Consider the following 43,384-nt stretch of genomic DNA (forward strand, 5'->3'; position numbering starts at 1 on the left):
ACTGCCCGCATCCACATCGGCAAAACTGATGCCGGTCAGGGCGGTGAAGACATCTTCGGTGACGTTGATGGACGACGGCGCCGTGACAACGGGCGCGTCGTTGACCGCCGCGACCTGCAAGGTCACGGTGTCGCTATCGCTCTGTGCACCGCCGCTGCCCGAATTGCCTCCATCATTGATGCCGGCCGTGAGCGTCACGTCACTTGTGACGTTGGAGGCAGTCGTAAATGTAACGTTGCTGGCGCCGATGAAGGCATTGATGTTGGCGATGGTGCCGGTCAGGGTCATCGCACTGTTGGTCCCCCCTACAGTCACGCTGCCGCCACTGGTCGCGGCCAACGTGCCGCTCGCCACTGAGAGGGTTGCCGTCACGCTGCTACCGCCCGCATCCGCATCGCTGAAGCTGATGCCCGTGACCGAACTCGCCACGTCCTCGGTGACCGAGATACTGGACGGCACGCTGACGACGGGGGCGTCGTTCACCGCCGTCACGGACAGCGTCAAATCTTGAGCATAGAATTCATTGCCGCCGCTGCCGGTTTTGCCGTTATCGTCGATGCGTACAGTAAGCAGCACGTCCGACGTCGAATTGAGAGCGGTCTGGAATTGTAGCTCCGAATCCGCGATAAAGCCGTTGATGTCGGCAATGCTACCGAGCAGGGTCAGGGTGCCGGTTCCGGAGCCGGTCACCGTTACTCCCGGCCTATCGGTGCCAGTCAGCGTACCCGACACAACAGTGAAGCGCGCGGTCACCGCGCCACCGCCCGCATCCACATCGGCAAAACTGATGCCGGTCAGGGCGGTGAGGACATCTTCGGTTACGTTGATGGACGACGGCGCCGTGACAACGGGCGCGTCGTTGACCGGCGTGACGTCGAGCGTAATTGTCCCGTCGGCAGGTCCTGTGTTGGCAGCATCGCGTATCCGCGTTGCGATCGTCACGTCCTGATCCCAGTTCGCCGAAGGCGTAAACGCGACGGCAGCCAGAGCAGCATTTACATCGGCAACGGAACCGGTAACTGCCCAGGTACCGGTACCGGCATTGTAGGTTGAGGTGGCCGAGCCAAAGGTGCCGGTGCGGAGCGAGCCCGCCGCGGGATTGGAGAGAGTAAGGATGGCTGTTATTGTGTCGCCAGCATCCACGTCCGACACGACGATATCATTCAGCGCGACACTGCTGCCCGGATCTTCGGTATAGGTCACTGTTTGGGTGAGGTTAGTCGCGGTCGGCGCGTCGTTGACGCTGACAACGTTCATAGTGACGGTCTGGGCGGTGCTGCCGCCGTCGCCGTCGTTGACGCTGATCTGGACCTCCCGGATGAGGGTCGACGGATCCAGCGTGTTGGTGTTGGCGTAGATGAGTTTGCGCAGGATCGCCTGCACCACGTTCGGGGTCGCCTGGTCGTTCAGGCTGATCACCAAATCGTTCGTCCCGGTACCGCCGGTCATGTCGCCGACCTTGTCGGCGCCGTAAAACACTGAGGAACCGCTCACGCCGACCTGGCCCGCCCCGCTCCCTTCATTTCGAACGGACAGCACGTCCTCGCCGGGAGTCCCGTCTGCTGTGATCTTGACGACGATGCTGCCGCCGTCGAAATCGGGCGAATCGCTGTCCACGACCGTTGCATCGCCGCCGGCGTCCAGCAGGACGGCGGTGCCGCCCTCGATGAAGGAAGCACCGTCGCCGCCGAGGTTGCCGATGACCGGGGCGACATTCTGCACGGCGTTGGCAACCGTGATATCGTCGATGAAGAAGGAGATGTCGGAGGCGCCGTCTTGTTGGACGATGCGAAACTCGTCGATGTTCTTCCACTCATCTCCCGATGTCGAGATGATCGAGGCACTCGATGTCACCTCAAAATTTTGAGAGGCCACCGCAATGCCGTCGCGATAACCCACAAGCTGTGCATTCGGAGCCATGCCGCCGCTGACGATTGCGAAGCTCTCAAGCCAAAATTCCTCGCCCGTTGTGGCCGAGAACTGCGCCTGCGCCGCGACACCAAGCCAACCATTGACCGAAAGCGCATTGTCTCCGGGGCCGACAAGGACTGTGTCACCAGCGTTACCGGTCACATCCAGATAGCTAGGCGTTCCCCCATCTCCGGGGGCATTATTCCCGTCCGCATCAAGAAGATTTATCGTCCAGCCATTGACGATGCGCGGACTATCGCCAAAGCTGCGGGTGTCGTCGGGATCGCCGTCTCCTGACAAGGGAATGCCGTCGAACGTTTCGGTAATTGGCGCAGCCATGGTCATCCCCCCAGATATGTCGGAGGAAGCCGATCCAGCCTTCCATAGCAGCAGCTACCGGGTAACTTGCTCCGCATTTTCGCAAAGCTCGCCGGCCGGCCGCAGGGATAAGCGCTTATCGGAATCCCCCGATCCCATCGCCAAGGTTTGCACGATCACGCGCGCGAGTCGATGGGCCAGACCGAAGCCTTACCCAGAATTGCAAAAACTGGCGCGCATTTCGGGCGATCCAGGAGCCAGGTTCTTTGAAGGGATGGTGGGCGTGACAGGGATTGAACCTGTGACCCCTGCAATGTCAATGCAGGCGATTCCTTGATTTTATTGGGAAATCGCATCGCATAAAGCCAGAACATCGCGGAAACATCGCTACGTTTCTGTGCGGTTTCTGTGCGGAAGGGGAGGGCTGCTGATGGCCCGCTCCGAAACCTTTTCCGACGAGGAGCTCGCCCTCCTGACGAAGGCAGAGCGCGACGGCCTGCTCGGCGTGACCGATGATGCCGCCGGCGAGCCGCTGACGGAGCGCCAGCGCCATCTGGCCTGGTGCAAGGAACGGGCGCTGGAATACCTCGATCGAGACGACTGCAGGAACGCCGTCGCCTCGTTCCTGTCCGACGTGCAGAAGCACCCGTCCACGGCCGGCCTCGCCGGCGGCGGGCTTGCAATCATCGGCATGAGGGAGGCCTGCAGCGGCGACGTCCAAGCAGTCGAGCGCTGGATCGAGGGCTTCAACTGATGCCCCGCCGGAAGCCATTCACCAACGTGCAATTCGCCCGCTATGCGGCGTCGATTGCCAGCAGGTCTGCGAGCTGGGCGCGCGACATCCTCGACGACACCGAAGGGAGCCCGCGACCGGAAGCAGTCGAGCGTTTCTGCCAGGAGATCGCGGGTGTGCTCGACAGAATTTCCGAAGTGTCAACCGGGGTCGAAGGGCAATGAGCATCCGGCCCCAGCCCGACCTGTTCGACGACATGGAGATGTCGGCCATCATCAGCGACTGCGGCCTCTACCGCACCGAGCTGCGCCGCGTCTGGAACAGCGATCTGCCGCTCCTCGTCGTCTGCATGCTCAATCCCTCGACTGCGGACCATCGCAAGAACGATCCGACCATCCTCGCGCTGATCCATTTCGGCAAGCTGTGGGGCTACGGCGGCCTGCTCGTCATTAACCTATTCGCGTTCCGTTCGCCGTCGCCGGCGGACATGATGGCGGTGTCCGAGCCGTTCGGCCCCTGCAACGCTCGAGCGATCGCCGACGCCATGGAGTACGCTCGAGACAATGGCGGCCGCCTGCTTGCGGCGTGGGGCAACCACGGCGACCATCACGACCGAGCCGAATGGTTCTGCAATCGCGCCCTGCAGGTCTACAGGCTTACGCTCATCTGCCTCGGCACCACCAAGGGCTGGAAGCCGAAGCACCCCATGGCGCGCGGCAAGCACCGGATACCTCGCGATCAACAGCCGATCGTCTGGAGGGCTCCGGTTTGACCGAAAGCCCCTTCCAAGCCCCCATCGGCAAGTATCGCGTGGTCAAGTGGCTCCGGCCCTTCGTGGCGGAGAAGGTCGAGGACTTCGCCGCGCTGCCCGACGCGGTGGACGAGGCCGATCGGCTGGCGCTCGAAGGCGAGACCACCGGCGTTTTCACGTCCACCCAGCGCCGGATCTACACCGGCGGCAACGGCGGCGAGATCGCGCCGGCCAAGGTGTTCCCGAGTTCGATTACCAGGCTCGCACGTGTCCGCGACGGCGAGCGTCCCAAATCAACCGGCGGCTTCAAAAGGAGAAGATGATGACGGAGCAAAGTCCTGCGGAGGCAGGCGACGACGCCTTCGAGTGGGCGATCGTCGAAATCATGGGCCACCGCAAGCTCTACGGCCGCGTCCGCGAGGAGGAGAAGTTCGGGGCCAAGATGCTGCGCATCGACGTGCCGAAGCCAACGGTACCGCGGACGCTCTTCGATGCCGCCGAGGGCAAGCCCGAGGAACCGTCGCTGACCTGGGTGACGCAATGGTATGGCGGCCCGTCGATCTTCTCCCTGACGCTCACCGACGAATCCACCGTGCTTCGGGCGAACCAGCCTTACGCGCCGGCGCAGCGCTACATCGCGCCGCCGGACCGGTACGACGACGGCGAAGAAGAAGAGCCGGTGTTCTGATGGTCGCTAACAACGGTCTGACGGAACCGCAGCGGGCGTTCTTGGCGCGATTTATTCCGCGCGGGTGGCTTCATGGTGTGCGCGAAGATCCCGACGAGCAACGAGCCGTTGATGTCGCTGTCCGCAAGAAATGGCTACGCCGGGAACTCCGAGAAGTCCATTTCACGCCGGCCGGGCGCATCGCCCTTGCCGATGGGGAGCCCAAGCCCGAGCCTGACGACGTGGCCTGCGACTGGTCCAACGTCGCGATTCCGCCCGACCGCGCCAAACGGGCGGTATCGCTCCGCCTCGATGCCGACGTGCTGGCCTTCTTCAAGGACGCCGGCGCCCGAGGCTACCAGACCCGCATCAACGCGGTGCTGCGCCACTTCATGCAGGAAAAGCAGCGCCAGGAGGGCTCCAATGGCTGAAAACACCGCGATCTCCTGGGCGAAGCACACCTTCAACCCGTGGATGGGCTGCACGAAAGTCTCGCCGGCCTGCGACGGCTGCTACGCCGAGGCGCTGATGGATCTCCGCTACGGCAAGGTCCAGTGGGGACCGCACGGCGAGCGGGTCCGCACCAGCGTCCAGAACTGGAACAAGGTACGCCGCTGGCAGCGCCAGGCGGCGGCCGCCGGCGAGAAGTGGTTCATCTTCTGCGCCTCGCTCGCCGACATCTTCGACAACCAGGTGCCGCCGGAGTGGCGCAAGGATCTGTTCGACCTGGCGCGCGAGTGCCCGAACCTGATCTTCCTGTTTCTGTCGAAGCGGCCGCAAAACATGGTGAAGATGAGCGAGGCCGCCGGCGGCCTACCGTCCAACTGTGCGCTCGGCACTACCTGCGAGGACCAGAAGCGCTGGGACATCAACATCCCGGCGCTGTCGGTCGCGAAGTACATGCTGCGGCCGACGTTCGCGTTCGTTTCCGGGGAGCCGCTGCTCGGCCCGATGTGGGTGCGCAGGGCACCAATCACGCCAGCGCTGCGGGCCTTATTCCCGGCGATGAAGTCCGACGAGTTCTATGATCCGCTGCACCCTCGCCAGTTCGAGGCTATCCGGATCGATTGGATCATCACCGGCGGGGAAACAGACCAGGGCGGCCACAAGGCCCGTCCATGGCATCCGAGGTGGGTCCGAGATATCCGCGACAACTGCGCCGACGCCGAAGTGCCGTTCCACCACAAGCAGAACGGCGAGTGGCTACCGTCCTCCGATGTGCCCGAGCCATGGCGCTTCGAAGGGGCGACCGTACTGCCGGACGGGCGGGTCCGGGAATGGCATCCGGCCTATCCCGGGGAGCGGCTAGTCCACCCGGAGATGCGGCCAATGTCCCGCGTCGGCAAGAAACGCTCCGGCCGCCTCATCGACGGCATCGAACACAACTCATTTCCAAAGGTGACGATATGACTGACCATGCCGAGGCACTGAAGCCGTTCGCTCGCTTCATCGAACACCACGACGGGCCGAACGGGATGCAAAGCGCCACACGCGAGGCAATGAATGCCGATAGCTATGTCATACTAAAACTCTCGCCTGGCTATCCACCCATCACGCTTGGTGACTTCCGTCGCGCCCGGGACGCCATCGCCGGCCTTAGCGCACCGGAGAAACCATTCGCCTACATGACGCTTGCCGGATTTGAGAGATTTCTCCGGGGGAGTGATGCCGAAACTCACGTCCTCATGCGCGGCCCAGGAAACCCAAATCACGACCCTCTGCGCGTCGCCCTCTACGCCACCCCACCAGCGCCACAGCCTGCACTGATCGAGGAGAGGACGGAGATCGCATCACAGCTCATCGCAAAGGCGATTGCGGAGGAAGCCCAACTTGAAGCTCTCCGCGCCAAAGTCGAAACGCTGACGGCAGCGCTAGAAGAAATCCGCGACATGCCGCTCACCAACCCGGTGGCGGTTTACGAAATCGCCCGCACCGCCCTCGCAGAGCAAGGGGAAGCGCCCCAGCGCTACCGCATCGAGCATGACGGCTTCGTTGGCACGAAAATAGGCGAGTATCAGCGGCTCGACGGCAAGCGCGGCGTGGTGCTCCAGCAGGACGGCACGAACATCGTGCATGTGTACGGGATCAAGTGGCTGATCCCGGTCGAGGGGGAAGCGCCACAGCCTATCGGCGACACATGCCTGGAGGGGAGGGGCCGAGCTCCCGCCGATTACTATGTGATCTTGAAGGAGTTCGCTAATGAGCTTGGAGGCGAAATACCGAACGCTTCCTTGCCACGCTTGGCCCGCCTGCTTGCCGCCCGCCCCAAATCCGGGAGCGACCAATGAGCGCCAACTTCACACGATCTGAAAAACATACATGGCCTCATTCGGGGACTTGGCGCCCAGCCATCCGCGATGGCTTCGCGACAGCCAACATTTGCTGCCCGAAGTGCAAGCAAATCGGCTCGCTTGAGCCTGCCGACCACCAAATCGCCGAGGATGGCAGCGTTTCTCCTTCCGTGGTCTGCGACTGCGGGTTCCACGAACATATCCGTCTAATCGGTTGGACTGTAGGAGACAAAAAATGAAAATGCTCGCCCAAGACCAAGCCTGCACCGATTGCGGCGGAACTGGCGAAACCTACCAGACTGAAAAGCGGTGCGCCTGCCAGCCATATGGCAGCGACATAGCCACCGCGTCTGACGATGCGGCTAGTGCAATTAAGGCTGCTTATTTTGAGGGCTTTGTCGCGGCCTCAGGCGGCTACGCCGGAGAACATACTGCCACCCAGTACGCCGAAAAGAATTGGCCGTATTCTCAGGCCGAAGCCGATGCTGCCACCTATGCCGGTCTTCCTTCTGACCGGGTAGCCGACATGGTGGACGAATTGCGGGCGGGTGTCGCCGTTTGCGGCGAAACATCAAGCGGGGCCGAACTCTACGACATCGACGCCGCAGAGACGACAATGGCGAAAGCCGCCGAAGCCCTTCGCGAGAAACAGGCGGAACTGGATACGTGGCGCGATCATTGCCGTGATTGGGTAGCCCGCACCGAAAAGGCCGAGTCCTACCTTCGCGCCGTAGAGGCGGAACGGGACGAAGCTGTCAACTGGTCCGGAATTGTCGATCGGCATGGCACCGACCAGTTTGATGATCTCGCGGAGGCGTGGCTAGAACTCGACGCCATCAAGCGCGTCACCAACGCCGTCACCTCCACATTCTCGAAATGGGCCGACGATGCGCTCATGGATCGCTTTCGAAAGCATCAGTTGAGCATGTTCCACATGGCTTTCGTTGAAGGCTGTCTTGCCGGCGTTAAAGCCGCAGAGGCTCGCGAAAAGCAGGCGCTGGCCGCGCTGGCGCCGTTTGCGGACGCGGCAAAGGATTTCGATGGAGAGCCGGATAGTTTCGAACTGTACGACCACGGCTTCCTTACCGTGGGCGATTTGCGACGCGCCCGCGCCCTCACCAATGAGGAGGGCAGCAATGAACCACAAGCAGATTGAACTTGGCGAGCGCAATCGAGCCGCAGTGCGGGCCTTGCTTGCGAGCCGTCTTGGCATTTCCCGGACAGAGATTGCCGAGCGCCTCGAGCTTAGCGCGATGGCCGTAACTCGCCACGTCGCCGCAATCCGGGCCGAATGGGGGGCCGCCACTCTACCCACTAGGCGCGGCAAAGGAGAGGATCGTGACTGACAGATCATCCTCGCCAGAGGTTCGCAACCCCGTGCTCTCGCTTCCGGCCACCGCTCGTCTACTGGCGTTGCCCCCGGAGACGCGAGCGATTGTCGCCGCCGTGATGCGAGACCTTTCAGTCGACGCGAGGCAGCGGGCCCAAGAAAGTTGGCGGCGCAACAAGGGACCGATGGCGGTCTACTGGAAGGCCGTTGGCGCGTACGCAGGGCATCTCTATCGGGCGGTGCGACCATGACCGGCTCTCTCCCTGATAGGTTGGAAGCGGCCCGGGCCGAAGTTTCCCGCCTCGAGCGCGAGGCAGCGGCGGCAACATGCGCCGAGATCGGCCATAGTTGGAAATCCATCGGCGGCTGTAATGCGGCCTGTGAGAACATCGACTGCGGCTGCTCGGTCCCCGTCCACGAATGCGAGGTGTGCGGCGACTGCGATTATGGACAGAACGCCGAGGCGGATGAGGTCAAGCGGACCTGCACTGAACAGATGATGCTCGACGAGCCCGACTATGAGAATCGGGCCTGCGACGTTTGCGGCGCAAAGACCGACGACGAGGCTGGGAAGCTCTGCAAGTCGTACCAGCTCCCCAGCGGAGACTATGCGTGCAACGGCAGCCCCGAGGACGAAAGCTATCCTGACGGGCGGCTCCGGTTCCTATCCGAGGTTGGCATCGCGGGTATCAATGCCTGGGTCGACGAGATGGTGGCGGCCCACGAAAAGACCGCCACCGACAGCCCAACGGAGACGGAATGATGCAGGACATTCTGATGCGCTACTCGCGCCAGGAGCGCAGGCAGATCCTCAAAGACGAGCAGAGGGCGCGATCGACCGGCAAATGGGGGCCGTGGGAGGTTGTTCCCGTCACCCCCGATATGATGGGCGGCCGCGGCTGGACGCGCGAAATCACGCGCGCCCACCGCAACGGGGTATTCTGCGTGCTTGAGAGGCAGCTGCCGTCAGGCGTGGTGCATCTAGCGGTGACAAGCGCGTCGCAACAGCGTCCCACCTGGTGGGAAATGCAGCGGATCAAGAACGAGCTCGGCTCGGAAACGGCTACGGCCGTCGAGGTCTATCCGCCGCAGTCCGAAGTGGTCGACGGGGCCGATATGTTTCATATCTGGCTGCTCCCCAAACCACTGTCGTTCTCGCTCTACTGGAAGCCGCGTGACTGACCGAATCCGCTGCATCAATCCGCGCTGCCGGCGGACCTTCGCCGCCGGCAAGCACTCTGGCGAGATCATTTGCGGGAAGTGCTTCCGGATCCTGCCGGAAGCCACCCGAAAGGAACATCGCGGCTACTGGCGCGAAATTCGCAAATGGGACCGTCGCATTACGCGGACCGGCGATGAGATCAAGGTTCGCAGGATGCGGGCGGTCCGCGACACCCTGTCTGTGCGCCTCAATTTGCATTGGGACACCTACATCAAGGCGCTTTTCCTCGCGCCGGACAAGCCGGAAGGTCTCGACGCGTTCCTCGAGGAACTCGGCATGTGAAAAGGCCCGCGTCGCGGCGGGCCTTTTTTCCTTTCTATGCCGGGGAGCCGCCCGGCGCGGATTAGTCGATTTTGGTGAAGTCGAGGTAGAACTTGTCGCCCACCGCGAACTTGCCGATCAGTGCCGGATTGGCGACCGTGAGCGACAGCTCGCCACACGGCGAGTACCGCGCGTAGCTGTTGTCTTCGTCGCTGCCATCGGACGGGTACGGGCCATCCTTCGCCACGGCGTGAAACTTGAGGGTTTCCTGCGTCGGCGCGCCTTCCGGCGCCGGCGGGTACGGCGTGACTGAACTAATTCGCATCTTGGCGCGCATCGAGGCCATCGGGGTTTCTCCTTTGATTGCCCGGTGCCGCCGGGCGCGGTTCCTAGAACTTGATCAGTGCGCCCAACGCCAGCGCGAAGCCGGTATAAGCGAGCCCCACCGAAACCAGACCGGATCGGCGGCCGCCCGTCTGCCCGACGAACTGCGAGGCGCAGGCGAAGAACGCCGACCCGGTGGCGAGGTAGCGGGCCGTGTCGCCGCCGAAGGCGATCATTGCCACCAAGCCGATGCAGCCGAACAGGCAAGAGCAGAGCGCCATGACGGCGGCTTTGTTGGTGTCCATGGTTTCCTCCTAATCGGCCGAATCGAGCGGCTTGAAGCGTCTGACGATGACTTCGAACAGGATGTCGGCGATCCACATGGCGATGACACCGATCAGGAACGCCGTCGCGTGCTCCGTCGCCAGCGTGGCACTGTCGGGCGGCAGCGGCCAGCCCACGGCGCGCAGGTAGTGGATTGTCGGCTCAGTGAGATAGGCGGCGGCCAGCGCCCCGCAGACCGGCGAGGCGAGCATTTCGCGCACCTTGAAGCGCCGGCGTGACAGCGCGCGCAGGATGCCGCCGGCGGTGCCGGCGGCAAGCACGGAAGGGTTGATGCCCATGCTGACAAGGATTTCGTGGAGCGTCATCAGAACATCCTTGCAGGTACGTAGATCATTCCCCACACCGATAGCCCGTGTAGCGCCCGCGATGCTGCGCCACCTGGACGGCGAATGGCCGATCGTTCGCCACCAGGTAGGCATTGGTGGTGGGGCTCGGTGTTTGCTTCACCAGAACGTCGCATGGGTCAGTCAGCCCCTTTGTCGCTTGGCAGGCCGCACCCGCCAAGAAGGGCACACAGAGAATGGTCATCAGCGCTGAAAACCTCATCGTCCACCTTCTTCCCGTCCTTGAGGATCGTGATGCGATCGTCCTTGAGCTTGTCGCTGACGACAGCCCGGCCATCGGCGCGGCCTTTCAGGTAGGCGCCGCCCAGCGCGCCGCCGGCGACGAGCATCGCGATCGCGATCAGCCAGGGCAGGGGAATCAGCCGGGCCAGCACGTCAGAAGCTCCGCCAGAGGATGACGAGGCCCAGCGTGTCGAACGCGAGCGCCAGCACGGCAACAACCGCAACCCGGGGATCCGGCCAACCGGAAGCCAGGGTGGCGAAGGCGATCAGCAGCAGCATCGGCCACGCGACAGCGAGCGCGATGAAGCCGAATATGCGAGCCCAAAGCCGGGGATCGTTGCCGCCGCCGCCCATCAGAGCACCAGGCTTGCCAGCCGCACGGCGAGCTCGACGATGCTGCCGGCGTCCTCGAGGGTGAACGCGCCGACGACAAGGCCGCCGATCGCCACGAAGCCCAGCGCGAGCGCCCAGGCACTCTTGCGTTTCCACACAGGGGTTGTCTCGTTCATGCCGGTACGTCCCCCTCGTCCGTCTGCCGGCTTTTCCACCAGCCATAGAGCGCATAGGCGGCGAGGCCGATGCCCAGCGCCGCGGATCCTGCCATCAGGCCGTTGGCGAGCGTCTGCGACGTCTCCGCCTCGATGCCAGTCAGGTAACTTGCGGTTTCGGCGATCTGGTCGCGCACGGCCACGACGAGCACCAGCAGGCCGCCGCCCTTGGTGGCGTCCTTCACCTGGTCGACTTCGCTTACCGGAACTTCGCCGGGCTGCTCCTCGGCCGACTGACGCCATTCGCCCAGCGCGCGCATGGTTTCGGGGCCGGCGACGCCATCGGCGGTCAGCCCAGCGCCCGACTGGAACATCATCACCGCCTGCTTGGTGGCGGCGCCGAAATCGCCGTCGACCTTGACGGAGTAGCCGGCACGCACCAGCAGCGTCTGCAGCTCGCGGGCCCCTTTGCGCCCCTCGAGCCCATCCGGAGCATGCCCGTGGCGGCCGAGACGGGAGCTTCCCCGCCGGCGTAGCGCGCATAGGCCTGCGCCATCTTCGTGTGGTAGGCGTTCTGGCGGAAGTTCTTGCCGTTGTAGCCGCGGGCGAAAGCGGTGAAGTCGAGGCGCTGCAGCTCGTCGGCCAGGCCGAACTTCTCGATGTAGCGCGCCATCACCTCGATTTGGCCCAGCGCGCCCGATTTGGCGTCGTTCACGAGTTCGGAGACGGTGCCATAGCCGAGACGCTTCCAATGCGCGCCCATGACTTGTCCCAGCCCCCAGGAGCAGCTTTCCAGCGCCGCCTGGGCGTTGATGAGGATGGCACGGGCGAGGAGCTTGTAGCGCGCCGCCTGGCTGCGCGGGTTCTTCACGGCGCCGGCCTTCGGCGAGGACAGCCCCTGCGCGCGGGCGGTCTTGCGCTGCTCGGGCGTCAGGCGCTCATCGAAATAGTGCCCCTCGAACCGGATCAGCGGCATGTTCTTGCCGTCGACAACGGCGAACACCTGGCCGGCGCTCTCGATCTCGGCAACGGCCAGCAGCGCGGCCGGCGCGACGGCCAGGCGCAGGGCGATTCGGGCGACATGGGTTTTGGTGCTGCGATCGAACATGCTGGGCCTCCGGGGCTTCCAGCACGTCATGCGCGGGTGAGAACGCCTTGTTAGCAGAAAAGCCGGGCGAGCAAAAGCCCGCCCGACTGTCACCGATAGACCGGCGCCGGCAGGCGCTCGCGCAGATCCCGGCCGAGCTTCTTGTTCTGGATCAGCACGCCGTCCTCGCGCTTGCGGGCATTGGCCTCACGCATCTTGAGCGATCGCTGCAGCGTGTCGGGCTTGATCGCCATCGGCCGCGTCATGGGAGCCCGGTTGAACCGCTTGATCGCCTCGAGGGCGTCGGCGCGGCCGTCCTTGTCACCCATCTTCACCGCAAGGGCGAAATCGTTGATGAGCGACTGGCGCCGGCGCTGCAGGCGTTTCTCGGCCGTCTTGAGCGCGCTGTTGCGGTCGTAGGTTTCGGCCACCTTCGCCGGCGTGAAGCCCACCGCCTGCGCGATCGCATCCCAAGCGTCGATCGCGGAGGGGTCAAGCACCTGGTCGCCGCCCAGGCTGACGATGCCCTCGTTCATGTAGCGGTAGGACCGTAGCAGATCGCGGGCGAATTTTGGCGTCAGCGCCTCGGCGGCGCGGTCGGTCTTGCCCTCGGCAAGCAGGGACAGACCGAAATACATGTCACCCACCATGGCGACGGATGCGCCGAGCTGGCTCATCACCCAATACTGGAACTCGTCCTTGCCCTGCAGGTCCTGGTAGGGCGAGCGGAACCACAGATCCGGCATGCCTATGCGCCCCGTCAGATCGACGCCGAGATAATGCCCGGGCGCACCGTGCAGCACCACACCGCCCAGCTCGGGGCCGAGAATGTCGATGACGTTCTTTTTGAACGTCACCTCGAAGTCCATCGGATCATCCTCGTCGCCGAACAGCGAGCCAAGCACTGTCATGGCGAGATTGAAGCCTACAACCCCGGTGGTGCCGGCAAGCAGCGACATCATGCCGACGATGCCGGCGAGCTGATAGCGCGCTTCCTTGCGGGCCTGCGGCGTCTCGCCTTTGAACGACTGGTGAAGGTCGCGGCCGAGCCGGTAGAGCATGTTGATGTTGTGCGAGCGGAACACCAGCGCCACCTTGGCGAAGTCCGATTGCAGCAGGCGCGGCCTCGAGGCGTTGGAATAGTCAAAATGGACCTTCCACGTGAGATCGTGCGCCGTGTCGATCGCGGCCGTATCGTTCTGTCCGGAGGCCTTCGCCATGCGATAGGCGGCCAGCGCCGTCACCTCACGGTTCCAGACTTCGGCCTTGTGGAACAGGTAGGACATGATCGCCATGACCTTGGCGCGCACCGGCGAGTATTCCACGCCCGTCTCGCCGACGCCGGCGATATCGTGCGCCTGGGTGCGGTCGATCAGGCCGCTTTCGTAGAACGCATCCAGCGCCTTGCGCTCATCCGGGGCGAGGTTCGCCTTGGTGACGCTGCCGCGGCCGGCGACCGAATCCTTGGAGGCCTTCGCGATCGCGGCCGCCGCCTTGGCGAGCCCGCCGAAGCGAGCGCCGAGGATCGGAATGCCGAGCATCGGGGTTTGCGTCATGTTCACGGCCGCGGCCGCCGGCGTCGTGCCGAGATACCAGACAAACGCGGTCGACGTCATAACCTGCGCCACCTTGCCGCCAATCGGGTTCATCACCCACTGGTGGCGCTTGCGGAGCTCGTTGGAGAGCGTCATGCCGCGCGTCACATCGTCCGATTCCCTCGCCTGGTCGGCCACCTTGTTCGTGAGCTCCTGGAGCTCGAGGCCGTATTTCAGGCGGCCCATCTGGTGGGCGGAGTGGAACATATGCGACGAGAAGGTGCGCAGCGCGTCCTCATGGAAGCCGGCAGTGCCCTTGCGGTGGATGAAGCGCTTGCGCGTCGACAGGTCAGGCATCGTCTCGAGGTACCGCTGCCAGATCTGGTCCATCACGGAGGAATCGACGTTGGCGCCGCCGAGGATCTCCTCGATCTCGGCCACCATGCGCGGATCCATGGCGGAGCGGAGGTCGCCGCCGCTCTCGGTCACGCCGACTTCGACCTTGGCGAGGGGATAGGCGGCGCGCATATCGACCGCCAGGCGGTCGCGATCGGCCGCCCTTTCCTTCCTCGAGAACGAAATCACAGTGCCGTCGATGTCGCGGACCGTGACAAAGTAGCGGCCGAAGCGCCCCAGCGGGAAATACGGCTCTTCGACGCGGCTGTTCTCGAAGGCAATGCGCATCTTGGTGAGGCGCGCCTTCATCGACCACTTGGCCCGGGTCTGCTCGACCGAGAAGGCCTCGGAGGCTTCCCTTTCCGCGTCCTTGCGGGCTTCCTTCGACAGTTTCGCCGACGCGATGCGCTCGAGCTCCTTCTTGTAGCGCTCCTCGGCGCGCCTCGAGGCGATTTCCTGCGCCTTGCGCACGTTGTCGAGCAGGATCTTGTCCAGCTCGGCCGCCTGCGCCTTGTAGGCGTCACGCACATGCGCATAGAGCGCCTTGCCCGCCGGCGGCAGCGCCAGGTACTGGCCCCGCAGGACGGCATAGCCCGGCTTCTCGTCGTTCGCGGTGTTGGACGGATCCACGCCGGCCAGCGTCGATTCGTGCATGAGATCGGCGAGGGCAGCCGTCTTGTCCTTGCCCAGCCGGGCGTATTTCAGCCAGGCCTGCGCGATCTCGTCCATCTCCGAGTGCTTCTTGCCTCGGAAAGCGTCCATGAGGCGCTTGACCTTGAGATAGTCGGTTACGGCCGTCATGTTCGGCCGCGCAAGCTCGGGGAAGTAGTTGAGCGGTACCGCCCGCAGAGCCCACGGCTGCAAATCGGTCAGCTTGCCGCGCAACTCGGTGGTGATGCGTTCCGTGGTGAGCGGAGCGCGAGCGGCCGCCGGCGGCAGCGCACCGGCGAGCGAGAAGTCGAAACCTTCGTCGCTGCTCTCATACTCCTGCTGTCGGGTGAGCGCATTGCGGTCAAGCACCCTGACGCGACTTTCGTCATAGATGACGTAGTTGTAGGTGCCATCGGGGTCTTCCCGGTCTTTGCGGGAATCGCCGTCTAGGAACTTGTGGCCGGGAATGCCGGCCGCACGGAGGGCTTCTGAAATCTGCCTGTCCGAGAAGCCCGAACCGTCTTCATCGTATTGGCCGTCCTCAAGGCGGTGATAGAGTTGCATGAAGGTCAGTTCATCGACTGCCTCACCCATGTCGTTCATCGCTTTGAAGTTCAAACCCGGCTCAAGTTTCGACATCGCCTGGTTGAGCTTCTTCAGAAGCCCGCCAGGCTGTCTATTTAGCGGCTCGTCCCATCGCAGTAGCTCGTTGTCTTCGGGAACGTCGACCTTTACCAGTCGGCCCGAGAGCTTATCCTGATAATGCTCCGCCACTTCCCTCCTGCTCGCGAAGTACAGGCCCCAGCCGAAAGCCCGAGTGCCTTCGCCTTTTCCCGTGTGGTCGAGCGAAAATTCATCGAACTCGTGCGGCGTGCCATGGAACGCCACCTGGTAGCGGAAGCCCTTTGGCGATTTGCGGCCCTTGCGCGCAGCGGCGCGCCTGGTGGAGAGACCCTTCTCGAACGCGGCGATGCGCTCGTCTTCGGTCGGGAACTGGTACCTGGAGCGATCGCGCAGCGCCGCGACGGCAAGCGCATGCAACTGCGCAGGCGTGATATTGCCAAGCTGGCGGCGGAAACGGCGAAGCACCCAAGCCTTCACGGCGCCGACGAGATCGTCAACCCAGCGCTTGGCTGCGCCCGGCGCACGATCGTAGGCCTCAACGGCGTAGGCGCCGAACTCCTCGATGCGCTTCGCCCGCGACAATTCCCCATACGTTCCGCTTGCGACCGACGAGCCGGCAAAGGCCGCATCGAAGAACGCACGGCCCTGACCGGAGGACCGCTCGAACTGGCGGTAAAGCTTTTCCAGCCGGTCCATGAGGGTTTCCCACGTCTTGCCCTTGAAGAGCGCGTCGCGGCCGCTGTGGAACGCTTCGTGCATCAGGACCGACGAGGCGCGGCCGGCCGGGATCTTGTCGACGATGAGGAAGATTTTGCCGTGGCCGTTCGTAGCGCCCAGCGCCGGTACCCATGTCTGCTTGGCGAACTCTTTCGCGGTGGTGATTTCGAGCCAACCCCTGGCGAGCAGCTTGTCGACCAGGTTGGCGGCCGGCCCTGCCTTCAACTCGGCAATCAACGATTCGCGCGTCAGCGGGGCGGAGCCGCCGGCGGCCATGGTGAACCGAAGATCCTCATCGGCCGGCTTCCCGTCTGCCTTCTTGTCCTCTTTCTCGATGACAATCGGCGCGGTGAACGGATGCTCCTCGTAGAGCGTCATGCCCTGGCTGTCGCGAGCCTCCATGTAGGGGATGGCGACAGAGCCCTCGGCATCCTCGGCGAGGACGAAATAGCCGTCATCGGTCCAGCGGTGGCCGGCGACGGTGAACTCCTTGTCGTTCCAGCGCACCAGCGTCTCGGCCGGAGCTCCCGAGCGCAGCCAGAAGGGCGGCGCAACGGGGTTCGCCGCAATGTCCGTCTCGAGGTCGGCAAGCTGCTTTTCCACGCCGGCGAGTTGGTCGGCCATGTGGAAGGGTTCTTCGGCCGCCGAACGCATGCGCTCGAGCGTGGCGCGATCGCTGTCCACGCGCGTCTCGAGATCCGGAGCCATCTTGTTGCGCACGTCGCGCAGCGCGGCGTGCAGGCTAAGCAGGCTCGGGCCGTGGCTCTCTACGGTCTGGTTGCCGACTTTCAGGTAAAGGTCCGGAACCTCGCTGAACTGGCCCCAATGCGCGTGCAGGGCCTCGCCGGCATAGGTGCCGATCTGGCGATCCTGCCCGATGCGCATATCGGCCGCGAGCGACTTCTTGATGAAGGCGTCGGCCTCGGCGAACTTCTCGAACGGCTTGTCGAGGATGGTTGCGCGGAAGGAATCGCCGCGCTGCGCGTCGAGGATCTCGCCGGCCTTTTCGGGCGCGCCGCTCTGAACGAGCTCGGCGAGGCGCTTTTCCGTCTTGGGCAGGCTCTCCGAGATCTGGCGAACCTTGCGGGCGGCGTCGGCCATGGCATGGCCGTGCATGCGCTCGCGGCTTTGGAGCTGGTCGAGCTTCTTCTTGTACTTCTCGCGCAGCAGGATCCGGGGATCGCCGGCGGCGTCAGCGAAGGTCGACAGGATGTCGCTCTGCTCGTCGCTGGCAGCATCGCCTTCGATCACGCGGGTATCCCCGCTCGACTTCATGAAATCGGTGATGAAGCGCTGCTTGATCGCCAGGACCTGCCAGCGGCGGCCGTCGAGGCGATCGGTGAGGTAGCGGTGCTCGAGCACCGTGTTCCACTGGTTGCCCTGCCTGTGGCCGCGGCCGTTGCGCTGCTCGAGGTCGCCGGGCATCCACGGCGCGTCCATGTGGTGCATGGCGCGCAGATTCCGCTGCATGTTGACGCCGACGCCCAGCGAATCCGTCGAGCCGAACACGATGCGGATTGTGCCGGCGTTCATCGCCTCGGCAATTTCCTTGCGCTTGTCCTTGCTGGTGGCGCCGGTGACAGTCGCGATCTGCTCGCGCGGAATGCCCGCTTGCACCAGGCGCTCCACCATGTCGACCAGCGTAGAAAAGGCCTTGTAGGTTTTCTGCGTCTTTTCGCCGGGCGCGCCAACGGAGCGCGACACGGAACGGGCCATGCCCTGCTCCATGAACACCGCCTGGGTGGCGCGATCGTCGGAGCGGTAGATCTCGATCAGCTTGGCGACGACTCGAGCAGGCTTTGAGAGCGGGTGCGGCTCCATCTCCGGCGTGCCCTCGAGGCCGGCGTTCTCGATCGCGTCGACCAGGCGCACGTCAAACGACGCCTTTTCGGCGATCGCGTCATGGATGATGGGCACGGTCTTGTCGCCGGCGGCCATCGCATCCTTACGGGCCTTCTTCGTCATAGAGCGCCACTGACGCGCCAGCGACTGGACTTCGGCGAACACGGCCATCTGCTCGGCCGACATATCGGCGGAATCGTTGATGACCTTCTTGTACGGCCGGTCGTTCGCGCCCTCGGTGCGACCGTTGAGCAGCTCGGCGCGCTCGGCCGCGGTGAGGTCCTTGTCGGCCATGGTCTTGCCGTTGACCGAGCGGGGCAGCATTTCCGGCATGTCGTCGGAGAACACCACGTCCATGTACTGGCCGATCATGCGGCGCAGCTCGGGCACGTTGATGAAGGCGGAGAGGCGCGTGACCGTCTCGTACTCGTTGGTCGAGGAAAGCTCGACGTCCTCCACCTCGCGGGCGAAGGAGCCGAACCAGCCGTCCCAATCGGCCAGCGAGATCTGCTCCATCTCCTCGAGCATCATGTAGCGCATCATGTGGAACACCTCTGTCATGGTGTTCGTGATGGGCGTGCCGGTGAAGAGGTGGACGTTGCCGCCATTGTTCATGCCGCGCACGTACTTGGTGACGAAGGACATCGAGATGGAGCGGTTCGATACCTGCGTTTGCAGGCCCTTCATGTTCATCTTCGTCGCGATCGGCGGCTTCTTGAACTCATGCGCCTCGTCGACAAGCACCATGTCGACGCCGAGATCCTCGAACGACACGGAATCGTCCCGGCTCGATTGCTGCCCCAGCTTCTGGATGGTGCTGATGATGCGCTGGCGCTGTTTCACCAGGTGCTTTGCCGTCACGGAGCGGAGCTTTTTCAGTTCCTCCGGATCGTCCAGCATCTCCTTTGTGATCTCGACGCCATCATCCTCGGCCGCTTCGTTTGCCGCCGCCTCGAGATCGTCGATCTCCTGCTGCGCCATCACCATCAAGGTTTCTTCCTTGAAGCCGATGCGATCGATGAGGGAGTGCGGCAGCACCACGACATCCCAATCGTCGTTCGCAATCTGCATCATGCGGACCTTGATGTTGTCCTTCGACAGGTTGTCGACGTAGAGCACCTTGGCCGCCGGATACATTTGCTGGATCTCGTGCGCGACGGTCTTGGAGTTGGCGTTGTGGGCGAACAGCAGCGGCTTCTTCGCGATGCCGTAGCGGCGCGATTCGACGGCAATGCCGCCCATGGTGAAGGTGTTATGAGTGACGACGAAGTCATCGGTCACGTAGAGGTGCGAAGAATCGGAAACCCGGATACACTGTGCCGGCTTCCGTCCCACCGGCTGAATGTCAACGATGTAGCGTACCGGCCGATACTTCTCCTTCGGCTTGACCAGCGCCGCTTTGCGCTCCAGCCGGAAGGGGTTGATCTGCGGCGGCAGCTTGATGCAAAGGATATGCGCCAGGGCGCCATCTCGCGCCTCGCCGTTGTGGCGATATTTTGGTGTCTTGGTGGTTCTGCTGACCGTACCGCCGAGCGATTGAACGAGCGCCACCACATCATCGGCAAGGCGGTCAGAGACGGTGTAGTAGTAGACCGAGTAGCCGCCTTGCAATGCCGATCCGTCCGTGTCCATCAGTCCCTGCAAGAGGGCGATGCGAGCCTCGATGTCGTTGAACAAGTAGTTTTCAGGGATGAACTTGTCCTTCGCGCCCTTACCCATCAGCCCAAGCTGCTCAAGAGCAACCACTGCCGGGTTTGGCTTCCTGCTCGCACCGAAACCGGATAGCTTCTTCATCCGCAGCGCCCACGTCGGGCAGCGCCCAGCGGATTCTTGGCGGCGCAGCTCCACGTTCTCGGGCAAGACAAGGCCCTGTACAATCTCCTCATCCATGTTGGTGATCGTCGCGGAACGATGGCTCATGCCGCCGTCACCCAGCAGCACGCCCATTAGGTAGGGATCGAGCGGAACCGGCCGGGATGTAAGTTGAACCGGCCCCACGATCGGGATGCTATGGTTTTTGGCGGCCAGATGCGGTGATACCAGCGTCTCGCGGATTTCGGCCAGCGAGCGCACCTTCGGCTTCGCGCAGCCCCAGTCCTTGCCGGCACGCTTGGCATTGATGGCTTGATTGCGCTCCCGATAGGTCTGCGTCAGCCACAGATGCTCGTCGCAGCATTCCGTGGACGAGCCGTCCGAGAACACTACACGGAATATTTCCTTCTCGCCTTGAGGGAACACGGCTTCGACAGTCGTGGGCTGGCCGCTTTGCGTGACAACCTGATCGCCAACCTGAATGTCACCCATCCGCTTCCAGCCAGAAGGCGTCAGGATTTTGGCGTCGAGCGGTTGCGCCTTTCCGGTCCCAACCTCATGCGCGTTGAGGCTCTTGCGCGTCACCAACGCGCGCCAGATGGCGTTGACCTGGTGTTCGCGCAGGTTGAACGGACCGCGGCCTACTGACAGCGCCATGCCCTGGAAGGTCAGGAAGGAGCCGTCGAAGCTCGGCGTGGCGTAGGCGTTGCGGGTTTCGTTGTACTCCTGCTCGAGGTCGACGCGGCGCTCGGGATCGCTCCACAGCCACTCGCCGAATTTCAGGCGCATTTCGGAGATCTTGGCGTTCGTCTCCTTCGTGGCCTGCTCGTCGACGTACTCCTTGCCGTCACTGTCCTTGTGCTTGACGGTGATGGTCTGATTGGCGATCGCGGCGCGCACCAGGCGCTTGAACTTCACATGCGGCGTGCCGAAGCCGGCGGAGGCCTCGGTGCGATGGTTGTATTCGCCGGGGAAGTCGATGCGCCAGGCGCCGGCGTTGAAGCCCACCTTGATTTGCGACGTGTCGGCGAGGCCCAGCATGTGGGCGATGAAGTCGCCATAGACGTGCGGAGGCACCCAGGTCGCGCCAAGCTGCGTCTCGATCTTGTAGTAGGGGATGTCGGCCGGAATGACCTCCTGCAGCGCCGCCACGTTCCGCTGCATGTCCTCGTTGCCCCCCTCGAGGCCGGCGCGCGCCTGGCGCATCTTCTCGCGCACATTGCCCGACAGGTAGAGATCGGCCGGGATGAACTCGCCCGCCGGCGTCGAGAACGCCGCGCCGGCGTCGATCAACTCGGAGCGGACTTCCTCGACAGTCTTTCCGGCGAGCTCGGCGATGCGCTCGGGCGTCGGATTGACGGATTCGTTGCGCGCCAGCACGAAGGCCTCGGGCACGCTCGGGTTCTCGAGCTTGCGCGCGCCGCGGATGGTGCTTTCGGTCAGGATCGACGCCGGGCGATAGCTGCGGCCGCCCTTATCGTTCGGCGTGGAAGACTCGAGGGCCGCCAGCGCCGGATAGAAGGGATCGTCGATCTTCTTGAGGTATTGCAGGCCGAAGCTCTTCGAGTAGTTGCCGTGGGCCTTGCGGAATGCCGCGAAGGCGTCGCGCAGCGCCTTGCGGGCGTCCTCGGCCGCGCCGGTGCGCTCCGCCTCGATCAGCGCGCCGTAGAGCTTGCGCATCCCGACCAGCGCCTCGAGTTGGGCCACGCGCTCGGCCGTCTCGGTCGCGCTCTTCAGGCTGTACTTATGCACCTCCTCGGCCGCCGCCATGTGCTCGCCGCGAACGATGAACAGGCCGTCCTTCGTCTTGACCAGCGAGTTCGTGCGGTCGTTCGTGTGATTGGCGATGTAGGAGATCTGCTTGCCGCGTGTGTCGGCCTGGTATGCGCCCTCGGGCACCAGGTCGATGACGCGGCGCAGTTCCTCCGCGACATTCGCAGGCCTGCGCACCACCAGCCCAGCGCGGTTCATTCCGCTGCCGAAGTCGATCTCGCCGATGACGTGGCTGGGGTTGTTGTGGAAATACTCGTTGACGGCGATCGGCGTGCCTTCGGGCGTCGCATGGTCCTTGACCTGGATCCAGCCTTCATTGGCGACGATGCCGGCCGGCTCCGCGCGCTTGCGCAGGATGATGATGTCCGTCACCACCTTCGTTCCTGCATATTCCTCGAAAGCGCCGGTCGGCAGGCGGAATGCGGCCACGAGCTCGGCCTTCTTCGCCATCGCGTTGCGGATGGAGGAGGCCTTCTTGTCCATCGTGCCCTTGGTGGTGATACCGACGACGAGGCCGCCCGGGCGCACCTGGTCGAGCGCCTTCAGGAAGAAATAGTCGTGCAGCAGCGGGCTAAGCCGGTTGTAGCGGCGATCGGCCGGGGAATAGTCGGCGAACGGCCAATTGCCGATGACGAGATCGTAGAAATCGTCGGGCGTGGTCGACTGTTCGTAGCCTTTGATCTGGATTGCCGCGTTCGGGTAGAGCAGCTGCGCCATGGAGCCCGTCACAGGGTCCAGCTCGACGCCGGCGCGCTGGCTGCGCGCGGCCATATCCACGGGCATCATGCCGTAGAAGTTGCCGATGCCGATCGACGGCTCGAGCACGCGGCCGCCGGTGAAGCCCATGCGGCGCACCATGTCCCACATGGCGAGAACGGTCGGGGGGTCGGTGTAGTGCGCGTTGATGATGGAGCGCTGCAGGCCCTCCCATTCCTTCTGGCCGAGGTTTTCCCTCAACCAGGTGTCGCGCGCCTCCCAGCCGGCTTTCGGCGCCGGACGCTCCCACGTGCCCTGAAACAGTTCCTGCCCGAACGAGCCCCAGCCGGTGTAGCCGGCCAGCACTTCCTGCTCCTCGCGCGTCGGCTTGCGGCCGTCATCGATGAGCGTGTTGCGCATGTCGATCGCCGCGCGGTTCTTCTCGAAGCGCGCCACCTGGCCGCCGCCAACGACGCGCAGGGGATCATCAATGTGGAAATCGCCTGGCCCAGCGTTGGCCGGGCTGACAGTCTCGGGTTGCTTGATTAGTTCCGGTTGGCTCGGTACTCGGCGAGCGTCTCCTGGCCCTCCTGCAGCACTGCCGCCAGTTCCGCCCACGCGTCGGCCAACGGCGTCGTCGCCGGCGTCTCCGGCTCGAGCATCAGGTGTTCCCGTTCCGCCATCTCGCGGGCGTCCGTCACCGCCATCCCGCTGTCCTGCAGCTGCTCCATCCGGTCCCACATCCTCTGCTGTGAGACGTAGGCCAAGCTGTCCGTCATCCCTTTGCGCTCGAGCTCGGCCCACATTGTTGGGCTCTCGCTTTTCCACGTCGCCAGGATTCGCTTGTGAAGGTCGCGATTGTGCAGCCGGTTCTTGTCCAGCCGCATCTGCCGGTATTCCAGCTCGATCTGGCGTTTGAACTGCGGGCTCGACCTGTTCTGGTCCACTTTCAGCCTCCACTGCCGGCTCGGCGGCCTCTTGCGCCACTATAGCAGCAAGTTCGGCCGGTGACAGCCCCGCCAACCGCGCCGATTCCTGCGGGTCCGTCATGCCGGCGGCATCGAGGCCGGGGTAGTTTCTTGCTCCCTCCCAGAACGACAGCAGGTAGGGCCGGATGCCCTCGCCGAAGTCGGCCGTCATGCGAGTGGCGAAGTCGGCGAAGGCGCGAACGCCGCTTTCGATGTAGGCGCCGGCGATTGTCATGCCGTCGATCAGCGTCTCCGGATCCACGCCGCTGTTGATCTGGCTCATCTTCGCCTTGAGGCGCGCCCGGGCGGCCTCGACCTTATCGGCAGTGAACAGCTTGTTGTTGGCGAAGAGCGCGTCGACGGCCGCCGCGTTGCCTTCCTTCGTGGTCTTGGACGGTGCCGGTACCGGGTTGTCCTTCTCCCAGCGGTCGAGGTCCCGGCCAGTCGGGGCCGTGGAATGCGTCCGCTCGCGCTCGCGCGGCAGCGGTTCGCCATCAGGCCCGACCTGGATGACGCGGACCTGCCAATTGCCGTTCTCGCGGCGATCGAAGCCTATGACGCGATCTTCGCCGCCGCCGTAGCTGCTAACGATGCGCCCGGGCCGAAAATAGTTCTCAAGCCGGCCTAGCAGCGGCGGGGCTTTCGGTTTCTTTGCGGGCTGTTGTGATTTTTCTGTCGATGCTCGCTTCTGTTCAGATGCGGGTTTTTCAACGGGGGTGACAGTTTCTGTCACCGTCGGCTCGATCGGCTGTGGCGGGCTCTCGGGTGTCGTGCCCACTTGAGTGGGTATAGTACCCACTTCGGCCGGATCGACCGCGGCCGCCGGCGCGGACTTGGCGAACGGCTTGGTGGTGTCGCCCTCGAGCCAGGCCTTGAAGCCGCCCAGCGTTGTCTCGGTGATGGCACCAAGGCCTTTCCAGCCCTTGGTGTAGTTCTCGAGGTAGGCGGCGCGCGCTTCGGCCTCGTCGCCATAGCCCACCATCACCTTGTGCTCATCGAACTGGCCGCGCGACGGGTCGCGCTGGTCGACCACGAACACCGGCGCGGAATCGTCCAGCTCGGCCGTGCCCGGCTTGATGAAGGCGTCGATGTGATCCTTGTCGCGGCCGACCGTGCCTTTGAAGTAGCCATAATGGCTCTTCATGGTGACGGACCAGGCCTTACCCGAACGGGAAACGCCCTTGCGCTCGGAGCCGGCCGGGTTCTCGATCGAGATATCGAGCCCGCCAAGGCGCGCATGGCCCAGCGCGTAGTTTCCGGCTTCCTTCTGCGCCTGGCTCGGCTCGGGCCTGTCGTTCTCCGGCGACGTCGCCGCCTGGTGCGCGGCAACGTCGATCGCGGCCGCGGCGTCGAATGCCGCATCGTCGATTGCGTCGTCGGCCAGCGGCGCATCTTGGGGTTCACCCCGATCTAACTTGTTGTCGACAACGACTTGATCGGTCGCCGGGGCGGCTAGGCCGCCGGCGGCCTTGTCGCGCTCCGCCTGCCACTGCTTGAGGCGCTTCGCGTTCACCGCGTGCATCTTCACCGGGAGCTCGGAGCGGGCCTCCTTGGAGGCGCGCTCGACGCGGTACCGGTAGTCGTCGGCAATCTGGCCCAACGCCTCGGGCGTCACGCCGAACGCATCGGCGAGCTTGATCTGCTCAGCCGGCATCACCTTGTCGCGATCGAGCGCGGAAGCGCCAACCATGCGCTGCGATTCGCGGCGCATCTTGCCCAGGTCGTAGAGCGCGGCGTGCTTCTCGTCGGGCATGACCAGCGTGTGCTTGAACACCTTGCGGGACGTGCCGCCGGTCACGGGCTCGCGCTCCACCGGCGGGTCGCGGCGCAGATCCTCGGCCTCGGCTTCCTTGCGGGTGGTGCCATCGACGTATAGGTGCTCGACGGGCACCTGCAGGGACCGGCCATCATCCGCAGTGACAAGCGCCTCGGTCGCGCCTTCCTCGTAGGCCTCGATGCGGCCGGCGAAGCGCTCGACGATGCCGGGCGCATCGACAATGACGCGCTGGCCGGGCTTGGGCGGGCCGGGGAATCGGCCCATGGCCGGTTTCTGCTTGTCCCGAGGCGGCAGTTCGCTCTTGCTGTCGGCCGCTTGCGGCGCTTGCGGCTCGAGCGCTGCATCATTAGGATCGACGGGCGAGCCCGCTGGGTGGGAACCGTTGCGCAGGATTTCGTCGGCCTCGGCCGGCGTCATCTTGCGCACGGCATCTTCGGACCAGCCCAAATCGCCCAGGTTGGCGCGCATGCCACGGGTGATGACCGTCGGCACCGGCCGTTCCGGCAGTGCGTCAGGGGCGGTTTTCTCCTGCAGCACCGGCGGCAGGTTCTCCACCTTGTCGGCAATCTGCGTCAGGTTCGACACCGGCACCTGGTACACTTCGCCGCTGGCGCTGTCGTACAGCACCGCCTCGTCGCCCTCGTAGCTTTCCACGCGCGCCATGAAGGGCGGCACGCCGTCCGCATCCACGCGCACTGTCGCGCCGATCGCCGGCGCACCACTTGGTACAGCCATGGCGGCAGGCTTCGCCGGCGCAGTCTTCGGCTGCTCCCGCGCGGCCGGCACAGCGCCGCCCTGCTGGACGAGCAGGCGCTCGCCCAGCACGCGCTGGGTGCCGTCGCCCGTCCTGACGCGGCGCATGCCGGCAGGAACGCCCGTCTGGTTCGGGTCGAGCGTGACGTTCTGCCCGTGAAGGTCGCCCGAGCCCATGTCGCCCATGGCTGGGTCATTGACGGTGAAGGTGTTAGCCGCCTTCTCGGCCGCCTGGCGCTGCGCACTCTCGAGCGCGCTGGTCAGCGGGCCTTTCTTCGGCTGTGGGGGCGATTCTGGCGCACGGCGGGCAGCACCGCCGGCGCCGCCCATGCCTGCGCCCATCGTGCCGCCTACGGCAAGGCCGCCGGCGGCCGCATTGGCCACACCCTCGGAAATGCGCTGCGAAGGGTCGATCCCCTGCACGCCAAGGTTCTGCGCCGCCTGCTGGGCGGCTTCCTGCGGCGCTTCCTCGAGCAGGCCCTCGGCAACCACGCCGCGCCCAGCGCCGCGAAGGATTCGTTTGCCCACGCTGCCGCCGACGCCCTCTGCCACGATCTTGGCGAGAGCGCGATCGCCGATACCGCCGAATGCGCCAGTCGCTACGCCGGCAATCACGAAGGTCTGCGCGGCCGCGTCGTTGGTCAGCGTCTCGACAGCCTGGTCAAAGGACATGCCCTCGGCCATGAGCTGCTGCACCGCGTCGCTCTCCTGCAGTGCCTGCGTCGGGATTTGCGCAATCTGCTCGCGCACGCCGCGCGCGGCCATGCCGCCCGAAATCGTGCCTTCACTGATGCCGCCGGCGATGGTGGCCGTGCGCGCGGCCGCCGCCGCGGCCTGTTTCTGCGTCGCACCTCTAGCAATGGCGGCCTTGAATGCGCCCCTGGCGAGGAACATGGACGGTCCCATGCTCATCACAGTGCCGGGCACGGATTCGACCAGGCCGCCGAAATAGCTGCGGGGATCGCGCCACGCCGGGCCGGCGGTGTACTGGACCGCACCTTCCTCCGTGGTCGTTTCCGTCACCCAATCCTTGCCGCGCGCCGCGATCGTCTCGGGCGTCATCGAGGCGATCGCCTTCTGCTGCGCGCGCTCGAGGCGCTGCTCGGTCGGAACGCCGTCGCCCTTGATCCACTCGCTGATGCTGTCGAGGCCTTCGACGATCGAGGGGCCTACCTTTGGGATGGCGGCAACGGCTTCACGCGCGCCCAGCGCCAGGCCGGCAGCACCGGACTTGAGCAGGCGCGTGGTGTCGCCGCCAAGGCCCGTGGAGCGGTTGCGCTCCTCCCAATCGGTCTTCCACGCCTCGTACTCGCTTTCGTCGATGGCGGTGTAGCGGCCCGGGTCGCTCTGCTCGAGACCGGCGCGGCGTGGATCCAGTACGGGTTCAGGCTCGGGCGGCGCGGCGTCCTCGGCCGGCGCGCCAGACTGCGCAAACGGGTTGGCGCCCGTCGAGTAGAGCCCCATCGGATCGCGCGGCTTGTAGTCGGCGCCAACCGCGATGCGCTGCGGGGCTGCTCGAGCGCCGGCTTCCGGCATGTCGCCGGCGGCAATGCGCCGGAACCACCCGGGGGCCTGTCCGATCTTCTTGTTCGTGGTGTCGTACATGAACCATGGCGAGCCATCGCCGGTCTGGTCCTTCATATCGACGTGCAGCATGTCGGGGCTGTTCTTGTAGATCCCGAAGCGCTTAACGCCGCGGGCGTGCAGTTCGGCGACGAGCTGGGCGCGCTGCTCCTCGTTCATGCCCTTCATCGAGATGTCGGAAGCATGGTGGCGGGAATGCTCGCCGGGGCCGCTTTTCTTCCGCGCCTCGACGGGATGGTCGGGCGATCGGTAGCCGGACGTGATGGTGAAATCCCTGCCCATGGCAGCCGAGGCGTCGGCGAGGATGGACTGAAAGCCCGGCTCGAGCTTGTCCTGCCCGGCGTGCCGGAAATGCAGCTTGCCGCCCTTGCCGGACGGAGGGACGGTTTCAGGCGGGGTGAGGCGGGCGAAACCCTTCGCATCGGGGTTGCCGCGCACGCGATCGCCGGAGACGCCAGGCAGGTATTCCTCCGCTTGGTCATCATGAAGCCGCTCTGCGTACTTCGTCGCGGCCTCCGGCGTCGCGAACTTGCCGAGGTGCTGGCCGGTTTGCTTGTACAGGCGCAGCGCGTCCTCGTTAGACAAGATCTTCCCATCGGGGGAAACGGTAGGGATCAGGACCTCATTGCCGCCGATGTTGAAGGATACCGAGCGCACGGTGCTGATCGAGCCATCCGCATTCTTCACCACGGGCCGGTTATGCAGGTCGATGTTGCCCGGCTCGAGCATCCCGTCGCCCTTGCCTCCGGCGGCAAGCTTGTCGAGGGCCTTCGCCGCCGGCGGCGCGCTCTGCATCTCCTGCTGCAGGGCCGTTACCGTCGAGGCGATGAGTTCGTCGGGATAGAGCGACGAGGCCTTGCCGTGTTCCTGCGTCACCAGCGCGCGCATGAACTTCTGCAGCCGCGCCGGATCGTCGAGGCGCATATCCTCGTTGGGCGCCACGCCCATGGTCGCCGCGATGTTTGCGGCCGCCCGGGTATTGCCGGGGGTCCAACCACCGTCGCCTGCAATGATGTCCAGCGGCGTCGTCAGGCCCTTGGCGTACTTGTTCACCGCCAGCTTGGCGGCGGCGCGCATGCCCTTTTCCGGCGTGTCGAACACCGCCTGCGGGTCGCCCTGGTCGGTGTTGACGGAAGGCCCGAGCAGGCCCTCCCACGGCACATCGTCCCGGTATTTGATGTTGCCGGGGTTGTTGTTGCGCATGCCGGCGGGCAAGTCAGGCGAATCGTTTGGCGGAGGAATGGCCGCGCCAGCGGGTGCGGAAGGCTGCTGCGCCGTGGCCTGCGGGGGTGTTGCGGCCGTGCCGGCCGGAGGAGTCGCCCCAGCGGTGGCCGGGGCTTGTGTTGCCTGCCCGCCACCCAGCCCGGGCGATTCCTTATAGAGGCCGAAGGGGTCGCTGAGTTCAGTTCCAAGGCCAATGACGATGGGCGGCATGACGGCGGATTCCTCCTGGTGAGGCCAAGCACGTCATGCGCTGTCGGGATGCGCGGACTATACTGGCCAAGCCATCACGCCGCCAGCCTCTCGATGTTCTCAAACAAGAGGTTGACGTGCTCCTCGGCAAAATCCCCATCACTCGTCCGATAACGGCAAACGATCATCTGCATCCGGATATCGGACAGGCTTTGCGGATGCGCGCGCATGATCGCCTCGTCGGTCCGCCAGAGTTCGTCGCACGCCCTCTGGAATGCAGCTTCGAGCTCGTCCGCGCTCTCCGTAGCATCGGCAACATCATTGCTCTGGCGAAGCAGGCTGTCGCATAGAGAGATTAAGCCACTGCGAACGGCAAATAGCGAAGGAATGGGGTTTACAGCCCCATTAAGAATCGTCGCCACGACCTGTGATGACGTGATAGGAGTAAAAATAGCCATGATCGATCTCCCGCGAGGTCGGTTGAGGTTAGGGCCGATTGGAAAGAGCCCCTTTCCATCGGTCCGCTACTGTGCTAGCAGAGTTTTCAGTGAGGGTCAATAACTATGGTAGCACAGAAAAAGAGGCGTGGGCCGACGCCGACGGGCAAAGGACAGCAGATCGTGACTCGTCTGCAGGAAGATTTGCTCAAGCCGTTGGATCAGTTTGTAGCCGAGCAAAAAGACGCTCCGTCGCGACCCGAAGGTATCCGGCGAATCCTGCGTGACTGGCTAGTAGGACACGGCTATATCAGCCCTGATTGAGGAGGGCACGAAAGATGCTGGGTCGCTGGATGGTAGCAGGGATGGTCGTCTTGATCGGGTTGGCGTGGCTTGCTCGGTTTGACGTCAACGGCGTGAGCAGGGGGGACGGATGGCCCGGCGCCTATATCGTTGACCGGTGGACTGGCGAAATCAAATTTTGCAGCGCTGTTAGGTGCGCGTCTACGCGCGACGGTCCGGCGAACGAATAGGGCTCGGCCTGATTACTGCCCGAGCCCGATCGCCGTGCTTTTCTTCATGCCCTGACGCACCACCGGCGGCCACTGGTCCTCGGGGATGCCAGCCTGCAACAGCCGTTGCCCGACGAGTTCCGCATTGCCGCCGTTCACCATGTGGTCGGCCGCGTCGGCGATGATCTCCTGCCGCGTAGGGGCGGCTCGGGTTTCCTGTCGCGCCGGAGCGGGTTTCGGAGAGGGTGTCGGCGCTCCGCCAAGGCCCGGCGCCGCCTCCGCAGGCGGAGGGGCTTCACCGCCGCCTAACCCGGGAGCGGCATCAGTCTGCCGTGGCGAAACCGCCGCTTCGGGATCCGGCAGGCGTTCGCCTGTCGTCTCGTCCACAAGGATCTCCTTGCGGGGCGCGGGAGAAGTCTTGGTCTTGCCGCGGCCGGTTGAGCCCCCACCGCTGACGCCGCCGCGCTCATTGGCGTAGCCCTCGGCCGACGCGAGCCGCTCGCGCACCGCCGCGTCCTGATCCTCCGCGCTCATGTCGCCGAAGTCGAGATCGTTCTCCTCGAGCGCCTTGCGGGCATCATTGTAGGCTTTGGCGTCATCGGTGCCGCTGCCGTACTTTTTCTTGATGCCCTCCTTCGTCTCGAAATCCTCGAGCCCTTCCTTGCGCTTTTCGGCCTCGGCGCGTTTCGCCACCTGGCTCTGCCATGCAGCGTCGGGGTTGGCGAAGGTGGAGATCATGCGTGGCACGTCGCCCGAGAGGATATCCTGCTCGAGCTCCTTGCCGTCCTGGTCCCTCACGCGCAGCTTGTAGCCGATGGTGTTGCCCTGCTCGTCCACCAGCTCGTCCTGCCCGACGAGCTCGTAACCGTGCTCGATGTAGCCCTGCACCTGGCCGGCCTTGATGACATCGGCGAGCGCGCCGCCGGCGTCGCCGGTCTGCGCCTTGAGCATGGCCGACGAGAACAGGCGGCCGCCCTGCAGGGCCGCATCGCTGTTGCCCCACTCCTCGAGCTGCTTGGCGCCGGCTATGTCGCCCTGTTTGAGCAGTTCGGTCTTGCGTTTCGGCAGCGCGTACTTTTTCCAGAACTGGTCGTAGTTCTTGCCGTCCTCGTTGCCGGCGTCGACCTCGCTCTTGAACGCCGCCTGGGCGTCCGTCTCGATCTTCTCGAGCGCCTGCCGGTTGTCTTTGGCCAGCTTGCGCTGGTCCATCTTCGCGCGCATGTCCTGGCCGCGCTCGAAGCCCTCCATGAAGGCGCCCAATCCAATTCCTATTGACAATTGAATGCCCTCGCTATTCGAGCCACGGCCATGCGGCACGTTTGTGGATGCTGTAGACGTGACGGTAGCTCACGCCAAATCTGTCGGCGATCTCGTTCCGCGATGCCGACCCTTCCAACTCGCGGATCTGGAGAACCTCGTGTTCGGTCAGCTTGGCCAGGTTGTGACGCTCACCCCTATTGTGGGTATCGTGCTTCAACTTGTCGGCGTTGTTTTCGACGGTAGTAGCCCAGCGCAGGCAGTCTGCGTAGAAGCACGACGGATTCCCGCATTCATGCGCCGCCTCATGCTCCGGTGAGGGGGCTGGGCCATGGGCGATTTCACATACGTACCGATTTACCAGCACGCGCTCGCCGGCGACCTTCATTTGGCCATAGCCAGCTCCACAGGTCGTGAACGGCCAGGGAACAGAGCAGCCCGCATGCATATGGGCGTGCACGTAGGCAAGGACGGACCCTCGCGGCGGGCGCGTGGGACCGCCCGCTGTTGGATTTCCGTGTCGGAGAAAACGGCGATGATGGGCGTTGCAATGTCCCTTCCTAAAGGGCCCACCGTTTTTGCATCCCGCCACTGAACACTGCTTTGCTGCACCCTTTGGGGCGCGGCCTGCGGTCGGGGCACCATGGGTGCGGAGCCGGTGGTAATGGTTTCGGCAATATCCCTGTGCCCAATGCAGCTTGTCACAGCCATCAAGCGAGCATACACCGCGTCTAGCCATCTCGAACCTCCTGCGTTCGGGCTTGGTCAGGGCGAAAGCGGGTGCTCGTAACACCCCTTTTGCCCGTTCTTTATGCATGACTGGCCGGACGGCGGCAAGGCTCATGCGACCGCTCCCAGCCCGATCTCTTCTTCCTCACGCGCGGGGGCACGGGTAGGACGCGCTGCGGTGGGCTGCTGCGTCTTGCGGCGCTGCGCCGGCGGCTTGGCGGGAGTGCCGCCCAGCCCGATCGCGTCGGCGAGCTTATCGACCTTGCCGTCGAGATCCTGCACCGCCTTCATGGTGATACCGATGGCGTCCTGCACAGGGATCGACTTGCCGTCGCCCTTGCCGGTTTCGCGCTGGAAATCCTGTGCATAGGTGCCGACGTGGCGGCCTTCGTCCGAGACGCCGTCCTTATAAGTCCACTCCTCGACGGGCATCTCGTTGACGGCCTCGAGCGCTTCGCCTTCGGCGATCGGCTCCTTGTCCTCCTTCACGTTTTCGTCGGACGGGAATGAGAACATGCCTGCAAGGCCGCCGAGGAATGAGCCGACACCGGCGGCGTTCTGGCCTTCGCGCTGCTGCTCGGCATTCCACGCGGAAACCTGCGTCGAATATTGCTGGTTGAGCGTCGAGCCCATACCGGCATAGCCCTGCATTCCGCCGCGGAAGCCGCTGCCCATGATATCGGTCGAGGCGAGATACTGCGCATTGCTGCCCTGGTTGAGCCCCACCGCCGAAGATCCGCCGCCAAGGCCCACCTGCGCCGCCTGCGCGCTCTGCGACGGCAGGCCTCGGCCGAGATTGGCAACGTCAGCCTTGAGCGCCAGCCCCTTGTCACGCGTCGCGGTGCGCGCGGTGTTCTTCGCGCCGGCCGTCGCCAGCGCCGTGCCCATCTCGCCGGCGCGCTCGATGCCGGCATGCCGGCCGGAGCGGGGGTCAATGCCCATCGAAGCCGCCTCGCGGCGCGCGGTTTCACGTGAGGCAGCGGCCGCCGACTGGACATCGCCCGCAGCCTCGGCCGCGGCCGCTTCCTGCCGCTCTTTCGCGCCCTACTCGGACGCCCCCGCGATGAACTCATCCTCGATCGGCTTGAACGTCGTCTCGTATCGCTCTCGATCCGCCCGTGACCAGTCCGCCTGGTCCTTAGCAATGCCGAGCTGCATGCCGGTGACTTCTTTGGTCAGCGCGTCGAGTTCGACCTGGCGTTCCTGCGAGACCGCGAAGGCATCCTTCGCGAAGTTCATCCACTCCACGCCGGTTTCGGCCTGCAGGAGCGCGGCCTTGCCGATATTCTTATCAGGGGAGGGTGCGCTGGAAGAGCCTTTGCCCATGTACGTGTTCCTTCATGAAGGACCGGCACGTCATGCGCTGGGGGATGTGGCCTTATACCGTGGCGCGGACGATTTTGCCAGTGCCGCCGATCGTGGCGGGGAGCCAGCGGCATTCACGCCGCAGCATGCCGAAAATGATGGTGTCGCTGCCGTCCTCGCTGTCCTCGCGCAGGCGGCCTTCCTCAACCCAGCCCATGTGCCGCGTCAGCCGGAGCGACTCGGCGTTCGTCTCGGGGATGCCGCAAGTGATGCGCGGGAATTTGCACTGGATGAATGGATAGGCAAACACGCGGGTGATGAACTCGCGCGTCATCCACCGCTTGGAGCCGTCCGACGCCAGATGCACCAGACAGGTGGTGGTGGTGAAGGTGTCGAAAACAACGACGCCGCGCAGCTCACCGGCGCGCTCATGCCCGATCGCTCGGGCATCATCGCGGAATCGGCTGTTGGCGACGCGGCTTTCGGCCCAGGCGATCAGCCTGTCATCCTCGCCGTAGACGTATTCCGACGCGCTCATTTCAGCACGCCCATCTCTCGCAGGATGGCCTCGCCCTCGTCGGCCGAGCGCATGATGCGGTATGGAACGCCCCGTGCGGTGCACCAGGCCTCGAAATCGGTTTGCCCGGCCGTCTGCACCCCCTTGGGCGCTTTCGCCTCGAGCGCGGCGCTGCCGCCCGGCCAGAGGAACACATAGTCCGACGCGCCGGTAATCATGCCAAGCGCCTTGGCGATCGCGTAGCGGATGTTGGCGTTCTTCGTGCCGCCGCCGATCTCGTTGCCGATATGCGACCACACCGCCACCGGGCGGCCCTCGAGCGTCCACGCGCGCAGCCGGTTGGCGAACTCGATGCAGATTCGGTCCTCGGGGCCGAGCTTGAGCGTAGGGGCCAGAAACGGCCGCGTCATGAGGCGGAGGAGGGCGGCAGGCGTCAAGGCAGCAACCGGGCCTGCAGCGCGTCGGCAATGGCCGTGAGGCGGTTGAAGATCGCCGTCACGTCATCGACCAGCGCGTCGAACTCGGCCTTTGTCGGGGCCGCGCCGGCGGCCTTGGCGGATTTGAGCTTCGCCTGCAGCTCGAGCAGCGCCGACACGTCGTCGATGCGCACGGCCGCACGGCGGATGGCGCCGCGATTGCGCGAGCCGTCCAGCGTCTCGATCTTCTCCTTGAGCAGCTGATCGATCATGCTACCTGCTTCAGTTCGTCGATCGTCTGCGCCATGACGATCTGTTCGACCTGGACGTCGCCGAATACGTCGATTTCCCATGTGCGCGCCAGAAAGCCCCCCGGCAGGCGCACCGGGCGGTTGGCGCGGGTGACAGAGGCCACACGCACCTGGTCGGCGTAGATGCCCACGGTGAGGATGTTCGGGCTCGGCTGGGGAATCGGCGTCAGCATGTCCCCATCGAGCGGGTAAGCGTCGAGCAATCCGCCATCGATCTCGCCGCCGACAGAACCCGCCGCGATCAGCGTCTCGTTTGCCGCGATGACTGCCGCGATGTCATCCTCAAGGTTCTCCTCCTCCTGGTTGGTGACGATGCCGGTGGCGTCGATCTGGATAGCGCCGAAGTTCAATGGCTGGGGCAGCACGAACTGCTTGCTTTTCCAGTATTGCGTCCTGCGGGCCGCGTTGGGCGCATCGAACTGGCGGATCTCGTCCGTTCCACTCTTGAGGAAGAAAAGCCCGCCGCTCGACACCTCGTAAAATGCAGCGGTGGCGCTGGCCTCGGTCCGGATGAGGAAGGATTCGCCGGAAAGGTCGAGCAGCAGTGCACCGGTCTGGATCGAACCGTCCGTTGCGGTGGTGTCGTAGAAGGCGAAATAGCGGCCGGAGAGCTGCGCCCCGATCATGGTCGAAGGCGACAGCGCCAGCCAACCCTCCCGGTTGAAGATATTGCCGGTCGCAATCGCGAATGCGCCGTCCGCTCGCACCACGACCATGCCCTCGTGCGAAGGATAGGCGATGGCATAACCGAGATCCACGATGCCGCGCGCGTTGATGCAGGGTAGGTTCTGCTCCATCTTCTGCATCTGCATGGTTTCGGGGGTGACGCCGGCTGCCATGTAGGGGTGCTTCTCGGTCATGATGATGACCGTGGTGCCGACAGCGCCGAGCCCAACGATGTCGGAATCGACCGCGAGCGCGTACTTCTGCGGCCAGGCATGCGGGCGGTAGGGTTCGCAGAAATAGAGATCGCGGCCGGAGAATGCAGCCATCATGCCGTTTGGGAGCGCGATCAGGCCTTCCAGCGTGTCGGGCGGGGCGTTCCAGCTTGCCGAGGGCAACGGCTCCTGGAAGGCATCCACGGCGATGTCGTCGGTGAAATCGCCCGTCCCAGCGACGCGCTCGGCGATCAGATAGAAGTACGTGCCGCTCTGCCCGGTCTGCGAGCGGTAGATGCGCTGGTGCGTGATGGCGCGATCGGCCGGCGTCGCACCGAAGCCGGACAGGGTGATGGTGTCGCCCGGCTGCCAATCGATGGCGTTTGACGCCGGGCATGGCTCCGATTCCTCGCCGAAGGACGTGACCCACGTGTAGACGTAGACGCGGGTGGTGACGTCGCCGGATCCGGCCCCATCGGTTGCGGCCGTCAGCGCGACGGCCGGCGGATCGATCGCCAGCTCGTAGATGTCTTCGCCCACGCGCATCTTCGGCACGCCGTCGCCGGTGTAGTAGAGCCGGTCGGATGCGACGGGTCCGGGAACGGCATGAACGACAGTTTCCCAGCCCAACCAGTCGACGCCGTGCCGGTAGATGGTCTGCAGGGCGGAAGAAGCCGCCGTCGCGATCAGCGCGGTCTTGCGCATGGGTGTCAGGCCGCCATCGTCTAGCCTGGTGTCGAGCGCCGCCTGCGCGGCCGCGGCCGGCATCAGGCGGGGGATGATGCGGGGCTGCTCGCCGGTGAAGCCCGTTAGCTTGATCGCGGCCATCAGGTTTTGATGATCTTGTTGACGATGATGGTCGGCTGGACGTTGTTGTGAGCCTGACCGGAACCGGCGGAGGGAATGGAGTGGACGTGGGCTGCAGCGGTGCTCGTTGTGGTGGTGCGGGAGCCGGAATTGCCGCTCTCCCACACTGCAGTCGTCACGTCGCTGCCGGCAAGCGTGTTTTCGACTGTGTGGCTGTGAGCACCACCGCTACCCGTCGATCCGCCGTGATCGTGCGCGGGAATTTGCGCGAGCGTCAACGTATGCGTCTCGGAGCCGCCGGTTGCGCCCAGCGTGTCTCCGTTCAAGCCGCCACTCTGGTTGGTTAGGCGGTTGGCCGAGGTGCCGCCCATATCGTCCTGGCCAGCTCCGACGCGGCCGCGATAGTCGGGCACGTTGAATGTGGTCGAGCCATTGCCAGCGCCGAAAGTGGTGCCGATGACGTCAAACAGGGCGGACTCGCCGGTGCGCGACACCTCCTGGCCGTAGCAGAGCAGCCATCCGGTCGGCGCGGTGGATCCGCCATAATCAATGATGCCGCCCACCGGCGTCCGCTCGACAACCTCGGCATGCGGCATATAGCTCAAATACCAAGCCCCCCACGTGGCGGCGGCCATTCTGCGGGCGTAGCGGGCAGTCGTCGAAGCCGGCTGGTATTCCTGATAGGCGGTGTTGGCGTCGATGCCCATGTGCCAGATCATGGCAACCAACGCCAGCGGGGTGTTCAACGTCGAGGCGTCGGCCTGGTAAAAGCCGGTTTTGGTGATGTCGTCGGCGTCGTCGACCAGCCCGGCCAGGTCGCGCAGCCGCGCCGGCAGCACGGCACTCGCCACCTCGCCCGTCGCCAGCCTGTCGGCATCGGTCGTTCCGGCCTCGAACGCGGCGTTGGTTAGCCTGACATCGACGCGGGCGCCGGCGAGGAACGATGCGGCCGTCGAGCCCTCCTGCCCGCGCTCAACCGTCAGCGTGACGCCCGATCGGGCGGTGCATTTCATGTTCTCGCGGTTGCCGGACCCGTCGAAGACGGTCAGCGGGCACCAGTCGCCGACGCCGAGCACCGGGAACTTGCCTTCGTCGCCCGAAGTGATGGCGATCGTGGTGACGGAATCGTTGATGTTGGCTGCCAGCAGCGAGGATGCGTTGTTGGAAAGCTTGAGCGCCATGGGCCTATCCTCTCGAGGACCGGCACGTCATGCGCTGGAAGTCGCGGCACTATAGCACCGGCGGCGACAAATCCGAAAGGGTGCTTCTCCAATGCCCCGCCGGGCTCCTCGGCAGTGACAGGTTGATCTTGCCAAAATAGTGTGCGAACAGAATGCCGGATGTGGGGAGCCAGCCATGCATTCAGATGCCGAGTATCGTCGGAAGCTATTGAACTCGTTGCGGGAAAACCCGCAGCGCGGCATTGGCGTACAACTGGACGCCGATAGCTGCCGAGTGCTTCTCGACTACATCATCGAACTACAATCGCGCGATCCGCGATCACACGACAACGTTGTCGTCTTCACAGCGGGGTAGATAGTGATCGAAGCGCAGGTTTTGACCAATTTGAAGACACTTTATCGACGCTCTTTTCCAGAGAACACCCGCCAACAGATCCGAAACACGATCAAATTTGTTCGCGGCACACGAGCCAACCCGAAAGCTCAGATCAACCGTAGGGTCACCACGAGCTTTCCAATGAAAAAGATGCTGTGGCGGTTGGCCAAGCGGTATTCGTTAATAAAGCGCCCGCCTACCCAGCCCATTAACAAACCGATCAAAAATTCCATTCCAGAGGTTATCCGACTAGCGGGCGAGCTTCATGCTGCGGGGCGACTTGAAGAGGCGCTGCTTCTCTCGACCGAGGCCGTACACCGCTCGCCAAAAAGCGGAAGCGCACTGCGCGTTCACGCGAGAATATTAATCGACATGGGCCGCCTCAACGAGGTGCCCGGGCTCTCCCGCGCCGAAGCTAAGGCGCTGGTCAAGATAGCGGCTAACGCTAAAATGACCTTAATAGCGGAAGCGAAAGAGCTTGCCGCAGCGTGGCGGCTCGGCGATGCTCTCGCAAAAGTCAACGCATCACTATCGATTGCCCCGTCGCAAGCGGCTTATCGGCTCCGTGCTACGATCCTTGCCCAAATGGGAGACAAAGTGCGGGCGGTTGAAGCGAACCGGGAACTGCTCGCTCTCAATCCTCTCGACATTGCTGGATATCGCCAGCTTAGGGCTCTCGGCGAGGAGCTCCCTCCGGTTTCGATGGAAATCGCGCTTGAGGCCGTGAACTGCATGGGCGGCACTTCAACGGCGTACCTGCGCGCTGCGGAGTGTTTATATTTCTTTGGGATATTCGACGCCGTTTTGCAGGTTTGCGAAATGGGCCTCGCAGTTGCCGAAGCCGAGAAGGAGGGCGAGCGGCGAGCAAAGACGCTTTACAACCTGCTACTGCACAAAGGGTACGCGCTTGAGGCCATGCACCGCCATGAGCAGGCTCTCAGTCTCTATCAGGCCATGTCCTCGGGCACCTTTGAAGAGCGCAGCGTTGTTCCCATCGCCAGATGTCTTCTGGAGTTGGGGCAGCCGGAGAAGGGCGAGGCGATATTGCGACGGGCGTATGTTGGCGGACCGGACCCGCAGCCATTTTCCCCGCTGACCATGGACCTTCTGCAGGCCAAGGGAGATATCCGCGAAGCTTATGCGCTCTACAGGAAGCGTCCTATCAGCTTGGCGTTGGCGAAGACGTTCAAAGCCGAGAAGCACCCGCTGGACCTTTACATCCTGTCAGAAGAATATCGGAACAAGAAGGCCCTGATATTGGCGGAGGGCGGTCCGGCTGACGAACTGCGGATGTGCTCGGTTTATGGGGAACTCGCCTCATGTTTCGACCATCTCACCATCACCTGCGAGCCGCGCCTGCAAAGCATCATGGAGAGGAATTTCCCTGATATAACTTTTCTCCCAACCGCACGGCACAGGCGCGAGATCGTCAAAGACATGAGCGACCGGAGCACGCTGACCGATGCGAGGCTGTTCCAACTCGTATCGGACCAAGTGATCATCGCGGCGAAAGACGCCAACCTCGTTTGCTCTCTGCTCGACACACTGGCTGATCTTCGTCCTGACCGAGAGGCGTTCCGGAGGACGAAGCGCGCGCCGCTGAAGCCGGACCCAGCGTTGAAGAAGCATTGGAAGGCCAGGACCAAAGTCGGCGGGAGGCCTAGTGTCGGTCTCTCCTGGCGTAGCATGCTGCAATCGGTTGCCCGCGACCGCCATTATTTGACGGTGAACGACCTCGCGCCGCTTGCTGACGTGGACGCCGATTTCTGGCTTTTCCAGCCCGGCGCCACACAGGAAGAGATCGAACACCTCCGCTCGTTTCTCACTCTCCACATCCCCGAAGACCTAGACCTAGTGAACGACATGGAGGGCCAGCTCGCCCTGGCTGCGAACCTGGACTACGTGATCTCCCCATTTGCCACAGCCGGTGAGCTAGCCGGCGCAGTCGGAACACCGACGTTTCTGGTCTCGACCTCAATATCCACTACATGGCGCCGAAACCCGGATGGATCGGACATTTGGCACGCCAAGACACAAATCGTCTGGGGTAATCCCATTCACGACCGGGTGAGCGCGATGCAGGTGGTCGCAGATCAGCTTAAAGTAACACCGGCAAGCCGAGGGAAAAAACGAATACCAACGTCGCACCCCGCTCAAGAAGCCGCGATATAGCTGAACGCAAGGATCAGCGTTCCGGACGCAACCACGTTGAAGTTGGTGGCCGCGCCGCCGCTCGCAATCGTGGACAATGCCATCTGCGATGTTGTGCCGATCCGGCCCTGCAGCTTGTTCAAATGCGTGATGTTTTCATACCAGACCTCGATCGCGCCTAGTGCGTCTGCAGACGCCAAGAAGGGCGGAAGGCTGATCCGTATCCCACCTGTTCCCGTGTGAGCCGACCAGGTGAGTTCGACGTGGCCTTTGACCAGCCGGCCGGTCTTTACCCACGAGCCTTTCTGCACCGAGTATGTCCCGACCCCCGCCGAAGTCGCGCCCGACAGCACAGGCACATAATCGGCGAACGCCACGCCGTCCTTGTACACGATCTTCGAGGCATCGCTGATAACCGGAGTCGTGACCGGCCGAAGAAGATGGATCGCACCATTGAGTGTTGGTGAGTTCAGGAAGCGAATATCGCTGGCGCCACCATTGAGAACCCCAAAACGCTTGAAATCATGCAGCGTGATGTTGTCAATCGTGCCCCCATCGAACAGGAAGCCATGGCGAGCACCAGCATCCATATCGCACTTGATCGTTGCCCAGGACGTCAGGCGGGTATAACCATCCTGACGGACAGGAGCGACGTCACCGACGTTGAGGTGACCCTTGACGGTCAGATCGCAGTTGCCCGCGTCGATGCCATAGTTGTGTCGCTCCAAAAGCGGATTGAGTTGGTCAAGCATCCCGTCGACTGTTAGCTGCACCGGCAGATCAGCCGAGACGCCACGAACGTCGATCACCGCTTCGTTTACGGGCATTGTCGTGGGGAGGATATTGACCAGCGCCGATCCGCCCTTGTTGTCGGTGATCGTCTCGTTATCGGCAAACGTTCCCGAAGGCGGGCGAAGCAGGAGAACGCCAGTCGTGCCGTTGTCGTAGACATGCAAGATTGTTGCCGTCGCAGCTGACGTTCCGCCAGTCAGCGTCGCGCCGACCGTGAAGGCCGCTGTCTGCGCATCGTAGGCGATACGAACGCCCGAGCCGCGCGAGATCACCCGTTTGACCTCGCAGGAAAGCTCGCTGTCCTGCGCGTTATTGAGCCAAGGCTCGAACCATGCCCGACGGCCGGAGCCCAAGGCCGCTTCGAAGCGGATCGCGTTCGTTACATTCTCTTCGTCCACGCCGTCGATAGAGACGTTGGAGCCCGACGTACGGATGCCGACACCGAAGATGTTCCGCAATGTTATGTCGATGACCTTCGCGCCCTCGAAGCGGAAGTTTCCTGCCTCGTTGAAGTCCAAACCATTACTGTCGTAGACGCCGTCGATCAGCAGTTTGGTGAACGTTCCGCCGTGGTGGACGATGTTCGTAGCCGACTTGATGTGATCGACGAACTGTGCACCCAGCATGAAGGATGCTGGCGAACAGTTGAAAGCGTTGAAGCTGGAATTTGAGAACAGCGCGAGCGGGTTGGAGCTGCGGCGCTTGGAGAAATACGTTCCGATGATCTGATAAACAATCGACGCGTCGTGCGACTGGACTTGTAGCGCCTCGCCCCAGTGCGACCAGATTTTACCGCCGAACACCTGGAACAGCCGAGCGCCGTCGATGATCACCTCAGCCGGCTTTGCTTCCAGCAGCCGACGCACATCTGCGCCTGAGTACCGATTGCCGCCGTTCTTGATCTCAAGGTCATTGAAGATGATCTTGTCGCCGCCAAGGAACTCGATCAGCGGTTCGCCGCTACCTGACGAAGATGTGCCATTGTCCTGCCCGTCGATCATGCCGTTGCTGACCGTGACATTCAGGCCAGCCTTGCCGCCTGTCAGTGTCGCGCCGGATACCGATGCGCCGGTTGAGGTTTCGGCCAGTGCAATTGTGTTGCCGTCAGCCCCTTCTTTCAGCGCCGTGACGATGACCTGATCGCCGACCTGCCTTGCCCGTGCCTTGGGGTTCACTCGCGCCGTCGAGAACAGCAGATTCCGGGAAATGCCGTGCGAGATCGCAGTGATGCCGCTCGTGCTGGTCAAGGTTTCGCCGTTAGAGGTGTTCACCGTCATATCGAGGACGAACATGATGCCGTCGGTAGAGCTGCCGCTTTCGTAGAAGACGGCTTCAATTCGGCTGACCGAACCAGAAGTTCCGCCGGTGATGTCCTCACCCTCGACGAACGCTCCCGACGCCCCAGTGAAGCTGATGAGCTTGAACCTGCCTTCGCCGTTTATGGCCGCAGCCAAAGCAAAGGCCGTAGCCTCTTTCGAGATTTCCGCGTTCTCACCCCGCCAGAACTCATTGAGCGCGGCAGGGTCGCCAGCGGTGGTGAGCGTGTAGGTAGTGTCACCAACGGTGAAAGTGTTCGTGTTCGTGGCGCCGCCCGTAAAGGTGAACGAGCCTGTAGCGTAGCCGCCACGCGTGCGGAAAATATTAGCAACGTTGTTCGGTACATCCGCTCCCTTGAACTCTCCGACGATCGCTCCGCCGCCGAGGTCGACGTGGATGCTGTCTGTCATATAGTCGTCGAGATAGATCCGCTTGAGCATGAACCGCTTCGATGCATCGCGGTTGACGAGCCTTCTGATCCCCTTCGCCTCTGCGGCTATCAGGCACCGCACGAAGGCTGCGGTATCATCCGTGCCGTCCCCGAGGCACCCGCCAGAGCGGATGTCGATCTCGCCCCCCGCGAACTCGAACCATGTGCCTACACTGTCCTGGAACTTCAGGCCATGGCTCGGCTCACTTCCCACTTTGGTGTAGAGCGCCGGCGCAAGCAGGGTGCCGTTCGCGAAGCGGTTGACTATGACCTGATCGAATCCGGAGAGATCAAGCGTCGCGCCACTGGTGCACGAGTTTATTCGGGGCGCGGATAGCGAGGCAGCAAGCGTGGTGAGGTTTGCCGAGGTGTTTTGCTTGGCGTCGAGCGCCGCTTTGGTCAGGCGGAGATCCACGCGCGCGCCTGCGCCAAGCGCCAGCGGGGAGGTGCCCTCCTGGCCCCTAGACACGTTGATGACAGATCCAGCGCGCGACGTGGCGCGCATGATTTCCATGGAGCCATCGCCGTCGACTACCGTCAGCGGAAACCACTCGTCGGCGCCTGGCGTCGGGAATAGGGCAGCATCGGCCGCATCCACCGTAAGCGATGTTGCGTCGTCTGCGATCGCGCCGGCAAGCGTCGAGGTGGCGTTATTGGCGACGAGCAAGCCCATTTAGTGGCAATCCCTGATGCGAAGGCGGAAACAGACTTCCTTGGTCAAGCCAAGTTCGGTCACGGCGGTTACGGTGATGGTGGCCTCGTCGAGATCGGCGCCGCCGGAGATCCAGACCTTGGCGATGGTGAGCGACACCTCAACCTCGTCGACAACGGCGGTGCTGCCGGCGACCGTTGCGGTAGCCGACAGCAGGCTGTCGCCGTCGCCGAGCCAGCGGTGGAAACGGATGTCGTAGGGCATCACGTCGCTGGGGGTTTTCGTGTACGTCCCGAGCATCAGAAAACCTCGTTGGCTGGGGTGCGCACGGTGGAAACGGGCTCGGGGCCGACGATCATGGCCGGCTGCGCCTCAACGACCATTTCGCGGGGCTCGCGCTCGAGGGTCATGAACTGCGCCGACTCGCGCAGGAAGCGGAGGACCAGACCGAGTTCCATGTCGAAGGAGATGCTGGGGGGGG

At 63.9% G+C, this 43,384-nt stretch carries 37 protein-coding genes; 14 read left to right on the top strand and 23 right to left on the bottom strand.

What is annotated here, in order from left to right:
* Nucleotides 1-2,250 (bottom strand): beta strand repeat-containing protein (locus MAXJ12_RS08030; RefSeq protein ID WP_008835304.1); only part of this gene is annotated, 2,250 nt, incomplete at its 3' end.
* 409 nt (nucleotides 2,251-2,659) lie between these two features.
* Here MAXJ12_RS08030 and MAXJ12_RS08035 point away from each other — a divergent pair.
* The 13 genes from MAXJ12_RS08035 to MAXJ12_RS08095 all read left to right on the top strand — a co-directional run bounded on the left by MAXJ12_RS08035 (nucleotide 2,660) and on the right by MAXJ12_RS08095 (nucleotide 9,505).
* Nucleotides 2,660-2,983, top strand: coding sequence for a hypothetical protein (locus MAXJ12_RS08035; protein WP_008835305.1), 324 nt, complete (start codon nucleotides 2,660-2,662; stop codon nucleotides 2,981-2,983).
* Complete coding sequence (locus MAXJ12_RS08040) at nucleotides 2,983-3,186, top strand: hypothetical protein (protein ID WP_008835306.1); 204 nt, start codon at nucleotides 2,983-2,985, stop codon at nucleotides 3,184-3,186. Before MAXJ12_RS08035 ends, MAXJ12_RS08040 begins: the two co-directional genes overlap by 1 nt.
* Nucleotides 3,183-3,734: a DUF1643 domain-containing protein gene (locus MAXJ12_RS08045; RefSeq protein WP_008835307.1), complete on the top strand. Its 552-nt coding sequence runs from the start codon at nucleotides 3,183-3,185 to the stop codon at nucleotides 3,732-3,734. The genes MAXJ12_RS08040 and MAXJ12_RS08045 overlap by 4 nt, the downstream gene beginning before the upstream one ends.
* Nucleotides 3,731-4,036: a hypothetical protein gene (locus MAXJ12_RS08050; protein ID WP_008835308.1), complete on the top strand. Its 306-nt coding sequence runs from the start codon at nucleotides 3,731-3,733 to the stop codon at nucleotides 4,034-4,036. Before MAXJ12_RS08045 ends, MAXJ12_RS08050 begins: the two co-directional genes overlap by 4 nt.
* A complete protein-coding gene (locus MAXJ12_RS08055) occupies nucleotides 4,036-4,401 on the top strand; it encodes a hypothetical protein (RefSeq protein WP_040585412.1) in 366 nt (121 codons plus the stop codon). The genes MAXJ12_RS08050 and MAXJ12_RS08055 overlap by 1 nt, the downstream gene beginning before the upstream one ends.
* A 77-nt stretch (nucleotides 4,402-4,478) precedes the next feature.
* Nucleotides 4,479-4,811 (top strand): BrnA antitoxin family protein, encoded by a 333-nt coding sequence (locus MAXJ12_RS35055; RefSeq protein WP_244421457.1) that lies wholly within the window; start codon nucleotides 4,479-4,481, stop codon nucleotides 4,809-4,811.
* Nucleotides 4,804-5,790, top strand: coding sequence for a DUF5131 family protein (locus tag MAXJ12_RS08065; RefSeq protein ID WP_008835311.1), 987 nt, complete (start codon nucleotides 4,804-4,806; stop codon nucleotides 5,788-5,790). The genes MAXJ12_RS35055 and MAXJ12_RS08065 overlap by 8 nt, the downstream gene beginning before the upstream one ends.
* Nucleotides 5,787-6,668 carry a hypothetical protein gene (locus MAXJ12_RS08070; RefSeq protein WP_008835312.1) on the top strand — a complete coding sequence of 294 codons (882 nt, stop codon included), beginning with the start codon at nucleotides 5,787-5,789 and terminating at the stop codon, nucleotides 6,666-6,668. Before MAXJ12_RS08065 ends, MAXJ12_RS08070 begins: the two co-directional genes overlap by 4 nt.
* Nucleotides 6,665-6,910, top strand: a complete 246-nt coding sequence (locus tag MAXJ12_RS36590) for a hypothetical protein (protein WP_139043822.1) — start codon at nucleotides 6,665-6,667, stop codon at nucleotides 6,908-6,910. Before MAXJ12_RS08070 ends, MAXJ12_RS36590 begins: the two co-directional genes overlap by 4 nt.
* The gene (locus MAXJ12_RS08075; protein ID WP_008835313.1) at nucleotides 6,907-7,827 is read left to right on the top strand and encodes a hypothetical protein; all 921 of its coding nucleotides are present in this window, start codon (nucleotides 6,907-6,909) and stop codon (nucleotides 7,825-7,827) included. Before MAXJ12_RS36590 ends, MAXJ12_RS08075 begins: the two co-directional genes overlap by 4 nt.
* A gap of 421 nt (nucleotides 7,828-8,248) precedes the next feature.
* On the top strand, nucleotides 8,249-8,764 hold the full coding sequence (locus MAXJ12_RS08085; RefSeq protein WP_139043824.1) for a hypothetical protein: 516 nt from the start codon (nucleotides 8,249-8,251) through the stop codon (nucleotides 8,762-8,764).
* Nucleotides 8,761-9,183 (top strand): DUF7694 domain-containing protein, encoded by a 423-nt coding sequence (locus MAXJ12_RS08090; RefSeq protein WP_244421458.1) that lies wholly within the window; start codon nucleotides 8,761-8,763, stop codon nucleotides 9,181-9,183. Before MAXJ12_RS08085 ends, MAXJ12_RS08090 begins: the two co-directional genes overlap by 4 nt.
* Entirely contained in the window at nucleotides 9,176-9,505 is a 330-nt protein-coding gene (locus tag MAXJ12_RS08095) for a hypothetical protein (RefSeq protein ID WP_008835317.1), read from the top strand. Before MAXJ12_RS08090 ends, MAXJ12_RS08095 begins: the two co-directional genes overlap by 8 nt.
* A 61-nt stretch (nucleotides 9,506-9,566) precedes the next feature.
* Here MAXJ12_RS08095 and MAXJ12_RS08100 read toward each other — a convergent pair whose 3' ends face one another.
* The 19 genes from MAXJ12_RS08100 to MAXJ12_RS34315 form a co-directional block, all read right to left on the bottom strand.
* Nucleotides 9,567-9,830 carry a hypothetical protein gene (locus tag MAXJ12_RS08100; protein WP_008835318.1) on the bottom strand — a complete coding sequence of 88 codons (264 nt, stop codon included), beginning with the start codon at nucleotides 9,828-9,830 and terminating at the stop codon, nucleotides 9,567-9,569.
* A gap of 43 nt (nucleotides 9,831-9,873) precedes the next feature.
* Nucleotides 9,874-10,113, bottom strand: coding sequence for a hypothetical protein (locus MAXJ12_RS08105; RefSeq protein ID WP_008835319.1), 240 nt, complete (start codon nucleotides 10,111-10,113; stop codon nucleotides 9,874-9,876).
* Nucleotides 10,114-10,122: 9 nt separating this feature from the next.
* Nucleotides 10,123-10,458, bottom strand: a complete 336-nt coding sequence (locus MAXJ12_RS08110) for a hypothetical protein (protein ID WP_008835320.1) — start codon at nucleotides 10,456-10,458, stop codon at nucleotides 10,123-10,125.
* Between the two features lie 158 nt (nucleotides 10,459-10,616).
* The gene (locus tag MAXJ12_RS08115) at nucleotides 10,617-10,871 is read right to left on the bottom strand and encodes a hypothetical protein (RefSeq protein ID WP_008835321.1); all 255 of its coding nucleotides are present in this window, start codon (nucleotides 10,869-10,871) and stop codon (nucleotides 10,617-10,619) included.
* A gap of 1 nt (nucleotide 10,872) precedes the next feature.
* On the bottom strand, nucleotides 10,873-11,073 hold the full coding sequence (locus tag MAXJ12_RS08120) for a hypothetical protein (RefSeq protein ID WP_008835322.1): 201 nt from the start codon (nucleotides 11,071-11,073) through the stop codon (nucleotides 10,873-10,875).
* Nucleotides 11,073-11,228 carry a hypothetical protein gene (locus tag MAXJ12_RS37550; RefSeq protein WP_008835323.1) on the bottom strand — a complete coding sequence of 52 codons (156 nt, stop codon included), beginning with the start codon at nucleotides 11,226-11,228 and terminating at the stop codon, nucleotides 11,073-11,075. The genes MAXJ12_RS08120 and MAXJ12_RS37550 overlap by 1 nt, the downstream gene beginning before the upstream one ends.
* Nucleotides 11,225-11,647: a peptidoglycan-binding domain-containing protein gene (locus MAXJ12_RS34300; protein ID WP_008835324.1), complete on the bottom strand. Its 423-nt coding sequence runs from the start codon at nucleotides 11,645-11,647 to the stop codon at nucleotides 11,225-11,227. The genes MAXJ12_RS37550 and MAXJ12_RS34300 overlap by 4 nt, the downstream gene beginning before the upstream one ends.
* Entirely contained in the window at nucleotides 11,584-12,315 is a 732-nt protein-coding gene (locus MAXJ12_RS08125) for an N-acetylmuramidase family protein (RefSeq protein ID WP_008835325.1), read from the bottom strand. The genes MAXJ12_RS34300 and MAXJ12_RS08125 overlap by 64 nt, the downstream gene beginning before the upstream one ends.
* An 89-nt stretch (nucleotides 12,316-12,404) precedes the next feature.
* Nucleotides 12,405-28,856: a PLxRFG domain-containing protein gene (locus MAXJ12_RS08130; protein ID WP_008835326.1), complete on the bottom strand. Its 16,452-nt coding sequence runs from the start codon at nucleotides 28,854-28,856 to the stop codon at nucleotides 12,405-12,407.
* Between the two features lie 74 nt (nucleotides 28,857-28,930).
* Nucleotides 28,931-29,293 (bottom strand): hypothetical protein, encoded by a 363-nt coding sequence (locus tag MAXJ12_RS08135; RefSeq protein ID WP_008835327.1) that lies wholly within the window; start codon nucleotides 29,291-29,293, stop codon nucleotides 28,931-28,933.
* A 524-nt stretch (nucleotides 29,294-29,817) separates the two neighbouring features.
* On the bottom strand, nucleotides 29,818-31,044 hold the full coding sequence (locus MAXJ12_RS08145) for a hypothetical protein (RefSeq protein ID WP_040585414.1): 1,227 nt from the start codon (nucleotides 31,042-31,044) through the stop codon (nucleotides 29,818-29,820).
* A gap of 31 nt (nucleotides 31,045-31,075) precedes the next feature.
* Nucleotides 31,076-31,429 carry an RNA polymerase sigma factor sigma-70 region 4 domain-containing protein gene (locus MAXJ12_RS34305; RefSeq protein ID WP_008835330.1) on the bottom strand — a complete coding sequence of 118 codons (354 nt, stop codon included), beginning with the start codon at nucleotides 31,427-31,429 and terminating at the stop codon, nucleotides 31,076-31,078.
* A 452-nt stretch (nucleotides 31,430-31,881) separates the two neighbouring features.
* Nucleotides 31,882-32,712 (bottom strand): tail fiber domain-containing protein, encoded by an 831-nt coding sequence (locus MAXJ12_RS08155; RefSeq protein WP_008835331.1) that lies wholly within the window; start codon nucleotides 32,710-32,712, stop codon nucleotides 31,882-31,884.
* 102 nt (nucleotides 32,713-32,814) lie between these two features.
* Complete coding sequence (locus MAXJ12_RS38425; RefSeq protein WP_008835332.1) at nucleotides 32,815-33,096, bottom strand: hypothetical protein; 282 nt, start codon at nucleotides 33,094-33,096, stop codon at nucleotides 32,815-32,817.
* Nucleotides 33,097-33,148: 52 nt separating this feature from the next.
* Nucleotides 33,149-33,613 carry a hypothetical protein gene (locus MAXJ12_RS08160; protein WP_008835333.1) on the bottom strand — a complete coding sequence of 155 codons (465 nt, stop codon included), beginning with the start codon at nucleotides 33,611-33,613 and terminating at the stop codon, nucleotides 33,149-33,151.
* The gene (locus tag MAXJ12_RS08165) at nucleotides 33,610-34,029 is read right to left on the bottom strand and encodes a hypothetical protein (RefSeq protein WP_008835334.1); all 420 of its coding nucleotides are present in this window, start codon (nucleotides 34,027-34,029) and stop codon (nucleotides 33,610-33,612) included. Before MAXJ12_RS08165 ends, MAXJ12_RS08160 begins: the two co-directional genes overlap by 4 nt.
* Nucleotides 34,026-34,280 carry a hypothetical protein gene (locus tag MAXJ12_RS08170; protein WP_008835335.1) on the bottom strand — a complete coding sequence of 85 codons (255 nt, stop codon included), beginning with the start codon at nucleotides 34,278-34,280 and terminating at the stop codon, nucleotides 34,026-34,028. Before MAXJ12_RS08170 ends, MAXJ12_RS08165 begins: the two co-directional genes overlap by 4 nt.
* Nucleotides 34,277-36,025: a hypothetical protein gene (locus MAXJ12_RS08175; RefSeq protein ID WP_008835336.1), complete on the bottom strand. Its 1,749-nt coding sequence runs from the start codon at nucleotides 36,023-36,025 to the stop codon at nucleotides 34,277-34,279. The genes MAXJ12_RS08170 and MAXJ12_RS08175 overlap by 4 nt, the downstream gene beginning before the upstream one ends.
* Nucleotides 36,025-37,185 (bottom strand): tail fiber protein, encoded by a 1,161-nt coding sequence (locus tag MAXJ12_RS34315; RefSeq protein ID WP_008835337.1) that lies wholly within the window; start codon nucleotides 37,183-37,185, stop codon nucleotides 36,025-36,027. Before MAXJ12_RS34315 ends, MAXJ12_RS08175 begins: the two co-directional genes overlap by 1 nt.
* 358 nt (nucleotides 37,186-37,543) lie before the next feature.
* Here MAXJ12_RS34315 and MAXJ12_RS08185 point away from each other — a divergent pair, with 358 nt between their 5' ends.
* A complete protein-coding gene (locus MAXJ12_RS08185) occupies nucleotides 37,544-39,733 on the top strand; it encodes a tetratricopeptide repeat protein (protein WP_139043825.1) in 2,190 nt (729 codons plus the stop codon).
* On the opposite strand, the gene MAXJ12_RS34320 is transcribed toward MAXJ12_RS08185, so the two are convergent.
* The 3 genes from MAXJ12_RS34320 to MAXJ12_RS37555 form a co-directional block, all read right to left on the bottom strand.
* The gene (locus MAXJ12_RS34320) at nucleotides 39,715-42,924 is read right to left on the bottom strand and encodes a hypothetical protein (RefSeq protein ID WP_008835340.1); all 3,210 of its coding nucleotides are present in this window, start codon (nucleotides 42,922-42,924) and stop codon (nucleotides 39,715-39,717) included. The genes MAXJ12_RS08185 and MAXJ12_RS34320 overlap by 19 nt on opposite strands.
* Entirely contained in the window at nucleotides 42,925-43,203 is a 279-nt protein-coding gene (locus MAXJ12_RS08195; RefSeq protein WP_040585415.1) for a phage fiber-tail adaptor protein, read from the bottom strand. It abuts the gene before it with no gap.
* Nucleotides 43,203-43,384: hypothetical protein (locus MAXJ12_RS37555; protein WP_008835342.1), on the bottom strand; the 182-nt coding region annotated here is incomplete at its 5' end. The genes MAXJ12_RS08195 and MAXJ12_RS37555, both read right to left, overlap by 1 nt.

This window comes from Mesorhizobium alhagi CCNWXJ12-2 (assembly GCF_000236565.1).
Taxonomy (GTDB): Bacteria; Pseudomonadota; Alphaproteobacteria; order Rhizobiales; family Rhizobiaceae; genus Allomesorhizobium; species Allomesorhizobium alhagi.

Coding starts and splice junctions, on each gene's coding strand:
- MAXJ12_RS38425 (WP_008835332.1), bottom strand. CDS start 33,096: ATGGGCAAAGGCTCTTCCAGCGCACCCTCCCCTGATAAGAATATCGGC.
- MAXJ12_RS08155 (WP_008835331.1), bottom strand. CDS start 32,712: ATGGGCATTGACCCCCGCTCCGGCCGGCATGCCGGCATCGAGCGCGCC.
- MAXJ12_RS34315 (WP_008835337.1), bottom strand. CDS start 37,185: ATGGCGCTCAAGCTTTCCAACAACGCATCCTCGCTGCTGGCAGCCAAC.
- MAXJ12_RS08100 (WP_008835318.1), bottom strand. CDS start 9,830: ATGGCCTCGATGCGCGCCAAGATGCGAATTAGTTCAGTCACGCCGTAC.
- MAXJ12_RS34305 (WP_008835330.1), bottom strand. CDS start 31,429: ATGAAGGTCGCCGGCGAGCGCGTGCTGGTAAATCGGTACGTATGTGAA.
- MAXJ12_RS08160 (WP_008835333.1), bottom strand. CDS start 33,613: ATGAGCGCGTCGGAATACGTCTACGGCGAGGATGACAGGCTGATCGCC.
- MAXJ12_RS08175 (WP_008835336.1), bottom strand. CDS start 36,025: ATGGCCGCGATCAAGCTAACGGGCTTCACCGGCGAGCAGCCCCGCATC.
- MAXJ12_RS08120 (WP_008835322.1), bottom strand. CDS start 11,073: ATGGGCGGCGGCGGCAACGATCCCCGGCTTTGGGCTCGCATATTCGGC.
- MAXJ12_RS08125 (WP_008835325.1), bottom strand. CDS start 12,315: ATGTTCGATCGCAGCACCAAAACCCATGTCGCCCGAATCGCCCTGCGC.
- MAXJ12_RS08075 (WP_008835313.1), top strand. CDS start 6,907: ATGAAAATGCTCGCCCAAGACCAAGCCTGCACCGATTGCGGCGGAACT.
- MAXJ12_RS08130 (WP_008835326.1), bottom strand. CDS start 28,856: ATGCCGCCCATCGTCATTGGCCTTGGAACTGAACTCAGCGACCCCTTC.
- MAXJ12_RS34320 (WP_008835340.1), bottom strand. CDS start 42,924: ATGGGCTTGCTCGTCGCCAATAACGCCACCTCGACGCTTGCCGGCGCG.
- MAXJ12_RS08090 (WP_244421458.1), top strand. CDS start 8,761: ATGATGCAGGACATTCTGATGCGCTACTCGCGCCAGGAGCGCAGGCAG.
- MAXJ12_RS08045 (WP_008835307.1), top strand. CDS start 3,183: ATGAGCATCCGGCCCCAGCCCGACCTGTTCGACGACATGGAGATGTCG.
- MAXJ12_RS08170 (WP_008835335.1), bottom strand. CDS start 34,280: ATGATCGATCAGCTGCTCAAGGAGAAGATCGAGACGCTGGACGGCTCG.
- MAXJ12_RS08065 (WP_008835311.1), top strand. CDS start 4,804: ATGGCTGAAAACACCGCGATCTCCTGGGCGAAGCACACCTTCAACCCG.
- MAXJ12_RS08070 (WP_008835312.1), top strand. CDS start 5,787: ATGACTGACCATGCCGAGGCACTGAAGCCGTTCGCTCGCTTCATCGAA.
- MAXJ12_RS08035 (WP_008835305.1), top strand. CDS start 2,660: ATGGCCCGCTCCGAAACCTTTTCCGACGAGGAGCTCGCCCTCCTGACG.
- MAXJ12_RS08085 (WP_139043824.1), top strand. CDS start 8,249: ATGACCGGCTCTCTCCCTGATAGGTTGGAAGCGGCCCGGGCCGAAGTT.
- MAXJ12_RS08110 (WP_008835320.1), bottom strand. CDS start 10,458: ATGACGCTCCACGAAATCCTTGTCAGCATGGGCATCAACCCTTCCGTG.
- MAXJ12_RS08105 (WP_008835319.1), bottom strand. CDS start 10,113: ATGGACACCAACAAAGCCGCCGTCATGGCGCTCTGCTCTTGCCTGTTC.
- MAXJ12_RS08055 (WP_040585412.1), top strand. CDS start 4,036: ATGACGGAGCAAAGTCCTGCGGAGGCAGGCGACGACGCCTTCGAGTGG.
- MAXJ12_RS08195 (WP_040585415.1), bottom strand. CDS start 43,203: ATGCTCGGGACGTACACGAAAACCCCCAGCGACGTGATGCCCTACGAC.
- MAXJ12_RS37550 (WP_008835323.1), bottom strand. CDS start 11,228: ATGAACGAGACAACCCCTGTGTGGAAACGCAAGAGTGCCTGGGCGCTC.
- MAXJ12_RS36590 (WP_139043822.1), top strand. CDS start 6,665: ATGAGCGCCAACTTCACACGATCTGAAAAACATACATGGCCTCATTCG.
- MAXJ12_RS08135 (WP_008835327.1), bottom strand. CDS start 29,293: ATGGCTATTTTTACTCCTATCACGTCATCACAGGTCGTGGCGACGATT.
- MAXJ12_RS08040 (WP_008835306.1), top strand. CDS start 2,983: ATGCCCCGCCGGAAGCCATTCACCAACGTGCAATTCGCCCGCTATGCG.